Origin of the sequence: Lentzea cavernae (genome assembly GCF_014653695.1) — a bacterium.
GTDB classification, from domain to species: domain Bacteria; phylum Actinomycetota; class Actinomycetes; order Mycobacteriales; family Pseudonocardiaceae; genus Lentzea; species Lentzea cavernae.
The window spans coordinates 1-57,671 of the sequence record NZ_BNAR01000002.1 but is presented as its reverse complement, the minus strand read 5'-3'; the positions used below and the strand labels follow the sequence as shown (position 1 = coordinate 57,671).

43 protein-coding genes and 1 pseudogene (1 of these 44 running past the window's edge) are annotated in these 57,671 nt (G+C 69.1%); 21 read left to right on the top strand and 23 right to left on the bottom strand.

Going from position 1 to position 57,671, the window contains the following annotated elements; translation table 11 throughout:
* From IE307_RS06220 to IE307_RS06185, 8 genes are all read right to left on the bottom strand, one after another.
* Window positions 1-536 carry the 5' portion of a type II secretion system F family protein gene (locus IE307_RS06220; protein ID WP_191296577.1) on the bottom strand. The gene continues 343 nt to the left of window position 1, outside the view, so 536 of the gene's 879 nt are visible here — the first part of the coding sequence; its start codon is at window positions 534-536; its stop codon lies off the left edge, out of view.
* Complete coding sequence (locus IE307_RS06215; protein ID WP_229904460.1) at window positions 533-1,318, bottom strand: type II secretion system F family protein; 786 nt, start codon at window positions 1,316-1,318, stop codon at window positions 533-535. Before IE307_RS06215 ends, IE307_RS06220 begins: the two co-directional genes overlap by 4 nt.
* 44 nt (window positions 1,319-1,362) lie before the next feature.
* Window positions 1,363-2,721 carry a TadA family conjugal transfer-associated ATPase gene (locus IE307_RS06210; protein WP_308436337.1) on the bottom strand — a complete coding sequence of 453 codons (1,359 nt, stop codon included), beginning with the start codon at window positions 2,719-2,721 and terminating at the stop codon, window positions 1,363-1,365.
* Window positions 2,718-3,038: a P-loop NTPase family protein gene (locus tag IE307_RS06205; RefSeq protein WP_191296575.1), complete on the bottom strand. Its 321-nt coding sequence runs from the start codon at window positions 3,036-3,038 to the stop codon at window positions 2,718-2,720. Before IE307_RS06205 ends, IE307_RS06210 begins: the two co-directional genes overlap by 4 nt.
* Before the next feature lie 383 nt (window positions 3,039-3,421).
* Window positions 3,422-3,949 (bottom strand): flagellar biosynthesis protein FlgA, encoded by a 528-nt coding sequence (locus IE307_RS06200; protein ID WP_191296574.1) that lies wholly within the window; start codon window positions 3,947-3,949, stop codon window positions 3,422-3,424.
* Window positions 3,950-4,134: 185 nt separating this feature from the next.
* Window positions 4,135-4,974, bottom strand: coding sequence for a hypothetical protein (locus IE307_RS06195; protein ID WP_191296573.1), 840 nt, complete (start codon window positions 4,972-4,974; stop codon window positions 4,135-4,137).
* Window positions 4,968-5,516, bottom strand: a complete 549-nt coding sequence (locus IE307_RS06190; RefSeq protein WP_229904459.1) for a hypothetical protein — start codon at window positions 5,514-5,516, stop codon at window positions 4,968-4,970. The genes IE307_RS06195 and IE307_RS06190 overlap by 7 nt, the downstream gene beginning before the upstream one ends.
* 228 nt (window positions 5,517-5,744) lie before the next feature.
* Entirely contained in the window at window positions 5,745-6,350 is a 606-nt protein-coding gene (locus IE307_RS06185) for a prepilin peptidase (RefSeq protein WP_191296572.1), read from the bottom strand.
* A 230-nt stretch (window positions 6,351-6,580) separates the two neighbouring features.
* On the opposite strand from IE307_RS06185, the gene IE307_RS06180 reads away from it, so the two are divergent.
* Genes IE307_RS06180 through IE307_RS06170 form a run of 3 tightly spaced genes read left to right on the top strand, consistent with a single transcriptional unit; the run spans window position 6,581 to window position 10,546 of the window.
* Window positions 6,581-8,842: a helix-turn-helix domain-containing protein gene (locus tag IE307_RS06180; protein ID WP_191296571.1), complete on the top strand. Its 2,262-nt coding sequence runs from the start codon at window positions 6,581-6,583 to the stop codon at window positions 8,840-8,842.
* Window positions 8,842-10,059, top strand: a complete 1,218-nt coding sequence (locus IE307_RS06175) for an FAD-binding protein (RefSeq protein WP_191296570.1) — start codon at window positions 8,842-8,844, stop codon at window positions 10,057-10,059. Before IE307_RS06180 ends, IE307_RS06175 begins: the two co-directional genes overlap by 1 nt.
* A gap of 58 nt (window positions 10,060-10,117) precedes the next feature.
* Window positions 10,118-10,546 (top strand): DUF6355 family natural product biosynthesis protein, encoded by a 429-nt coding sequence (locus IE307_RS06170; RefSeq protein WP_229904458.1) that lies wholly within the window; start codon window positions 10,118-10,120, stop codon window positions 10,544-10,546.
* A 21-nt stretch (window positions 10,547-10,567) separates the two neighbouring features.
* On the opposite strand, the gene IE307_RS06165 is transcribed toward IE307_RS06170, so the two are convergent.
* Both IE307_RS06165 and IE307_RS06160 read right to left on the bottom strand, forming a co-directional pair.
* Window positions 10,568-11,272: a helix-turn-helix domain-containing protein gene (locus IE307_RS06165; RefSeq protein WP_191296568.1), complete on the bottom strand. Its 705-nt coding sequence runs from the start codon at window positions 11,270-11,272 to the stop codon at window positions 10,568-10,570.
* Entirely contained in the window at window positions 11,269-11,610 is a 342-nt protein-coding gene (locus IE307_RS06160) for an HC3 family zinc finger protein (protein WP_191296567.1), read from the bottom strand. The genes IE307_RS06165 and IE307_RS06160 overlap by 4 nt, the downstream gene beginning before the upstream one ends.
* 266 nt (window positions 11,611-11,876) lie before the next feature.
* Between IE307_RS06160 and IE307_RS06155 the strand changes: the two genes are divergently transcribed.
* The 8 genes from IE307_RS06155 (at window position 11,877) to IE307_RS06120 (ending at window position 19,716) form a co-directional block, all read left to right on the top strand.
* Window positions 11,877-13,052, top strand: a complete 1,176-nt coding sequence (locus tag IE307_RS06155; protein ID WP_191296566.1) for a helix-turn-helix domain-containing protein — start codon at window positions 11,877-11,879, stop codon at window positions 13,050-13,052.
* 6 nt (window positions 13,053-13,058) lie between these two features.
* Window positions 13,059-13,793 carry a 5-formyltetrahydrofolate cyclo-ligase gene (locus IE307_RS06150; RefSeq protein ID WP_373305955.1) on the top strand — a complete coding sequence of 245 codons (735 nt, stop codon included), beginning with the start codon at window positions 13,059-13,061 and terminating at the stop codon, window positions 13,791-13,793.
* Between the two features lie 90 nt (window positions 13,794-13,883).
* Complete coding sequence (locus IE307_RS06145) at window positions 13,884-14,789, top strand: radical SAM/SPASM domain-containing protein (RefSeq protein WP_308436336.1); 906 nt, start codon at window positions 13,884-13,886, stop codon at window positions 14,787-14,789.
* Between the two features lie 19 nt (window positions 14,790-14,808).
* Window positions 14,809-15,552 (top strand): AAA family ATPase, encoded by a 744-nt coding sequence (locus tag IE307_RS06140; RefSeq protein WP_191296564.1) that lies wholly within the window; start codon window positions 14,809-14,811, stop codon window positions 15,550-15,552.
* 2 nt (window positions 15,553-15,554) lie between these two features.
* Window positions 15,555-16,379 (top strand): aminoglycoside phosphotransferase, encoded by an 825-nt coding sequence (locus IE307_RS06135; protein WP_229904456.1) that lies wholly within the window; start codon window positions 15,555-15,557, stop codon window positions 16,377-16,379.
* Between the two features lie 236 nt (window positions 16,380-16,615).
* Complete coding sequence (locus tag IE307_RS06130; RefSeq protein ID WP_191296563.1) at window positions 16,616-17,482, top strand: helix-turn-helix domain-containing protein; 867 nt, start codon at window positions 16,616-16,618, stop codon at window positions 17,480-17,482.
* Window positions 17,483-18,782: 1,300 nt separating this feature from the next.
* Entirely contained in the window at window positions 18,783-19,100 is a 318-nt protein-coding gene (cmtR, locus tag IE307_RS06125) for a Cd(II)/Pb(II)-sensing metalloregulatory transcriptional regulator CmtR (protein ID WP_191296562.1), read from the top strand.
* On the top strand, window positions 19,093-19,716 hold the full coding sequence (locus IE307_RS06120; RefSeq protein ID WP_191296561.1) for a cation efflux transmembrane domain-containing protein: 624 nt from the start codon (window positions 19,093-19,095) through the stop codon (window positions 19,714-19,716). Before cmtR ends, IE307_RS06120 begins: the two co-directional genes overlap by 8 nt.
* Here the strand turns inward: IE307_RS06120 and IE307_RS06115 are convergent.
* Entirely contained in the window at window positions 19,673-20,326 is a 654-nt protein-coding gene (locus IE307_RS06115) for a class I SAM-dependent methyltransferase (RefSeq protein ID WP_191296560.1), read from the bottom strand. The genes IE307_RS06120 and IE307_RS06115 overlap by 44 nt on opposite strands.
* A gap of 47 nt (window positions 20,327-20,373) precedes the next feature.
* On the opposite strand from IE307_RS06115, the gene IE307_RS06110 reads away from it, so the two are divergent.
* Together IE307_RS06110 and IE307_RS06105 are read left to right on the top strand one after the other, a co-directional pair.
* Window positions 20,374-21,531 (top strand): glycosyltransferase, encoded by a 1,158-nt coding sequence (locus IE307_RS06110; protein WP_191296559.1) that lies wholly within the window; start codon window positions 20,374-20,376, stop codon window positions 21,529-21,531.
* Between the two features lie 24 nt (window positions 21,532-21,555).
* Entirely contained in the window at window positions 21,556-24,585 is a 3,030-nt protein-coding gene (locus IE307_RS06105) for an MGH1-like glycoside hydrolase domain-containing protein (protein WP_229904455.1), read from the top strand.
* On the opposite strand, the gene IE307_RS06100 is transcribed toward IE307_RS06105, so the two are convergent.
* Complete coding sequence (locus tag IE307_RS06100; protein WP_229904454.1) at window positions 24,582-25,190, bottom strand: TetR/AcrR family transcriptional regulator; 609 nt, start codon at window positions 25,188-25,190, stop codon at window positions 24,582-24,584. The two genes, IE307_RS06105 and IE307_RS06100, sit on opposite strands and share 4 nt — an antisense overlap.
* A gap of 76 nt (window positions 25,191-25,266) precedes the next feature.
* On the opposite strand from IE307_RS06100, the gene IE307_RS06095 reads away from it, so the two are divergent.
* Complete coding sequence (locus IE307_RS06095) at window positions 25,267-26,028, top strand: SDR family oxidoreductase (RefSeq protein WP_191296557.1); 762 nt, start codon at window positions 25,267-25,269, stop codon at window positions 26,026-26,028.
* Here the strand turns inward: IE307_RS06095 and IE307_RS06090 are convergent.
* A complete protein-coding gene (locus IE307_RS06090; protein ID WP_191296556.1) occupies window positions 26,012-27,550 on the bottom strand; it encodes an acyl-CoA synthetase in 1,539 nt (512 codons plus the stop codon). The genes IE307_RS06095 and IE307_RS06090 overlap by 17 nt on opposite strands.
* Window positions 27,550-28,677, bottom strand: a complete 1,128-nt coding sequence (locus IE307_RS06085; protein ID WP_191296555.1) for a DUF5938 domain-containing protein — start codon at window positions 28,675-28,677, stop codon at window positions 27,550-27,552. The genes IE307_RS06090 and IE307_RS06085 overlap by 1 nt, the downstream gene beginning before the upstream one ends.
* Before the next feature lie 168 nt (window positions 28,678-28,845).
* Between IE307_RS06085 and IE307_RS06080 the strand changes: the two genes are divergently transcribed.
* Entirely contained in the window at window positions 28,846-30,057 is a 1,212-nt protein-coding gene (locus IE307_RS06080; RefSeq protein WP_191296554.1) for an RNA-guided endonuclease InsQ/TnpB family protein, read from the top strand.
* A gap of 55 nt (window positions 30,058-30,112) precedes the next feature.
* On the opposite strand, the gene IE307_RS06075 is transcribed toward IE307_RS06080, so the two are convergent.
* A complete protein-coding gene (locus IE307_RS06075; RefSeq protein ID WP_191296553.1) occupies window positions 30,113-30,916 on the bottom strand; it encodes an SDR family NAD(P)-dependent oxidoreductase in 804 nt (267 codons plus the stop codon).
* Window positions 30,917-31,050: 134 nt separating this feature from the next.
* Here IE307_RS06075 and IE307_RS06070 point away from each other — a divergent pair, with 134 nt between their 5' ends.
* The 4 genes and pseudogenes from IE307_RS06070 (at window position 31,051) to vanX (ending at window position 34,313) form a co-directional block, all read left to right on the top strand.
* The gene (locus IE307_RS06070; protein WP_191296552.1) at window positions 31,051-31,689 is read left to right on the top strand and encodes a TetR/AcrR family transcriptional regulator; all 639 of its coding nucleotides are present in this window, start codon (window positions 31,051-31,053) and stop codon (window positions 31,687-31,689) included.
* Window positions 31,690-31,758: 69 nt separating this feature from the next.
* Entirely contained in the window at window positions 31,759-32,724 is a 966-nt protein-coding gene (locus tag IE307_RS06065) for a D-isomer specific 2-hydroxyacid dehydrogenase family protein (protein ID WP_191296551.1), read from the top strand.
* The gene (locus IE307_RS06060) at window positions 32,717-33,709 is read left to right on the top strand and encodes a D-alanine--D-alanine ligase family protein (protein ID WP_191296550.1); all 993 of its coding nucleotides are present in this window, start codon (window positions 32,717-32,719) and stop codon (window positions 33,707-33,709) included. The genes IE307_RS06065 and IE307_RS06060 overlap by 8 nt, the downstream gene beginning before the upstream one ends.
* Window positions 33,706-34,313, top strand: a pseudogene (gene vanX / locus IE307_RS06055) (D-Ala-D-Ala dipeptidase VanX). Before IE307_RS06060 ends, vanX begins: the two are co-directional and overlap by 4 nt.
* Here the strand turns inward: vanX and IE307_RS06050 are convergent.
* The 5 genes from IE307_RS06050 to IE307_RS06030 form a co-directional block, all read right to left on the bottom strand.
* Window positions 34,277-34,906 (bottom strand): hypothetical protein, encoded by a 630-nt coding sequence (locus IE307_RS06050; protein ID WP_191296549.1) that lies wholly within the window; start codon window positions 34,904-34,906, stop codon window positions 34,277-34,279. The pseudogene vanX and the gene IE307_RS06050 overlap by 37 nt on opposite strands.
* A gap of 78 nt (window positions 34,907-34,984) precedes the next feature.
* Entirely contained in the window at window positions 34,985-35,935 is a 951-nt protein-coding gene (ppk2, locus tag IE307_RS06045) for a polyphosphate kinase 2 (protein WP_229904453.1), read from the bottom strand.
* A 53-nt stretch (window positions 35,936-35,988) separates the two neighbouring features.
* Window positions 35,989-36,714 (bottom strand): polyprenol monophosphomannose synthase, encoded by a 726-nt coding sequence (locus IE307_RS06040; protein ID WP_191296547.1) that lies wholly within the window; start codon window positions 36,712-36,714, stop codon window positions 35,989-35,991.
* Window positions 36,715-36,772: 58 nt separating this feature from the next.
* Window positions 36,773-37,561 (bottom strand): lipoyl protein ligase domain-containing protein, encoded by a 789-nt coding sequence (locus IE307_RS06035; RefSeq protein ID WP_191296546.1) that lies wholly within the window; start codon window positions 37,559-37,561, stop codon window positions 36,773-36,775.
* 24 nt (window positions 37,562-37,585) lie between these two features.
* Window positions 37,586-39,418, bottom strand: coding sequence for a sigma-70 family RNA polymerase sigma factor (locus IE307_RS06030; RefSeq protein WP_191296545.1), 1,833 nt, complete (start codon window positions 39,416-39,418; stop codon window positions 37,586-37,588).
* A gap of 226 nt (window positions 39,419-39,644) precedes the next feature.
* Between IE307_RS06030 and IE307_RS06025 the strand changes: the two genes are divergently transcribed.
* The gene (locus IE307_RS06025) at window positions 39,645-42,428 is read left to right on the top strand and encodes an AfsR/SARP family transcriptional regulator (RefSeq protein WP_229904452.1); all 2,784 of its coding nucleotides are present in this window, start codon (window positions 39,645-39,647) and stop codon (window positions 42,426-42,428) included.
* On the opposite strand, the gene IE307_RS06020 is transcribed toward IE307_RS06025, so the two are convergent.
* From IE307_RS06020 to IE307_RS06010, 3 genes are all read right to left on the bottom strand, one after another.
* On the bottom strand, window positions 42,406-42,837 hold the full coding sequence (locus tag IE307_RS06020) for a Calx-beta domain-containing protein (RefSeq protein ID WP_191296544.1): 432 nt from the start codon (window positions 42,835-42,837) through the stop codon (window positions 42,406-42,408). The two genes, IE307_RS06025 and IE307_RS06020, sit on opposite strands and share 23 nt — an antisense overlap.
* Before the next feature lie 61 nt (window positions 42,838-42,898).
* The gene (locus IE307_RS06015; protein ID WP_191296543.1) at window positions 42,899-43,840 is read right to left on the bottom strand and encodes a hypothetical protein; all 942 of its coding nucleotides are present in this window, start codon (window positions 43,838-43,840) and stop codon (window positions 42,899-42,901) included.
* Between the two features lie 77 nt (window positions 43,841-43,917).
* Window positions 43,918-45,405: an ArnT family glycosyltransferase gene (locus IE307_RS06010; RefSeq protein WP_229904451.1), complete on the bottom strand. Its 1,488-nt coding sequence runs from the start codon at window positions 45,403-45,405 to the stop codon at window positions 43,918-43,920.
* Window positions 45,406-46,201: 796 nt separating this feature from the next.
* Between IE307_RS06010 and IE307_RS06005 the strand changes: the two genes are divergently transcribed.
* A partial coding sequence (locus tag IE307_RS06005; protein WP_191296541.1) for a non-ribosomal peptide synthetase occupies window positions 46,202-57,671 on the top strand: 11,470 nt, incomplete at its 3' end.

Here is a 57,671-nt window from a genome sequence, read left to right as displayed (position 1 = left end):
ACGTCCCCGGCGTCGGACAGCGCCGAGTCCACTCCGGCCCCGCCAGCGAGCAGGATGCGTACGAGGTTGAGGTAGGCGCCCAGCGCGTGCCTGAAGGCTGATCGTCGGCGTTGAGCTGCCTCACGCAGCTTGAGATCAGGCAGGAGAAACCCGAGCGCGGTGAGACCGGCGATCGCGACCGCTGAAGTCACCCACGGCGAGCCCATACCGCTGAAGGCCAGTGAGAGGCTGACACAGCAGGCCAACGCGGCGCCGGACAGACCGCCGACAGCCTTGGAGGCGAGGTGCTGCTCGACGTCGCTGCCGATGACGTTGAGGTCAGCTCGCACACGCGCGGTCGGACGCCGGAACGAACTGGCAACGCGGGCGATCGCGTGCTCGACCCTCCACACCGAACCTGTACTCGACGTGGGACTTGGCGGTGCGGAAAGTGTTGCGAGCACTTCGCGCAGCGAAGGCTTGGGAGGTACCAGCCACACCGCGAAAGCCCAGAGCCCTGTGCCGAGACATGTTCCCCAGAGCAGCGGTTCGATCATCGCGGCACCTCCGTGACGAGGAACCGATCGGGTTCGCGCAGACGCGCGATCCGGGCGAGCCATGCGAACGCGATGCCGAACAGCAAGCCCACGACGGAGAGAACGAGTTGTCCCTGGACGCTGTCGAACGGGTCGAGGTAGGCGCGGTTGAGCACGACCAAGCCAACGGCGAACGCGATGGTCGTGATCACGATGACTCGTACGCTCGTGCGGGTTTGTCGTCGGCTCGCCTCGATCCGCATCCGCATGGACGCCTGCTCGCGCGCTTCCGCCGCGAGCTCACCCAGTAGTTCGGCGAGATGGCGTGCCTGGTGCTCGCTGGAGAGGATGAGCGCGGCGATCACGAGGTCGGCGGTTTGATCATGCAGCTCGTCGCCGAACCGTCGGAGTGCGACCGCTAGGCGTTCGCCACCACGTAGTCGAGCAGCAAGCGACGTGACCGCGGGCCGGATGGCTCCGGGCGCGCGGGCCGCGGTGGCCAGCACGGCGTGTTCCAGCCCGGATGCCGCCACCAGGGTGTCCCGGAGCATTTCGGTCCAACTCGCGATCGCCTCGATGCGGTCGAGCCGGGCACGCTGCTCGGCGCCCGCCAGCAGGACACGCGGTAGCAGGGCTACGCCGATGCCAGCCAACACCGCCGCCGCGGCCCAGCCGGTGGCCAGGCCGACCAGCAGCGCTGTCACCACGCTGAGGCCCAGCCGCACGATGGTGAGGTGATCAGGAACAGCCCATCGCCGACGTGGTGCGGAGGTGCCACGAAGGCCCAACACGATCAGCAACACCCCAACAGCGCATCCGCCCGTGAGTAGACCGAGCCAGGCCGAAGTCATGATCCCCGCCGATCTGCGGCTTCCGGGTCGTAACCCGCCGCGACGAGTTCGTCGAGGGTGCGCGACCGGAGCGGCGCCGCAGGTACAGCTCGTAGGTCGGCGCCTGGCCGCCACACCTCGTTGCTGATGATCTGGCGCCCGTCGGCGTCCACCACCTCCCGCACCGAGGACACGACGCGATGGCGGCGGTCTGCGGAAAGGTCGAGATGCACGACGAAGTGCAGCGCTGAAGCGACCAGGAGGTTCGTGGCCTCCAGCGTCAGCCGCTCGGGGCCTTGAACGGCGTAGGCACCGAGCTTGGTGAACGCTCCCGCGCTCGAACTCGCGTGGAGAGTGCCCATCGAGCCATCGTTGCCCATCGACATGGCATTCGTCAGCGGAATGACCTCAGGACCACGCACCTCACCGACGATCACGCGGTCGGGCTGCATGCGCAGCGACTGCCACACGAGGTCGGACAGCGTGACGGCGCCAGCGCCCTCCAGGTTGGGCTCGCGCGCCTGGAGCGCGACCACGTCCGCGTGTGCCGGGTCCTGGTCGAGGCCGAGCTCGAACACGTCCTCGATGGTGATCAGGCGCTCGTGCGCCGGGATCGCGGACGCGAGTGCGCGGAGCAAGGTCGTCTTGCCGATCGTCGTGCCTCCGGTGACGAGCACGTTCTTCCTCGCCCTGACCAGGGCCGTGAGGAACGACTCCATGCCCGGATCGATCGTGCCGTTGGCCCGGAGTTCGCCCAGGCTCACTCGCTGGAGGCGGTGCCTGCGGATGGAGACGGAGGGCCGGGGCGTCACCGTCATCACGGCGGAAACGCGTTCGCCGGACGGCAGGGCGAAGTTCACGATGGGGGAGGCGTTGTCGAAGCGGCGTTCCTCGATGCCGCTGCGCGCGGCCAGCGTGCGGATCAGGTGTACGAGGTCCTCGTCGGAGTCGACGATCGGCGGCACCATCTCGCGCGTGCCGTCGGCGCGTTTGACGAAGACCCGCTCGGCGCCGTTCACGTTGATGTTCTCGATGCTCGTGTCGGCGAGCAGCGGGTCCAATCTGCCGGCGCCGAACAGCTCGGCCAGGACCTCGGCGACCGCGCGACGCTCGACCTCGGCGGCGAACAGCTCAAGCCCGCCCTGGAGCCGCCTCTGCGCGATGGACTCGATGGAGTCGCGCAGCACGGCCTCAGCAAGCTGGCGTCGCTGTTGTGGTCCGAGCGGCGGACGCTCCGCGTTCCCGTCCGCTCGGAGCCGGGCGCCGAGCTGTTCGGTGACGTCGCTCCGAAGTCGTTCGCGCAGACTCCGCACGTCGCTCATCGGCCGCGGGAACGGCAGATCTGCCGGCCCGCTCAGCGGGCTCATGGTGGTCATCGCGAACTCCCCTGGTGAGCCGCGTGCAGGAGTTGTCCAGCGAGCTGCGCCGCGTGGCGGCTCAACGGGGAGTCGGAACCGCGCTGATGCCAGAGCGCCTGCGCGCCCTTGACGTCGTCCGGGATACCGGCGAGCACCGGCAAGCCCAATGCTTCTGTGACCTGTGCCGACGGATAGCCCTTGCCCACGAGCACGAGGCCGAGCCGGTGTGACCAGCCCTGCATGTGAACTCGCCTCGCCGCCATGTGAGCCAACGAGTCGTCGTGAGGTCGCGCGACGACAACGAGCGCGTCGGCGGACCTCAGCAGCCCCAGCATCGTCGGGTCAGGATCAACGCGTCCGACGTCAACGATCAAAGGGGCGCCGATTGTCCGAAAGGGACTGAACTGCGACGCCGCCAAGGCACCGAGTGCTGCACGCGACTGTGCAGGATCTTGAGGTGCGGGCACGATCCGCAGACCGCTCGCCAGAGCGTGTGCGTGCTTGGACAGGAGCTCGGTGCCGGAGTTGCCGCGTGCGGCAGCGGCGAGGCTGACGAGACCAGGCGAACTCGGCAGACGAAACCGGGCCGAGAAGTCCCCGCCGGCTGAATCCGCCTCGACGACGATCGGGCGGACGGGTTCCGGCCAGCGAGCACCGAGCGCGACCGCGAGGGTGCTTGCGCCAGGCGAACCCTTGAGAGAGCAGGTGATGACCATCATCAACGACCTCCGACCATCAACACGGCGATCTTGTCCGCGGGCGTCGAGGAGAGTTCTCGCGCATCGACTTCGGTGAGCTCCACCGAGATCACTTGCGTCTGGTCGGTCCTGTCGACCGAGACGACGACCGCACGCCAGGAACTCACCGACCCACCTTCGTTCGACGCCGAAGCCAGCACGACAACGTTCGAACCGGCAGACACCTCTGGAGGGAACTGCCCCGGTTTGAGCCCGAGGGCAGTGATCGCTCGTCCTTCGCCGGGCACCTGGGGCGGTCCGAGGACGTCGTCGGTCAGGAGGACGCCGACCGGCAGCGAGTACGCGACCTGACGACCGACCACGCTCGAGGCGGCTGAAGCGGGAACGACCTTCACGGCATCGTCCACGGCGAGGCTCACCCCGACAAGGTCCTGCTGGAGGATCACGTGACCGACATCGACCGGCCGCGCCAGCGCCACGACCTCCCGACGTTCTCCGAGTTGTTGTGTCGCAACGATTCCGCCAGCCGCACACGCCACGACCAACACGGTGCCGAGAATCAGATGGGGAACACTTCGTCGCCTGCGGCTCGGCATCCGGGACCTCGCCTCTGTCCACTTGGTCGCCGACTTGGTGCCGAGAGCCTGCTGAGTTTTCATCTGGGCCTCCTGAAGGCATGGGGTATCGCGACGTGACGCTCGAATCGGCGGCACGCTTCGGTGTTGTTCGGGATTCAGCGGGAGTTGAGGGCCTGGCTCTCGGCGACGCTCAAGCTTGCGGAGGTACTCGTCGTCAGGCCGGGAAAGACACCGTTCTGTCCGGCACCGGACCACCGCACGTTCCAGCGGACCGTCACAGTGGCGGTGTAGGCCTCGCCCGGCAATCCCTTGGACGAACGTCGGTAGGTGTGGCCGCAGTTGGGCGAGGTGGCCTTCGGGTCGTGGCCTGCGGAGAACGGCGTGCCCGGCCCCGTGCACGTCACGGTGGTGCCGTCGCCGGTAGACCACGAGGCGGCGGTCGGCTCAGCGACAGCGGTGACGGTGATTCCCGGGACCGACGCACTTGCCGAGGTCGTCCGCCAGCCTTCGCGCAGCCACAACCACGTCGGCAGGTGCACCAGCTGCTCGCCTGCCGGGTTCACCTCGATCGAGGGCGCGGGCAGCCTCAGCCGGCTCTTGGCCATCAACGCCACCTGCTCCGGCGTCATTGACGGCTCAGCCTGCTGCCCGGCAGGAATCCAGACCGGCGGACGGTTGGCGGTGGCCTTGCCGTCGGCCGAGCACAGGAGGCGGAACCATCCACCTTGTCCTTCGGGCTGCGGGACACCGGGGGCGCCCTGATCGACCGGGACGTACCGGCACTCGAACGCGTCCGAGCTCTGCGCATGGGCGGTCGTGTCAGAGGCGCTGGAACGCTCCTGGACCTGGGCCATCTCGGCGATCAGCTCACAGCCTGGGCCTCGGTTGGACGAGCAGTCGACCGAACCCCACCCGGGATCACCTCGAGCAGACGAGGCAGCGGCCACGAACCCGGCCATCGTGATCGCAGCGGCGAGAGCGAACCGAGTCAGCATGATCCGACTCCCTGCACCGCGAAGCGCGTCACGCGCCACTGGCCGTCAGGCTGAGCCTTGACCTCGGCGAGGATGGAGCGCCGACCGCCACCTTGCCCGTCGGCGGGCTCGTTCGTTCCCTTGCGGTACTTCAGCCACGCGCTGTCGTCGCCGCAATCGCGGATCTTCACGACTGTCACCACGCCGCCGGATCGGTCCACATTGGTCACTTGGGGATCGCTCCTGGGGGATCCCTTGGTGACCAGGCCTTTCCGGTCGTCCTCGGCGAGGCTGTTCTTGATGACGATGAGCGCGTCGCCTGTGGCGTGCTGGGCCAACCTGGGAGCTTCCGCGTTCGACGTCTCGCCGGCCGCCGCCATCTCCCGCCACATCGCGAGGTAGGCGTCGACCGCCTTGCGTTCAGGTGGAACGGGCAGCGGAGCGAGGCTTGTGGCGGTTGAGGTGGAAGTGGTGCCGGGCGTGGGCGGTGCGTCGCTGGGAGCGCTGCACGACGTGAGGGCGACAAGGCCGATGATCGTGGCGACTCGTGCGGTAGTGGTCATCGCGGCCTCCAGGTTGATGGTGGGGTCGAGGTGGGCGCCGGGGGAGCGGCGACGCCCACCTCGATCGGAGCGCCCGGCTTCGCGGTGATGTCCGGGCGGAGCTGTTGGCCGAGCGACACGAGCACGATCAACATGAAGACCGCGGTGGCCCGACGTAGGGCGTGTGGGACCTCGCGGACGATTACCGGGTTCTCATCCCAGAACGGCAGGCACATCAGGCATCACCGTTCAGGTCAACAAGATCGCGCCCACGGCGCCAGCGATCAGAAACGGCCCGAGCGCCAACGCGTTGCTGCGGAGAACGCGCATGCTGACGGCCGCGATCACGAATGCACTCATGAGTCCCGCGAACAGCTGGTGCCAGCCGAACCAGCCCAGAACGAACGCGACCGGGGCAAGGAGAACGACGTCGCCGAAACCGAGCCCCTGGCGTGCGAAGGCGTAGACGGCGAGACCACCGGCGATCGCCGCAGCAGCCGCTTGAGCTGCACGAACCAGCGGATCGAAGTCGGACTGGATCAGTGCCAGGACCGACAGTTGGACGACGGTCCCCACGAGCAGCACTCCGTTGATCCGATGCGGTAACCGATGCACGGTTGAGTCGATCAGCGCAAGAAGAAGGCCGAAGATCACGAACCACGAGAGTGCGCTCGCTTCTTGCGGCGCCTCGGTGGCGACCCAGCTCAACGCCGTGCAGAGGAATCCACTCGCGGCCGCTGAGGGCATCGAGGCGCACTTCGCGGGCTGCTCCTGCTGCGTGGCGGCGCGCACGTAGGTCATGACGAACGGTCCGGCAGCGGCACCGATGAACCCGTAGGTGATCCAGTCCGGCATCGCGGCTCCCTCCGCTTGGAGGTCCTCCAAGTTGATTCGATCTGATCAACGAAAGTTGTCGTTCGACCGGGTGGTCTCCCACGCGTAGCTGCCCGGAAACCAAGGCGAAGAGCGGCTGGATCGGCATACCCTCACCTCCTGGACCTGGGGGTTGCACTGTTCGTAGTCGGGGGACTGCATTCAGTGTTGGCAGGATCGAAGGCGATTGGCCAGGGGAGGGGCGTCTCCAGATGAACAGCAGACGGCAGCAGACGGGGCTCGAAACGACCGAGATGACCTTCGGGCAGCTGCTTCACGTGCTCCGGGAGGACCGCAAGCTCTCCCTGAAGGACCTGGCGGCTGGAGCGAACGTCAGCAAGGGCTATCTCAGCAACCTCGAGCACGACATCCGCAGCCCTTCCACCGAGATCGCGGTAGCGATCGATCGTGCGCTGGAGGCCGGAGGCGAGCTGGCAGACCTCGCGGTGCCGAGGCCACGCGCGAGAGCGACTCGTGAGCGCATTCGCCCAGCTCAGCTGCCGGCAGGACTGCGCTCGTTCGTTCCACGGCAGGAGGCCCTGGCGCAGGCCGCGGCCGCATTCGCGGCACACGAAGGCTTGATCGCTTTCGACGGGCCGGCGGGCGTGGGCAAGACCGCCTTCACCGTCAGTTGGGCGCACACGATCGCGCCGCACTTCCCGGACGGGGTGCTGTTCACGGACCTCCGCGGCTTCGCCGCTGACTCGCCGGAAGAGCCAGCTGTCGTGCTCGGCCGGTTCCTGCGGGCGTTGGGCACCTCGCCCCAGGACATCCCCAGCGATCTGGACGGCCGCGTCGCGCTGTACCGGACGTTGCTGGAAGGAACCCGCACACTGGTCGTGCTGGACAACGCTGTCGACGCTGACCAGATTCGGCCGTTGCTGCCCAGCTCGCCGCAGTCGTTGGCGCTGGTCACCAGCCGCAACAGGCTCTCGGGCGCAGTGGTCCACGACGGCGCCGTCCGGATCACGCTGCACCCGATGAGCTCGGCCGAGGCGCTCGACCTGATGAGATCCGTGCTGGGCGCGCGGGTGGACGGCGACCTCGCCGCCGCACGGGTCATCTCGGACCGGGCCGGGCGGCTACCGCTCGCGCTGTGCATCGCCGGCGAACGGGCAAACCTGTTGCCGACCGTTCCCCTGCGCAAGCTGGCCGACGAGTTGACCCGGCGTCAGCCGCTCGACGTGCTGACCGCAGACGAGACGCTGGCCATGAGGACCGTGCTGTCGTGGTCGCACGACGCGTTGCCGGGTCCGATAGCGGCCACGTTCAGGCGACTCGGGCTGCATCCCGGCGGGCCGATCAGGATCGAGGCCGCAGCTGCGCTGATCGGGCTCTCGCCACAGCAGGCTCAGGGACACCTGTCCGCTCTCGCCACCGTGCACCTCGTGGAGCAGACCGCGCAGGACAAGTTCGTGATGCACGACCTCGTGCAGGCGTACGCCATGGAACAGGCCCAGGAACTCGATGGCGAGGAGGCCAACCGCGCGGCTCTGTCGCGGCTGGTCGACCTCTACCTGAACACCGGCGCCGCGGCGATCCGGATGCTGTGGCCGTCCCGGCCGCGGAGGCCTCTGGACGCCCCGCAGGCCGACTTGGCGACGCTGACGTTCCACGATCCCGCCGACGCGGTCCGGTGGTTCGAGAACGAGCTCCAACTCCTCGTGCGCCTGGTCCGGTGCGGCGCTCGCTGGAACATCACGACGGTTGCCTACCTGCCCGTGGTGGTGAACGAGATGCTGTTCCACCGTCGCGCCTGGTCCTGGTGGGTGCCTGCCTTGCACGACGCGTTGGAGATGGCCAGGCAGGGCGGCCACCGGGATGCCGAGGCCTGGGTGCTGGAGACGCTGGGCGACGCCGGGATCGACGAGCTGAAGGCAGCCTCGTCCGCGGGCCTCTACCGCCAGGCCATGCAGATCAGGACCGACATGGGCGACCTCAACGGCGTCGCCGTGTGCCACGTGGGCCTTGGACGAGCCTGCTACCAGCTGAACGACCTCGATGCGGCGATCAAGCACCTTGAGACCGCCCGCCGGCTGAGCACGCAAGCCCACGACCAGTGGGAGTTCGCGGTGGCTTCCGCCCACCTGGCTTCCGTGCGGTCCGCTTCGGGTGATGCCACTGGAGCGCGATCTCTGCTGATGGAGGTGCAGACGATCTTCGACGATGCCGAGGACCTGATGTCCTCGGGATGCACCTCGACATTGCTGGCAGGTCTGGCCGAGTCTGGTGGCGAGTATGAGGTCGCCCTGCACCACCTTGAGAACGCGTTGGCCATTTTCGCGAAGGTCGCTGACGTCTGGAGTCAGGCCCACATCCACAGGCACGTCGGAGACCTGCACGCCGACCGCGGGAACCTCCAAGCCGCCCACAGGTCTTGGTCCGCGGCCGCCGACCTGCTCAGCGGAAACGCCGAACCAACCGCAGCTGGTCTGCGGAGAGAGTTGATCGAGAGTCTCAAGGAGGACGTCTAGTGCATCAGGCGCTCAGCACCATGCCCGCGCTCACCGGAAGGCTGGACACCGATGAGAACGCGCTCGCATGGGCCGCGCACGACTACGGCGACATCGTTCACGACCTTCCTGCAGCCGTTCTGAGGCCCGGTGACGCGGCCGACATCAGCACGGTGATCAAACACGTCGGCTACCACGGCCTGGCCGTTGTTCCGCGCGGACAAGGTCACTCCACCAGCGGCCAAGCCCAAGCGCTCGGCGGAGTCGTCGTCGACATGGCCGCACTCGCCACGATCCACGAGGTCGGACCCGATCGGGTCGTGGTCGACGCGGGCGCCAAATGGAGCGACGTGCTGCGTGCGACTCTGCCGCACGGGCTCACGCCGCCGGTGCTCACCGACTACCTCGAACTGACCGTTGGCGGCACGTTGTCCGTCGGCGGCCTGGGCGGGGCCAGCCACCACCACGGCGCACAGACCGACAACGTGCTCTCGCTCGACGTCGTCACCCCTACCGGCGACGTCGTGACGTGCTCACCGAGCTCGAACCGCGCCGTGTTCGACGCCGTACGTGCAGGCCGAGGACGTAACGGCGTCATCACCCGCGCCACGCTGCGCCTCGTTCCAGCGCCGGAAACCGTTACCTGGCACAAACTCCACTACGACAGCATCAGGCAGCTCGTTTCCGATCAGCGCGAACTGGTGACCACGGGGGCGTTCGACTACGTGGAGGGGCAACTCAAGATCCGCGACGGTGACCACGTCGCTGAACTCGAGGCTGTCTCGTTCCTCGGTACGGGCCGCGGGCGCGGGGACCTGGGAGGTTTGTCCTTCGGCGAAGCCGACAGCCACACCGTGACCTACTGGGAGTTCGTCAATCGGCTCGCACCAGGAGAACCAGTCCTGCGCGACGCCGAGCTCTGGGAGTCGCCCCACCCGTGGTGCAACCTCCTCGTACCGAGCGATGCTGCGGAGGACCTGCTGAACCACTCCGACCGCGAACTCGGAGCTGAGCTCTACAGCGACTTCGGCCTTGTTCTCGCCTATCCGTTGCTCACCGACAGGATCAGCACACCCTTGTTACGCCTACCGGACGACGACCTGGTCTTCCTCGTCGCTGCTTTGAGGTACGCACCACCCGCATCCCCGGACATCGTCGGGATGATGCAGGAGGCGAACGCCCGCTTGGCCAGCAAGGCCCTCGCCGCCGGAGGCACCCTGTACCTCGACCCGTTGTGAGGCCAGCGTCTTCCGTCTGCTCCACACGGGCAGACGGAAGACGTCTTCCGAATCCGTTGTGGACACCCGAAAACTGAAGTGCATCAACCACTTCAGGGGAAGGGCAGAAGCAACGATGAACGGACGACTCGCCCGCGCCACCACCACGGTGGGCATGCTGCTCGCGACCACTGCGATGAGTTTGATCAACGCGCCCTCCGGCTCGGCAGCGCGGATCATGCCGCCACGGTGTGGCTTCTACGAGGTCTCGCCACCGGTGGGGGAGCTCACTGGTCGGTACGTGCACTGCGCGGACAGCTTCATCCTCATCAAGTTCCACTGGTCCACAGGCACCACCGGGACGGCGTGCGTGGCGCCGTGGTGGCAGATTCCGTTCTACCGGGATGGACAGCACAAGGTCGTCAACGCCTACTACGTCACCACGCCGCCAAACCTTTCCGGGCCGCCCCACGACCGCAGGTGTTCGACAGGGCAACCGCGCGCCTGATTTTGTTGGCTTGGAGGACTTCTAGCGCTGTGCCTTCTTTCGAGCGAGGTCCCGAACACGACGTGCCGCGAACTGGTGAGTGAGCACCGCGCGGAACGTCGGTTCGGCGACTCGCAGGGCCAACACCTGCTTGTCGGGCTTCGAACGACACGCAGCACCGACGATCAGCTCGGTCGCGTCGACCCCGTAGATGTGAGCCAGCTCGGCGAGTGTGATCAAGGTTGGTAGTGCGTGGCCGTTCTCGAACGTCGAGAGCGCGGCACTCGACAGGGTGGACGCCATCCTGGCGACCTCGGCCTGACTTGTGCCACGGGCGATGCGCGCGTCCCGCAGTGCTTTCCCCAGCGCTACCGGATACGGCTGCTGCGTGGAGAAGCCGCCCAACGCGCGGTCGATGTCGAGCCCTCGCTCTGCGACCAACTCTCGCAGGTCGGCGTCATCGGCTTGTTGAAGACGCGCGCGTGCACGGTCGACGCGTTCGATGGGCAGCCAGAAGTGATCCGCTGCGGGAACGACGTCTAGATCAGTGCGCCGATCGATCACGCGTGCCTCGGTGAACCGGCGCAACTGCTTGATCAGATCGATGTTGGTGAGGCGGGCCAGTTCGACGAGCCGAGCAACGCTGTGCTCGACACCCACCCGTTCGAGGAAAGCCACCAGAACGATGCCGCCGTTGCGGTTCCAGGAGAGACGCTCGTCCGTGGCGACCTGCTTGGTCACCTTCATCGGCGCGGCGGCTCAAGGTCTGCGCCCTGGGCGATCAATGTGTCGACCACGAGCGCAAGCACGTCGGTTGGGCTGCCGCTGTCGGACGCTGCGGGGCGTCGGGAAGCGGTCACGGCGTCTTGGCCCTTGCGTGGCCACGGAAGGATGCCTTCAGATTTCCGCCACGCCAGGTCGCACTCCTCACACGTCGGCCAGTAGCGGGCGTCGTTGGGCCAGGTGTCCGGGCCGGCCGTCACCTCGATGCCGCAGAGGGTGAGGCCGGCGTCGTTGACGGCCAGCTCTTGGGGTATCGCGTGACGGCCCTCGTCGTGCGGCTGCCACTTGTAGCTTCGAACCATGCCCGATCACTTCCCAAGAACGTGCGCGCGACCTGCGCGCCTGATGTCGGCAGTGATCCACGGAAATCCACATAACTGTGGAGAACCAGGGCAGCCGGCCATCAGCGACCCAGCAGGAATCAATCACCTGAAGCTTCTACCTGCGCAAACGTCACGATGACCCGACCGGGTGAAAATGAAGTTCTCTTGGAGGAACAGTTGTTCGGCAGATGTTCCGAGCTAGCCTGTGCAGGCACAATGCGCCGAATTCGTGTCAGGGGAGACCGATGGCGAAGCCGAGGAAAGGGCTAGCCGCCCGCCGCATGGCCATGGGGTATTCGCAGGAGAGCTTCGCTGAGCTCCTTGGTGTCACCCCTGGAACCGTTGGTCGATGGGAGCAGGGCAGGTCCAAGCCGGAGGTCTGGCTCCAACCGCGCCTCAGGAAGGCGCTGACGCTGTCGGTCCAGGAGTTGGTCGACCTCTTGAATCCACAAGCCGAATCGACTGCGGCAGACACGGCGGATACGGATCGCCTGGAACGTGCGCTGGCGAACCCATCAAGAGTCGACCTGGTCACCGTGGCCGAGCTTCGTCAGCGCATCGCCCTGCTGGGCCTTCGCTACGACGGTGAGCGCTCGGCCGGACTGCTCGCCGAAGCCGGACAGGCACTCGGGCAGACCCGATTGCTGCGCGAGCACGCTAGCGAATACCGGGTGAAGCGCGACCTGCTCGCGGCCGAGGCAGAAGCCTCCACCCTGATGGGGCAGTTCGTCTGGGACGCTTCCCAGCGCCGTGACCACGGCACCGCGAAGAAGCACTTCACGACAGCGGCAGATGCAGCTCGCAAGATCAGTGATCCTGTTCTGGAGGCAGTCGCGCTTCTACGAACGTCCTACGTCGAGCTGTACGGCACCGAGAACGCGGCTGAGGGGCTGGTTCTCACCGAACGCGCGGCCGACGTGGCTCGCGGGCACAGCGATGTGTTGACCGGACTGGCAGAACTGCATGCCGCTGAAGCACGTGCGATGGCCGGAGAGCGGGCCGCGTGTGAACGTTCGCTGGAACGAGCCCAAGACCACTTTGGACGGATTTCGGCGGACGAGCCTGTCGCGGAGATGTTCTCCGAGACGCAGCACGACCGCTTGGCGGGGTCCTGCTACCTGCGCCTGAACGATGCTCCGAGGGCACAGTCGACGCTGGAACGAGTTGCTTATCAGGCACCGTCACGTTCGAAGTCGCGCAGCATCGTGCTGGCGAACCTGAGCTTGGCGCACATCCAGCAGCGCGAACTCGACCTAGCCGCGGCGGCCCTGCACAGTGCGATCGACTGCGTCGAGACGACGTGGGGTGGCGGTGGGCTCAAGGTGATCTTCGGCGCTGCGGGAGAACTGCGTCCCTGGCGGAAGGAACCTGTGGTAGATCAGGTGTATGACCGCCTCTTCACAATGATGGCGGCGTCGTAGAAGGGGTTGTCTGTGGCAGATCCGGACGAGGCCAAGAACGAGGTTCGCCACCGCGTCTGGGACTTGCTCACCGAACACCGCGCCGCTCAAATGGGCGTGCACGGCTCGATCCCGGACTTCGTGGGTGCTGAGCTGGCCGCCCAGAGGCTCTCGGAGTTGCCGGCCTGGAAGCGGGCGCGGGTGGTCAAGGCGGTGCCGGACAAGCCCCAGACTCCGGTCAGAGTTCTAGGTTTGCAGCAGGGCAAACTGCTCTACGTGGCGGTCCCGAAGATCGCTGCCGAGAAGCCGTTCTACGAACTCGACCCGGCCAAGCTTCCTGTTCTGCCTGAGGAAGCGGCGGTGCCGAAGAAGGCCGCGCTGTTCGCGAGGACCGTCGACACGGACGAGATGCCCGCGATTGATCTGCTCGTGTGCGGGACCGTCGCGGTGAACCGCCGAGGTGTCAGGTTGGGCAAGGGTGCCGGGTACGCCGACATTGAGGTCGCGCTGTTGCAAGAGGCGGGGCTGATCAGTGAGGCGACGACCATCGTCACGACGGTTCACGACCTGCAGGTGGTTGATGGCGATCTACCGGAGACCAGCCACGACTTCTCGGTCGATCTGATCGTCACCCCGACTCAGGTCATCGAGTGCGGACCTCCGCGGCGGCCGGTCGGGATCCTGTGGTCGGAGCTGGATCCGGCGAAGATCGCGGCGATTCCGGCGCTCGCCTCACGGCAAGCTCGGCGCGACGTCAGCTGATCGAGCGGTCCGCACTGGTGGCCTCTGGCTTGGACGCCCTCCAAGAACTACGCAGGTAGTACGGCGGAGTTCGAGACGTGAGGGGACAAAGTGGGGGCTCGACTGGACCTGCGGACGCGGGTGACGTTCGCGTGGCTTGAAGTGACCGGGAAGTGCCAGCTTCAGTGCGACCACTGCTATGCCGACTCTGGCCCGGCCGGTTCGCACGGAGCGATGACCACCGACGATTGGCGCGACTCGATTGACCAGCTCCCCGCCCTCGGCACGAAGATGGTCCAGTTCATCGGCGGCGAGCCGACGTTGCATCGAGGGCTACCGGAGCTCGTTCACCATGCCCTCGACCGCGGGTTGGCGGTGGAGGTGTTCACCAACCTGGTGCACGTCGGCTCGGAGCTGTGGGAGGTCTTCTCACGGCCTGGTGTTCAGCTGGCCACCAGCTACTACTCCGATGGCAAGGAGCAGCACGAACGGATCACACGGCGCCGGCACAGTTACGAGCGGACGAGGTCGAACTTGGTCGAGGCCGTCCGCCGCTCGATTCCGGTGCGCGTGGGTGTCATCGACGTCGCCGACGGACAGCGCGTGCGGGAGGCGGTCGACCAGTTGAGGGGCCTTGGCGTCGAGGGCGAAGTGCGTGTCGATCGCTTGCGTCAGGTTGGGCGGGGTGTCTGGGATCGTGGTCCTGATCTGGGTGAACTGTGTGGTCAGTGTGGTGACGGTAGGGTCGCGATCGCACCGGACGGTTCGGTGTGGCCGTGCGTGTTTTCCCGGTGGTTGCCGGTGGGCAACGTGCGGGAGGAGTCGCTCGCCGACATTCTGACGGGATCGAGGATGACGCAGACCGCAGCTGCGCTTGCGACGGAGTTCGCCAGTCGGCCGCTGAACCCGTGCGTGCCGAACATGTGTGATCCGCAGTGCGGGCCGAGCTGCAGCCCGGCGTGTCGACCGGCCGGCAACTGCACACCTACGGGAGCCTGCGCTCCCGACTACAGCTGAACCGAAGGAAGATCCGCTCATGCTCGCCCGCCGCGCGTACATCCCCGACGAGTCGCTGCCTCGTGGCTCACGTCGGACATGGCCGCTCGACGTGCCGTGCGTCGCCCAACTGGCCGACGAAGGCATGACCTTCGAGCGCCCGGTCACCTTCCTGGTCGGCGAGAACGGCTCCGGGAAGTCCACCCTTGTCGAGGCCTTCGCCGAGGCGTGGGGCCTGGACGCACAGGGCGGGCGGGCTGGGCGGAAGTACGTCAACGACAGGCCGAAGTCCGAGCTCGGCGAGATGATCCAGTACGAGACCACCGCCCTCGGCTCGCGCCATCGGATCGGTCCGCGGACGAAGCGCAAGGGCTACTTCCTGCGCGCGGAGACCGCGTTCGGGTTCATGAACGCGGTGAGCGGCATGAACGGGTACTGGGACGAGGACACCAGCGAGATGAGCCACGGCGAGGGCTTCCTCACCGTGTTCGCCGCGATGTTCCGCGAGCCCGGCTTCTACCTGATGGACGAGCCCGAAGCGGCGCTGTCGTTCCAGTCCTGCCTGCGGTTGATGCACCTGATGTACGAGCTGGGCAAGTCGGGGGCGCAGATCATCTGCGCGACGCACTCGCCGATCCTGGCGTCCACACCGGACGCCGACATCATCGAGGTGGGGGAGCACGGCTTCCAGCGGTCGAAGTGGGAGGACCTGGCGCTGGTCGACCACTGGCGCCGGTACATGACCACGCCCGAGGCCTACCTGCGTCACGTCACCGAGGACTAGCGGTGCCCACCGACCGCAGTGACGCCGACGCCCAGTTCCGCCAGTGGATGCTCGAGAACCTTCACCGAGCTGCTGCGCACTTCAGCCTGGTCCTGGTTGGTGAGCCTCGGCTCGGTTGGATGGACCGCTCGATCGGCGCGATCGCTGGTCGCGGTGAGGAAGCGGTCTGGCTGCGCGTGGTGTCGGAGAACAAGCAGTGGATCGGCGGCGACTTCTGGACCGGCAATTCCGACGCCAACGTCTTGAGTGGGTTGGCCAAACCGCGCGTGCTCGATGTCTACGAGTGGGAGGAGCATCGGCAGCAGCGCGCCGAGGTGCTCACCCTGTTGCCTGGCTCGCCGTGCTCGCGGGATGACGTGCTTCGCGAGCCCATCGATCTGCCCGATGAGTGGTGGACGGAACTTCGCCGCACGCTCGACGAGATCGCGTCTACCCCGACGGAGCGCGTCAACGCGGATCCGGAGATGGTCAGCGGCAGAATCCGGCAGCGGTTCGGAGAATCGACCGATGTTGGTGTCGGTGAGTGGGAGACCGTGCATGGTGACTTGCACTGGGCCAATCTCATGCGGCCGGACTTCGGCCTTCTCGACTGGGAATGGTGGGGTCGTGGCCCAGCGGGTACGGATGCCGCGACCTTGCTCAGCTACAGCCTCCTCGTGCCCGAGATGGTCGCGCGAGTCCGTTCGGTTTTCAGCGATGTGCTGGACTCCGAGGCAGGCCGGTTCGCCCAGCTCTACGTCGCGGCGAGGCTGTTCCGCCGTATGGAAAAGGGCGATCATCCAGACCTCGCCCTCGCACTTGAAGCCCACACTGAGACGCTCCTCTGAGCTTGGGGTCATGTAACCACCCAATCGGGCGCCCCTTGACGGCTATAACGTTTCTGCAGGTGTGACGTGGTGGTTGCGGGATTCGTGCTGGGTTGCTGCGCGATTGATGAGCTGGTTTGGGCTGCGTTGGCGCAGTTGACTGGTTGTGCGTGGCGCTCCAGATCCCAGCTACAGCAAGGAATTCCCCCATGCCGCAGAGAAGTTCCACGGCTCGTGGCCGCGAGTTCGGTGAAGGTGTGCGGGCGGCGATCAAGGTCTCCGGAATGCCCGCACGGCGGGTTGCGGAACTGGTCGGCTGGCAGGAGGCGAAGCTGTCGGACTTCCTGAACGGCAAGATCGGCTGCACCGAGACCGAGTTGGCTCTTCTGCTAGGTGTGTGCCGCACACCGGTGGAGGAACGTGACCACCTGCTGAGCCTGCGCCCGGCCATGCACGTGAAGGGCTGGTGGCAGAAGCACGGCTCACATCCGCCGGTCCGGCTCCGCACGCTCGTCGAGAACGTCGAGGCGGCGAAGACCCTGACTACATGGCACCCTCACGGGCTTCCGGTCTACCTGCAGTCGGCTGACTACACGCGTGCGGCCATCGCCGCTTGTCCGAACATGCCCGACGAGGAGACGGATCTAAGTCTCAATGCGGGGCGGGAATTGCAGGAGTTGCTCTCCTGTATGGGCTTGCAGTGCACGTTCTACATCCACGAACAGGCGCTGCACCTCCCGGTCGGTGGCCAGGAAGCCCATGTCGGCCAGGTGCATCACCTGTTGCTGACGACGGTCCGTACGAACGTCACGATCAGGATCCTGCCGACGGCGGTCGGTGCCCATGCTGGATTGAGCGGTCCGTTCACGCGGCTGACTTTCCCCGCGCACGAGCCGCTCGTCTTCGTCGAACTCGAGAACTCCACGCTCGTCGAGGAGGACAAGGACTCGGTCGAGGGCTACCTCCAGGTTGTTCGCGCACTCGATCGATTCAGCCTGAACGCGGAACAATCGAAGGTGATGCTGCTCCAACTCGCCGAGCGGTTGTCCAAGGCCGACTCCTCAGGTCACGACCGTTCGTTACCGAGGGCTCTGGCAGTTGGTCTGAGCGATTGCGGGAGGTGAGTGGGGCCGCCCACCGTCGTTCAGGAGCAGTCACCTCTCCGACGTGCCAGGACAAGGTGTGCGGCTGGCGGGTCACTCGCCCCGCAGGTCCACCCAGCCGACATGGAATGGTGCTCGCCACCTCACCGAACGCGAAGGAATCGCCGTCCGCAAGGCCTCCACGAGTGCCATAACCGGGACGCAGCGGCGCCGTGCTCGGGCCGGCGCAACCTACTGGACGACGGTTGAACACCTGACACACGATGGAGTCGCTGAGCCACGCCAATGAAGTGGAGGTCTCGATGATCGTGGTGGCTGGTCCGTCCGGCAACGCGGGGTGCCTAGCTCGTTGAGTTGCTGTGTTCGGGGCCAGCCGCGCAATGGCGGGTGCGCTGCCAATATTGGATGAAGTCCCGCCTCGCCGTCACCGCGCTCACCAACGCTGTCGCCCGCCGCGGGTGTGGACCGGCGCGGTCGATGAAGCTCGGCCGGTCACCCGCGCTGTTCAGCTCCGGACGGGCGTAGGTCTTGCTTCGACAGGACCAGCAAGTTGAGTCCTGCTGCTTCTGTCCGTTGCCGGCACGACCGGTTCGGTTGTGTCGCTCGGACGTCTCACGATCGGGAACTTCGGAACGGGCAAGTCGAAGTTCGGTTTCACCATCGTGGAGCCGCTGAAGAGACGGTGACCAAGAGGTAGATGCTGAAAGGCATGCGAGGCGAGGGGACGTTCCCGTGGCATAGGGAACGTCCCCTCGCCTCGGGCAGGTCCACAGCCGGGACATGAGGCGGCGACGCGACGGCCGTTAGCAAGGACCAGAAGTGGGGGCCACCACGGCAAGCGGGGCAAGCACAACAACGGCTCGAATGAGGCGACTGCAGCAACGGCGAGGGCGGCAGCGCCCGAGTTCAAACAACGCCGCGATCGGCAACCGTGGCCGCGCGCTAGCTCGACCTCCGGTGGTGCCGGACTGGGAGCACGCGCGGGGAGCAAACGGGGAGAAGAACCGTGCGTTGAACGTTCCGGTACGGTCTTCAACGAACTTGAACGGACCTGCACTGACTGGCGCTGACCTGCGGAAATCGCAGTTCCGCAGGTCAGGCCAATTTTAAGAAACCATCAAGCCTTCCCCAAATGAGATGCGGTCTTCGTCGTACGGTCCCTAATCTCAATCCATGAGGCTTGTGCTCTGGATCACACTCGCTTGCGCTTGCGCGCTGAGCGGTGACCACGCGCTCGCAGCCGTCATGGCGATGCTCATCGTCGGCTGCGCGACCGACCGCGTGCGCTGAACTGTTCAGCTGAGGCTGTACAGTTTCGTTCGTGCTGACCTGTGAGACGCGCGAAGCGGCCCTGGCCCGCCTGGGCCGCGCCCTGGCGGACCCGACGCGGTGCCGCATCCTGATCGCCCTGCTCGACGGGCCCGGTTATCCCGCGCGGCTCGCCGAGCAACTGGGGCTGACCAGGTCGAACGTCTCCAACCACCTGTCGTGCCTGCGCGGCTGCGGTCTGGTCGTCGCGGCCTACCAGGGGCGGCAGGTGCGGTACGAGATCGCGGACCCGCACCTGAAGCGGGCGATCAGCGAGCTCGTCGACGTCGTGCTGGCCGTCGAGCCCGGACCGGACTGCGTCGATGAGTGACGCGTGCTGCGCCCCCGTCGTGGACGAGCGCAAGCTCGTGCTGCGGCGGCGGGTGCGGATGTTCGTCGCGGCCACGATCACCTACAACGTCGTGGAGGCGGTCGTCGCGCTCGCGGCCGGCACGGTTGCGGGGTCGACGGCGTTGATCGGGTTCGGGCTGGACTCGGTGATCGAGGTGGCGTCGGCGGCGGCCGTGGCGTGGCAGTTCGCCGGGCGTGACCCCGAGAAGCGGGAACGCACGGCGCTCAAGGTGATCGCCGTGTCGTTCTTCGCGTTGGCGGCGTACGTGTCGGTCGAGTCCGTGTCGTCGTTGGTGCAGGGGGAACGGGTCGGGCACTCGACGGTCGGCATCGTGCTCGCCGCGGTGTCGCTGCTCGTCATGCCGTGGCTGTCCCACGCCCAGCGCCGGGCCGGTCGTGAGCTCGGGTCGGCGAGCGCGGTGGCGGACTCGAAGCAGACGTTGTTGTGCACCTACCTGTCCGCGGTGCTGCTGGTCGGGCTCGTGGTGAACAGCCTGTTCGGCTGGTGGTGGGCGGACCCGCTGGCGGCCCTGGTCATCGCCGTGGTGGCGGTCAAGGAAGGTCGTGAGGCGTGGCGGGGGCACCACTGCTGCTGACCGGCTTGCGGGCCACGAGCCGTTCGACGACGCCGAGCTTGAAGCGCTCGCGCTGCTCCACGGTCAGGCCGTGGGCTTCGACCAGGGGCAGCGGGCGGCGCAGGAAGTGCTCGCCCGCCATGGGGACCGTGATCCGTTCCAGCAGCCACTGAACGCCCCGCGTGAGACGGGACGAGCCGGCCACGTGGTCGAGCAGGACCAGCCGTCCGCCCGGCCGCAGCACTCTGACCATCTCGGCGATCGCGGTCTCGTGGTCGGGGATCGCGCAGAGTCCCAGCGTGCACACGACGGTGTCGAACGAGGCGTCGGCGAACGGCAGGGCGTGTGCGGTGCCCTGCCGCAAGGTCACCTCGCGGCCCAGGTCCGCGGCGCGGGAGCGGGCCAGGGCGAGCATCTGCTCGCTCAGGTCGAGGCCTGTGAGCACGGCGGTGGCGGGGTAGTGCGGCAGGTTGAGGCCGGTGCCGACGGCGACTTCGAGCACCTCGCCGGTGGCCCGGGAGCAGGCCCAGTGCCGGGAGTCGCCGAAGACGCGCCGGTCCAGGGCGCCGATCTCCCGGTCGTAGGTCGCCGACTTGCGGTCCCAGTACCTCTGCCACCGCGCCTGGTCCATGGCGTACAGCGAAGCACCCGCGCCCGGCGTGCGCGAGGATCTGGTCCGTGCGAGTCGTCGTTGTCTCCGGGGGAGATCCCGGTCATGTGGTCCCGGCCATCGCGTTGTGCCTGAGGTTCGCCGAGGCCGGTGACACGCCGGTCCTGCTCACGGGCGATCGCTGGGTCGCCGCGGCCAGGTCCGAGGGGATCACGGCCTCGCGGGTCGCGGGATTGTCGCTGGCGGACCTGAAGGACGCGCCGGACCTGGGACTGGCGCTGCACGACCAGGCCGCGGACCTGGCGCTGGCGCTCGTCCCGCAGTTGACCGCGCTGAAACCGGACCTCGTGGTGTGCGACGTCCTCGCGCTGGGCGCGAGCATGGCCGCCGAACTGGTGGACGTGCCGTGGGTTCAGCTGTCGCCGCACCCGCTGTACGAACCGTCGAAGTGGTTGCCGCCGATGGGCAGCGGTCTCGAACCCGGAACCGGTGTGCGCGGCAGGCTGCGCGATGCGGTCTTACGGGCGTTGACGGCCCGGTCGCTGCGGCAAGGGGCACGACAGCGAGCCGTTGTGCGGCAACGGATCGGGCTCACCGGCGCTGAACCAGGACCGGCGGCGCGCCTGATCGCCACGCTGCCCGCGCTGGAGGTGCCCCGGCCGGACTGGCCGCGCGACGCGCACGTCGTCGGGCCGCTGCTGTGGGAGGCGAGCCGGGAGACGCTGAGCCCGCCGCCCGGTGACGCCCCGCTCGTCATGATCGCCCCGTCGACGGCGTGGACCGGCGCGGAGGGCATGGCCGAGATGACGCTGGAGGCGTTGCGCGACAAAGACGTTCGAGCAGTGGTGTCGACGTTCGCGCCCGCGCCCGAAGGCCTGCCGGAGTGGGCGCGGTCGGGGCCGGGCAAGCAGGACGAACTGTTGCGCCAGGCCGGGGTCCTCGTCTGCGGTGGCGGGCACGGGATGCTCGTCAAGGCGTTGCGCGCTGCCGTTCCCGTGGTGGTCGTACCCGGTGGGGGAGACCAGTGGGAGATGGCCAGCCGGGTGGCGCGGCAGGGGAGCGGGCTCGTCGTCCGGCCGTCCACTGTGGAGGGTCTGCGGGACGCCGTGACGCGCGTGCTGGACGACCCGGGATTCGCCGAGGCGGCGGCCCGTGCGGCGGCGACGATCGCCGATGTTCGATGTCCTGTGGAGGTGTGTCGGACTATGTTGGGTCTTGCGCGTTGAGAGCGCTCCCACTTCAATGAGCCCATGCGCGTGTCAATGACGATGCTCGTGGTGGCGGCGTTAGCGATCTCGACGACCTGGCCGGCGGTGGCACAAGACCAGCGCGCGGCGACCCTGGACCCGGTGACGGAGCGGGAGGCGCTCGCCGCGCCGGACCTGTACCCGGCCGTGGGCGCGGGGACGAACTTCCTCAACCACTCCGAGCTGCTGGGCGCCGTCCCGGAGCTGGCCTGGTACGAGGCCAACATCCCGTTCGTGGACCTCCCCGACCGGGAGATCCGCGACACCTACTACTACCGCTGGCGGACCTACCGCGAGGCGCTCAAGTACTCCGGCCCGAAGGACGGCTGGATCGTCTCCGAGTTCCTCGGCCCGGTCGGCTACTCGGCGCCGAACGGCGGCATCGTCGCGGCGGCGGGCCACCACGTCTACGAGGGCCGCTGGCTGCGCGACCACCGCTACCTGGACGACTACGTCGACTACTGGCTGCGCGGCGCGGGCGCCGGTCCGAAACCCGCGACCGACTTCCTCAACGAGAACACCACCGACTGGGCCCACCAGTACTCGTTCTGGGCCGCCGACGCCGTGGCCGCGCGCGCCGCGGTCGACGGGCGCGCGGGGTTCGCGACCGACCGGCTGCCCGAGCTGGTCCGGCAGTGGCAGCGCTGGTCGCCGCAGTTCAACCAGGACATGGGGCTCTACTGGCAGACACCGGTCTGGGACGCGATGGAGTACACCGCCAGCTCCTACCAGAGCCCCGATCCGTACCACGGCGGCGACGGCTTCCGCCCGACCCTCAACGCCTACCAGTACGGCGACGCCCAGGCGATCGCGGAGCTGTACCGGGCAAGAGGTGACGCCACCGCGGCGCGTCCGTTCGAGCAGGCCGCCGAAGCGCTCAAGGCCAACCAGGAGAAGTGGCTCTGGGACGACGCGGGCAAGTTCTACAAGCACGTGATGCGCGACGACAACCCCGGCCGCACGAAGCTCGCCGACCGCGAGAGCATCGGCTTCGTGCCGTGGTACTTCCACATGCCACCGGCCGCGAACAGCGCGGCGTGGGCGCAGCTGACCGACCCGCAGGGCTTCTCGGCGCCGTACGGTCCGACCACCGCCGAGCGCCGCAGCCCGTGGTTCATGAAGGACGCGCTCAACGGGTGCTGCCGCTGGAACGGCCCCAGCTGGCCGTACGCCACCAGCCAGACCCTGACCGCTCTGGCGAACCTGCTGATCGACTACCCGAGCCAGTCCTACGTCGACCGCGACGACTACCTCTCGGTGCTGCGCGGATATGCGTTGACGCAACGCAAGAACGGCCAGCCGTACGTCGCGGAGGCGCACCACCCCGACGAGAACCGCTGGATCTACGACGGCAAGGGCCACAGCGAGGACTACAACCACTCGACGTTCAACGACAACGTGCTGTCCGGCCTGCTCGGCATCCGGCCGCGGCTCGGCAACGAGGTGTCGATCTCGCCGCTGGTCCCCAGTTCCTGGAACCACTTCGCGGCCGAGAACGTGCCGTACCACGGCCACAACCTCACCGTCCTGTGGGACAGGGACGGCAGCCGGTACGGCAAGGGCGCCGGTCTGCGCGTCTGGCTCGACGGCAGGCTCACCCACACCCAGCCCGGTCTCACGGCCGTGAGCCTGACGATCCCCGCCCGTGCCGGCACGGACCTGGCGGAGCAGGTCGACGACTTCGCGAACGTCAGCCGCACCGGGTTCCCCACGGCCCGCGCGTCCCACAGCTACAGCGCCGACCCGCCCACCAAGGCGATCGACGGCCAGGACTTCCACCTCGACGTGCCCGGCACGCGCTGGACGTCGTACGGCAGCCCGAACTCCGCCGACTGGCTGGAGGTCGACCTCGGCGCACCGACGGCGATCTCCGACCTGCGCGTCACGTTCTACGACGACGGCGGAGGAGTGCGCGTGCCGACGACGTTCGACCTGCAGTTCTGGGACGGCCAGTGGCGTGACCTGCCTGGCCAGCAACGAAGTCCCGCGCAACCGGTGGCCCGTCAGGTGAACCGGGTCCTGGTGCAACCGGCTGTGACGACGTCCCGCGTGCGCATCCTGCCGCGCCGTGCCGACGGTGGAGCTGTTGGTATCACGGCCTTCTCGTCGTGGCGGTCGCCGGTGCGGGGACTGCGCGCTGTGCTGCCGGACGAGCTCGCGGTCCGGGGCGGTGGGGTCGAGACGACCACGACTTTGTCGGCACAGCAACGGTTGCGCGGTGTCCGGGCCGCACTCGCCGTTCCGCCGGGGTGGAGCGCGGTGCCGCTCACGTCGGCCTACGCCGCACAGCTCGAACCAGGAACCAGTCTGGTCACCCGCTGGCGCGTCACGGCACCGGGTCTCGCATTGGGCGACCGGACGCCGATCCGTTTGCTGGCAACGGTTTCCGGTGACAGCGGCGCGACCACCGCGCTGAGTTCGGCGCAGACCGTGTTCGACCCCGCCGACTACGGCAGGGTCGTGTGGGACGACACGTTCGACAGCGACCGCGGCTACCGGGTGGACGGTCCGTTCGGCGAACCGTCGCCCGCGGTGAAGGTGGCGAACGGCGTGCTGACCGCGAGTGCCGGGGCCCGTGCGGGTGCGGTGCTGGCCGCGCCCGTGGCCGGTGACGCGCGCGGGACCGCGGTGGTCGTCGAACCCCGGTCGTTCGCGGGGTCGGCGCCGGAGGACAGCCTGTTCCTGGGCCAGTCCGCGGGCAACCGCGACTTCGCGCTGGCGTGGTTCAACAACGCGGGCAAGGCGTCGGGTGTCGACGTGACGGTGGGCGGCGTCCGGCGCGGCGACGAGGCCACCGGCGGCTGCTGCGCGACCCTGGCCTGGGCGCCGGGAGACCGGCTCGCCGTCGTGGTCGAGAACGGCCGGCTGACCAGCTGGCAGGAGCACGAGGGGCGGTGGGCGCTGCTGCGGTCCGCGCCGATCGGGTCCGTCGTGGACCCGGCGGCGGTCGCGGGGTGGGCACCGGCGCTCGGGCTGAGGCTGGACGCGGGCGCGCTGACGATCGACCGCTTCACCGTTCGCGCCAGGACTTAACGGCAGACGCGCCCGACCACCACGGTCCAGCTGGTGATCAGATCGGTCACCACGGCCTGCCGGTCGGGCGCGTGGTCGTCCTGCGTCCGCAGGTAGAGCAGGACCGGCCCCTCCAGCGCCGCCACGAGCTGCAACGCGAGCGCGCCACTCGCTGCGTCGCCGGGGCAGGCCTCGGTCAGCAGCATCTGCACGTGGAAGAGCGAGGGGCTGTCGCCGGCGGGAACCGGCTGGCCGGGGTCGAGCGCCGCCCGCGCCAGGACGGTGTGCCGCACCAGGAACTCGAGCCGCGCCCGTCCGAACGCGATCAGGCGCTCCGCCGCCGGAGCCCCCGGCCCCAACGGGGGCGGGCCGCTCATCAGCTGCTCCTGGAACCGGGTCTCCTCCTCGTCGAGCAACGCGAGGAAGATGCCCGCACGGGTGCGGAAGCGCCGGAACACCGTGCCCTTGCCGAGGCCCGCGCGTTCGGCGAGACCGTCCATCGTGACCTTGTCCGCGCCCAGTTCCGCGACCATCTCGCGCGCGACCTCGATCAGGTGAGCGCGGTTGCGCGCGGCGTCGGCCCGCTCTTCACGGGGACGTCCCCACTGCAGGGCGACAGGTTCCACGGACCGCACGCTACCTGTCACAGATCGCTGCGCCATTTCGTCTACCTGATGACGACGTCAGAAGAGGAGAGCGGCAATGCGCGTGGCAGTGGCTGGGGGAACGGGTGCCGTCGGCAGGCATGTGGTGCGTGAGCTGGAACGGACGGGACAGGACGCGGTGGTCTTGTCGCGATCGTCCGGTGTGGACCTGACCACCGGTGAGGGTCTCGTGGAGCGGCTGAAGGGCTGCGACGCGATCATCGACGTCAGCAACAAGATGGTCCTGGGAGAGAAGGCGGCCGTCGAGTTCTTCGGCACGGTGACGCGGAACCTGCTGGACGCGGGTGTGCGGGCCGGGGCCGGTCACCTCGTCGCGCTGTCCATCGTGGGCGTCGACCTGGTCGACACGGGCTACTACAAGGGCAAGCGCAGGCAGGAAGAGCTGGTCAGCGGTGGTCCGCTGCCGTGGACGGTGTTGCGCGCCACCCAGTTCCACGAGTTCCCCGAACCGCTGATCGACCAGGCGCGCGGACCGTTCGTGGTGGTGCCGAAGATGCTGAGCCGCCCGGTGGCCACCGCCGACGTGGCGGCGAGGCTCGTGGAACTGGTGAGCGGGCCCGCCGGGGGGTTCGTGCTGCCGATCGCCGGGCCGGCGCAGTGGCGCATGGAGGAGATGGCGAAGCGGATCGCGAAAGCCCGCGGGGACCGCAAGCTCCTCATCCCCGTGAAGCTGCCCGGGAAGGTCGGCAAGGCGATGACCGGCGGGGCCCTGGTCCCCCAGGGCCCGTTCACGGAGGCTCCGCGCACGTTCGAGGAGCACCTCGCCGACCTGGAGGCCCGCGTCAGCTCCCGGCGGTGAGCTGTTGCCTGATCTCGGCCTTGAGGACCTTGCCCACCTTGGAGCGCGGCAGGTCCGGCCAGATCTCCACCTGCTTGGGCGCCTTCACACCACCCAGCCTCTCCTTGACGAACGCGATCAGCGAGGCCGGGTCGGTGTGCCCGGCGGCGCGCAGCTGCACCACGGCGGTCACCCGCTCGCCCCACTTCGGGTCGGGCAGCCCGACGACGGCGCTGTCCTGGACCGCCGGGTGCGCCTGCAACGCCTGTTCGACCTCGGCCGAGTACACGTTGAACCCGCCCGTGATGATCATGTCCTTGGCGCGGTCGACGATGAACAGGTAGTTGTCGGCGTCGAGGTACCCGATGTCACCGGTGTGGTGCCAGCCGTGCGCGCTGACCTCGGCCGTCGCCGCCGGGTTCTCGTGGTACCCGGCCATCACCAACGGCCCGCGCACGACGATCTCGCCGCGTTCGCCCGCGGGCAGCAGAGCGCCGTCCTCGGCCATGATCGCGACCTGGGTCAGCGGCGTCGGCCTGCCCGCCGAGGAGAGCCGGCCGACCGCGATCGAGCCGTCGGGCAGGAAGTGGTCGGCGGGGGAGAGCGTGGCGATCATGTTCGGTGCCTCGGTCTGCCCGAACAGCTGGCCCATCACCGGCCCGATCCGCTGCAACGCCTCGGTCAGCCGCACCGGGGACATCGGCGCGGCGCCGTAGAACAGGCACTGCAGCGAGCTCAGGTCCGTCGAGTCGAGGGCGGGGTGGTCGAGCAGGCCGTAGATCACGGTCGGCGGCAGGAAGGCGTGCGTGATCCCGTGGTGCTCGACCAGCCGCAGGAACTCGCCGAGGTCCGGCGCCGGCATGATCACCGTCTCGCCTCCCAGCGACATGATCGGGAACGTGAGCACGCCCGCCGTGTGCGTGAGCGGGGCGAGCGCCAGGTACCGGGGCCGGGGCCGGAACGGGTAGCCCATCAGGGTCAGCGCGGTCGCGGTCTCCAGGTTGTGCCCGGTGAGCCGCACGCCCTTGGGCCGCCCGGTCGTGCCGCCGGTGCCCGCCAGCACGCAGAGGTCCTCGTCGGACACGTTCACCGGTTCCGGCTCGCGCTCGTGCCGCGAGAGCCAGTCGGTGAACGTGACGGCGCCCTCCACCTCGCCGTCCAGGCACACCAGCGTGGTCAGGGCGGGCAGGTCGCCGCAGATGCGTTCGACGAGCGGCGCGAACTTCGCCTGGAAGAACAGGCCACGGCACCCGAACAGGTCGAGCAGCTCGCGGTTCTCCGCCGCCTCGTTGCGGGGGTTGACCGGGCACCACACCGCTCCGGCGCGCGAGATGCCGAACACGCAGGTGAGCGCGAGCGGATCGTTGCCGGACAGCACCGCGACCCGGTCTCCCGGCCCGATCCCGCTGCCCTGCAACGCCCCCGCGATCTCGCGGGAGCGCCGCTGGACCTCGGCGTAGCTCTGGGAGACGCCACCGATGGTCAGACAGGGCGCGTCGCCGCCGAGCGACGCGCCCTTGTCGAGGTAGTCGCTGAGACGCATCAGCGGTGCACTTCGACGATCGGGTCGAGCACCAGGCCGAACGACCGCAGCGCGCCCAGCAGTTCCCGGTGCCCGAACGCCTGGCAGCCGGAGGCGAACCCGACCCGGCGAGGGGCGTCCTGCAACAGGTGCACGGCGGCGTGCACGTTCAGCAGCGCCGTCTGCTTGTAATTGCAGTTGCCGTGGATCACGCAGCTCGCGCGGCCCAGCGGACCCGACGCGTGCACGGAGTCGAGCGAGATGTTGATCCGCGGGTTCTCGCGCGGCGGCATCTCGCTGCGCACCTGGGCCGAGAACGCGTCGACGATCTGGTACTTCTCCTCGTCCGACTTGCTCTCCATCTCCTGCAGCGCCGCCGCGACGATCTGCGGTACACCGAGCATCAACGGCCGGTTGAACACGCCGCCGAGCGCCCGCACCGACGCGACGCGCGGGTCCTTCTTGAACCACACCGGATGCGCGGTCCCGCCCCACGGCAGCGCGAGGCCGAGCTCGTGCTGGCCGGGCACGACGAGTTCGTAGAGACCCGCGTCGGCGGGCCACTCCACGTACTCGTTCTGCTCCAGGTAGTACGCCTTCGAGAACGCGGCGTTCGTCAGGATGGTGTTGGTGGAGGCGACTGTGGGATAACCCTTCCAGAACACCCCGATGTCCAGTGTGTCCAGTCCGGGCTGCTCCAGGCAGATCTGCGCGGCGATCTCGCCGACGGTGTACATCTGCGCGATGCCGGGGGAGATCAGCAGGCCCTGCTTCGCGAACTCGGCGCCGTACTGCGCTTCGGCGTCGATCATCCAGTCCTGCTCGCCGTTGGTGTCGGTGTAGTGCGCGCCGACGTTCAGGCTCGCCCGCGCGGCCTCGTGGCCGTAGCGCGAGAACGGGCCGACGGTGTTGAGCACGACCTTGGCGCCGGTGAACGCCTCGGTCAGCGCCTCCTCCGTGTGCTCGACCTCGGCGACGTCGTAGGACACCGTGTCGATGCCGGGCACCGCGTCGACGGCTTCCTTGACCCTCTTGCCGTCGCGGCCGACGGCGAGGAACGGGATTCCGTACTCGCGGAGGTACTCGCAGATCAGGCGTCCGGTGTAGCCGGAGGCCCCGTAGACGACTACGGGCTTGTCAGTAGGCACGTCGATCACCTCGTCCTTCGGTGGAAGCCTCGGCCTTCAGGCCGGTGAAATGTCCGGGCTCCTGCAGGAGTGTTCTGGTGAAGCCGGACATCCTTGGCGCGGAGCGTGGCAGCAGACGATGACCAGGGGGTGCACTCATGACAGAACCCTTTCGGTAGGCTTGATGTCGTGCGGACGGCGTACCGGTGCCGGGCTTACCCGGACCCCGGCCAGATCGCGGTCCTGAACCGCACGTTCGGGTGTGTGCGCCTGGTGTGGAACAAGACTCTGGCTGAGCGGCAGCACCGCTACCACGCCGAGGGGAAGTCCACTTCGTACCGAGAAACCGATGCGGCGCTCACCAGCTGGAAACACACTGACGAACTGGGTTTTCTGGCCCTGGTGTCGAGCGTGCCGATGCAGCAGGTGTTGCGTCACCAGCACGCGGCGTACCAGGGCTTCTTCGCCGGACGTGCGAAGTGTCCCCGCTTCAAGTCCCGCTCTGGCCGGCAGACCGCGCACTACACCCGGTCGGCATTCCGGATGCGTGGCGGCTCGCTCCACCTGGCCAAGACTTGCGGCCAATTGCACTTCATGTGGTCGTTCCGCGAGGTAGAACTGTCCACTGTGGATCCCACCATGGTGATCGTGGCCAGGGAGCCGGACGGCCGCTGGTATGTGACTTTCGCCGTGGACACCGCCGCTCCTGCGACGCTGCCCGCAACTGGCCGTGCGGTAGGTGTGGATCTCGGGTTGAAGGACTTCGCGGTGACCTCGGACGGTGAGCGGATCCGCAATCCCCGACACCTGGACCGCAAGGCCCGCAACCTGGCCCGGTACCAAAGGCGCATGGCGCGCACCGAGCGCGGCTCGCGCAATCGTCTGAAGGCCAAGAGCAAGGTCGCCGCTGCGCATCGCAAGATTCGGCACACCCGCCAGGACTTCCTGCACCGCACCAGCACCCGCCTCGTTCGGGCCGCGGACGTCATCGTGATCGAGGACCTGGCGGTGGCGAACATGGTTCGCAACCGCCGTCTGGCCCGCGCGATCAGTGATGCCGGGTGGGGTGAGTTCCGCGCGATGCTGGAGTACAAGGCGCAGCGCGCCGGGCGCGTGCTGGTGGTCGTAGATCGCTGGTACCCCAGCAGCAAAACCTGTTCTGCCTGCGGCCATCTGCTGGCGGAACTGGCGTTGTCCACCAGGTGCTGGACGTGCCCGGTATGCCGCTCCCGACATGATCGGGACATCAACGCGGCGAAGAACATCCTTGCGGCTGGTCGAGCCGTAGCCCTGGCCGACAGCCAGGGCGATGCCTGCGGAGTTGATGTGAGACGGCAAGGGACCTCCCTTACGCGGTCGGCTGTGAAACAGGAAACCCATGCCGTGAGGCACACCGCGTGATCGGTGTTCGGCGCAAGCCGAACGGGACTCTCCGTTCTTCAGAACGGAGAGAAAGTCAAATCCCCATTCCGCCGTCGACGGGAAGACCCGCACCGGTGATGAACTTCGAGGCGTCGGACGCGAGGAACACGACCGCGTCGGCCATGTCGTCGACCTGCCCGAGCCGGCCGAGCGGCGTGAGCTCCACGACCGCGCCGACGGCGGCCTCGACCGAGGGGAAGAGGCCGAGCTGGGCGCAGTCGACGGCCAGCTGGTTGCCCATCGCGGTGGGCGTGAGGCCGGGGTAGATGCAGTTCACGCGCACGCCGTAGCCGAGCTTGCCCGACTCCGCGGCCGCGACCCTGGTCAGCCGGTCGATGGCGGACTTGGTCGCCGAGTAGACGCTGATGCCGGGGAAGGCGATGGTCGCCGCGACGGACGCGATGCTGATGATCGAGCCGCCGTTGCCCGCCGCGCCGCCGGGACGCATCGCGCGCAGGCCGTGCTTCAGGCCGAGCGCGGTGCCCAGCACGTTCACGTCGAGCATCTTGCGAACGTCGGCGGGGTCGAGCTCGGTGATCAGGCTGGTGATCTCGATGCCCGCGTTGTTCACGAGGATGTCGAGGCCGCCGAGCGCGTCGGTGGCCGTGCTCACCGCGGAGGCCCAGCTCGCGTCGTCGGTGACGTCCAACGGCACGAACTCCGCCGTGGCGCCTGAGTCGCGCAACGCCTGAGCGGTCTGCTTGCCCTCGTCCTCCAGGACGTCTCCGATCAGAACCGACGCCCCGGCCTGCGCCAGAGCCGCCGCCATGCCGGCGCCCAGCCCTCGTGCACCGCCGGTGACCAGCGCTTTTCGTCCGCTCAGCTGATAACTCGTCATTGAGTCGCCTCCTCGGTGAGTTGGCTCACACACTAGTTATTCCTTGACAGTCGTCAAGTTTTTCTTTGACAACTGTCCAAGATTTTTTGGACGAATGGTCAAGGTTTGTCGCAGTGAGCGGTAGGCTCCGGGGCGTGACAGAAGTCGCTCAGCGCAAGCAGACCCGGATCTCGCGCCGGCAGGTCGACAAGTTCGACGCCCGGCGGACCGAACTCGCCGTGGCGACGCTGCACACCCTGGCCGAACTGGGGTACGCCCGGACGAGCCTGCGGGAGATCGCGCAGAACTCCGAGTTCTCCCACGGCGTGCTGCACTACTACTTCGCGGACAAGCGCGACCTGATCACCGAGGCGGTCCGCCAGTACGAGGTGGTCTGCGTGACGCGCTACGACGAGGTCGTGGCGCGTGCGAAGTCCGCGGGCCAGCTGCGCGACGAGTTCGTGGCGATGTTCTTCGACACCCTCGAGAAGGACGCGATCCTGCACCGCCTCTGGTACGACCTGCGCAACCAGAGCCTGTTCGACGAGTCGTTCCGCGCCGCCGTGCTGGAGATCGACAGCCACCGCGAGGCCATGGTGTGGCGGGTGGTCAGCCGCTACGCCGAACTGGTCGGCGGCACCCCCGCCGCCTCGGCGTCCATGATCTACCTGACGCTCGACGGCATCTTCCAGAGGGCTTTGCTGCACCACCTCTCGGGCAATGCCGACACCGTCGCGCAATTGCGCGTGGAACTGCCCGCCGCCGTCGGTCTCTTGGTGACCGTCGCCGAATAACGGCCATATCGTTCGCGTATCGGCAATCGGATACGGAACGGCAACACCGTGTTCCCTTGACTCGGGGGCATGGCAACAGGCATCACGATCTACGGGTGCGAACAGGACGAAGCCGTCCTGTTCCGGATGATGGCACCCCTCTGCGGAGTGACGCCGACCATCACCGAGGCGCCGGTGTCCGAGGCCAACGCCGATCTGGCGTCCGGAAACCAGTGCGTCAGCGTCGGTCACAAAACCCCCGTCACGAATTCCGCGCTGCTGGCGCTGCGTCGCGCCGGCGTGCGGTACGTCTCCACCCGGAGCGTCGGCTTCGACCACATCGACGCCCAGCACGCCGAGGGCCTGGGCATCACGGTCGGGAACGTCGCCTACTCGCCGGACGCCGTCGCCGACTACACCGTCATGTTGACGCTGATGGTCCTGCGCGACGCGAAGTCCGTCCTCCGGCGCGCTGACCTGCACGACTACCGGCTCGGTGACGTACGCGGCCGGGAGTTGCGGGACCTGACGATCGGCGTGATCGGGACCGGGCGCATCGGTGTGGCGGTGATGGACCGGCTGCGCGGCTTCGGTTGCGGGGTGCTGGCTTTCGACAGCCGTCCGCGCAACTCCGCCGACCACGTGCCGCTGGACGACCTGCTGCGGGTGAGCGACGTCGTCACGCTGCACACGCCGTTGAACGCGGGAACGCACCACCTCCTCGACCGCGACCGCATCGGGCTGATGAAAGACGGCGCGATCGTCGTCAACACCGGACGCGGTCCGCTCATCGACACCAAAGCGCTCGTCGAGGCGCTGGAAAGCGGAAAGCTTGGCGGCGCCGCACTGGACGTGCTCGAAGGCGAAGAAGGAATCTTCTACGCCGACTGCCGAGCGAGGAATCTCGATGGCGAACCGGTGCCCCGGCTGCAGAAGATGCCGAACGTGATCGTCAGCCCGCACACCGCCTATTACACCGACCACGCCCTGAGCGACGTCGTGGAAAACACTCTGATCAACTGCCTGAGCTTCGAAAACGGGGGAACGCATGATTAGCATCGGGATTCTTTTCGGCGGGTCGTTCGAGGAGCACCCCGTCTCGGTGAAGTCCGCGCGGGAGGTCGCGCGGAGCCTTGACACCACGAGGTACGACCCGCACTGGATCAAGATCACGCGCGGCGGCGACTGGAGGCTGTGCGCGGGTCCGGACGCGGAGGACGGCCGCCCGGTCGTGCTCTCGCCGGACGGACTGCTCGTCCTGGGCGACGGGCGGTTCGAGACGATCGAACTGGACGTCGCGTTCCCCGTGCTGCACGGCAGGCTCGGCGAGGACGGCGCGGTGCAGGGGCTGCTGGAGCTGTCCGGCATCCCGTACGTCGGTTGTGACGTCCAGAGTTCCGCGCTGTGCATGGACAAGGCGCTCACGTACCTCGTCGCGCGCGGCGCCGGGGTGGCGACGCCGAACTTCTGGACCGGCAGCCCCGTCTCGCCGACGTACCCGGTCTTCGTGAAGCCGGCCAGGTCGGGTTCGTCGTTCGGCGTGACCAAGGTGTCCGCGGAACACGAGCTGCCCGACGCCGTCGAGGTCGCGCGGCACTACGACTCGAAGGTGCTGGTAGAGGAGGCGGTGATCGGCAGCGAGATCGGCTGCGCGGTCCTCGGCGACGGCGAGGACCTGGTCGTCGGTGAACTGGACAGGGTCGCCCTGACCCACGGGTTCTTCCGGATCCACCAGGAGGCCGCGCCGGAGACCGGTTCGGAGAACTCGGCCTTCGTCGTGCCCGCCGACATCCCGGAGGAGTCGCGAGCACGCGTCCGCGAGACGGCCGAGATCGTCTACCGCGCGCTGGGCTGCTCTGGACTCGCGCGGGTGGACATGTTCCTGACGCCGGACGGGACGGTCGTCCTCAACGAGGTCAACACCATGCCCGGCCTGACCTCGTACAGCCGCTACCCGAGGATGATGGCCGCCGCCGGACTGCCGCTCGGCGACGTGATCGACCGTCTGGTCTCCCTGGCGCTGAAGGGAAAACGCCGGTGAACGCCGACTTCGTCTTCGTGGACGAACACGCCCCGGGCATCCGCTGGGACGCCAAGTACGCCACGTGGGACAACTTCACCGGCAAACCCGTCGACGGTTACCTGGTCAACCGCGTCGCCGGCACCACGGCCCTGTGTTCTGCCTTGGTGATGGCGCACGAGAAGGCGGAATCACTCGGCTTCGGCCTGCTGCTGTGGGACGGCTACCGCCCGCAACGCGCCGTCGACTGCTTCGTGCGCTGGGCGGAGCAACCGGAGGACGGCCGGTCGAAGGCGCGCCACCACCCGAACATCACCAGGGCCGAGATGTTCGAACTCGGTTACGTGGCCGCGAGATCAGGCCACAGCCGGGGCAGCACCGTCGATCTCACGCTCCACCACCTGGACACCGGTGAACTCGTGCCGATGGCGGTGGCCACGACCTGATGGACCCGATCTCGCACCACGGTGCCGTCGGCGTCGGCGAGGCCGAGGCGGCGAATCGCCGGCACCTGTGTTCGATCATGGAGGCGTGCGGGTTCCGGCGCTACGACAACGAGTGGTGGCACTACACATTGGCCGACGAGCCCTACCCGGACACGTACTTCGACTTCCCGCTCGGCTGAGCGAGGTCGGAGATCACGGCGCCCTGCTCGTCGAGCACGCGAATGCTCGGAACGTCCTGCGCGTCCACGGAGATCACGATCCGCGGCCTGCCCTTCGAGTCGTTGAGCGCGAGCACCGCGCCGTCCGCCGTCGACCAGACCAGCTCGACCCTGGTCGGGGTCGGCGGTGTCTGCTCGACGGGCAGGCCGGGATCCGGCATCTGCTTGAAGAACAACGCCGTCGCACCCTGCCGGCCCTGCCACCGGGTGGCCAGCGTGAGCGCCTGCGCGTTGACGTAGTCGAGCGAGAAGCTGGCCTCCGACGCACCCGCGACGACACCTCCGCGTTCGGAGCCGTTCTCGTCGTTGAAGATCAGGTAGGTGCCGTGCTCCGGTCCCTGCCGCTGCTCTGCGGGGATCACCCCGCCGCCGATGAGGATCGGCGGGCGGCGGGTGTCCGCGAGCAGCCGTTGCCTGCCCCTGTTGTCGCGCACCGTGAAGGAGTGCGTCCCCCGTGGCTCGGCTTCGGCAGCGGCGGGGGTGGCGACGACGGTCGCGGTGGCGGCGAGGGCGGCACCGCGCAGGGCGGTGCGCCTCGACAGCGGGGAAGTCATGCGGACCAGTCAACCGGTGATCCTCGTGATGATCACGGGGGTGGGCCGGAGTCGTCGTGGTGGGGCTGTCCCCACGGTTCAGGGGTGCAGGCCCGGTCCGAGTTCCGTGCTGGGCGCGATGGGCGTGGGGCTGAGCGCGGTGTCGTCCTCGCCGTCCTCCAGCAGCGTGGCCGCGGGGCCGACGACCCGCACGTCCGGGATGCCGACCACGTCAGGATCCTTGTCGTCGTAGTCGAAGCGGGCTAAGACGCTGCGCATGGCCTCGATCCGGGCGCGCTTCTTGTCGTTGCTCTTGACCACGGTCCACGGCGCGATCTCGGTGTCCGTGGAGCGCAGCATCGCGACCTTGGCCTCGGTGTAGTCGTCCCAGCGGTCGAGCGACTTGATGTCGTTGGGACTGAGCTTCCACTGGCGCACCGGGTCGATCTGCCGGATGACGAACCGGGTGCGCTGTTCGTTGCGCGACACGGAGAACCACAGCTTCACCAGCAGGACGCCGTCCTCGACGAGCATCCGCTCGAACTCCGGCGCCTGCTTCATGAACAGGTCGTACTCGTCCTGGGTGCAGTACCCCATGACGTGCTCGACGACGGCGCGGTTGTACCAGGACCGGTCGAACAGCACGATCTCGCCCGCGGTCGGGAGCTCGCGGACGTAGCGCTGGAAGTACCACTCGCCCCGTTCGCGCTCGGTCGGCTTGTCGAGCGCGACCGTGCGCGCGCCGCGGGGGTCGAGGTTCTCGGTGAACCGCTTGATGGTGCCGCCCTTGCCCGCGGCGTCGCGGCCCTCGAAGAGGATCACGACGCGCTGCCCGGTGTCCGCGACCCAGTGCTGCAGCTTCAGCAGCTCGATCTGCATCAACCGCTTGAGCCGTTCGTACTCGGGCCGCGGCATCCGTTCGGTGAAGGGGTAGTTCTCCTGCCAGGTCAGCACTTCGTTGCCGTCGGCGTCGCGGAGAACGGGTTCGTCGGCGTCCGGGAACTCGGCGGTGTAGCCCTCGACGAGCAGGTCCGCGGGGAGGGGAGTCACGTCGGTCACGGAATCGTACATACCCGACGTAAAGGCACGGAAAACCGAACTGGTCAGCTCCTCTTGAACAGGAGTTTCCACGGCATGATCGCGGACTCCAGCTGCACCGCGAAACTCATCTTCGACGCGCCCTCGGCACGTTCGTCGAACCGGATCGGGACCTCGGCGATCCGCATCCCGCGCCGCACCACGCGGTGGTTCATCTCGACCTGGAACGCGTACCCGTTGCTGCGCACCGAGGCGACGTCGATCCGCCGGAGGGTGGCGGCGCGCCAGGCCTTGAAACCCGCGGTCGCGTCCTTGACGCGCAGCCGCAGGATCGCGTTGACGTAGAAGTTCGCCCACGCGGAGAGCGCCTTGCGGTGCCACTTCCACTCGTCGGCCACCGAACCGCCCGGCACGTAACGGGAACCGAGGACGACCGCCGCGTCGGTGGTGCGCAGCACCTCGACCATGGCGGGGATGGTGCCGGCCGGGTGGGAGAGGTCGGCGTCCATCTGGACGACCACGTCGGCGCCCTCGTCGAGGGCGCGCAGGATTCCGGCCACGTAGGCGCGGCCGAGGCCGTTCTTCTCCCTGCGGTGCAGGACGGAGAGCGGCAACGGGCCGTTGGCCGCGAGGTCGTCCGCCACCGCGCCCGTGCCGTCGGGTGAGTCGTCGTCGACCACGAGGACGTGCAGGCCCGGCAGGTCGAGGCCCGCGAGCAGGCCGACGAGCACGGGCAGGTTCTCCCGCTCGTCGTAGGTCGGCACGACCACGGTCACTTTGAGCTGTTCCACCGTCACCTCCGGGAGTACACCGGCAAACGGGCGGCGATGTGATCATTTGCCGGAACTTTCACAACTTCTCCACGACGGGGTGCGCACGCGTCCAGTCGTCGACGTGGAACGGCGAACCGCCCGTCGCGGTCGACGCGTGCGCGACCGCCCAGGCCGGCAACGACCCGTCGGTCAGGTCCAGCCGCCGGCGGTAGTCCGCGACGAACGCCGCGGCGACATCGGCGGCGGTCAGCGCGGGGGAGTAGTCGGCCAGACCGGCGATGGAGCTCTCTCTCAGGTCGTAGCCGAGTGCCTTCGACACGTCAATGATCACCGCGCGCACCCGGTCCGGGACGACGACCTGGACGACCGTGCTGAACAGGGAACCGGTGGAGGTGACGCGCTGGGCCGAGCCCACGACCTTCGTGTCCCCGCCGACGTTGATGCTGTACTCGCCGGGGCAGTACTCGCCCTCCACCTCGCCGATGCGGGCGTCGACGCCACCGAGTTCGCGCAGCACCCGCACGTGGCTCTCGGCGTTCGCGGCGAAGGTCGCGCTGCCCGCGTGGCGGATGTCCGTGGTGCTGTCGAGGTGGTCGATCACGACGGCGCCGCCGTCGTAGGCGACCATCCGCCCGCCCGGCGACCTGACCACCGGCTCGAACCCCGCAGCGCGAGCCAGCGAGGTGGCCTCGGTGATGCCGGGCGAGCGGAGGTCGCGGCCGCTGAACGCGACGGTGGGGCCCTGGGGCACGTAGATGTGGACGAGCTGGGACCACGGTGCGTTGGGTGTGCGCAGCAGCAGCGCCGGGACCACGAGTTCGGTGATCGCGTTCCCGGCGCTGCCGGACACCAGCAGTTTCTCCACGCCGTGATTCTCGGTCACGCCGTGTCAGCCCGCGTCGCGGTATGCCGCTCCCGCCTGGTTCGGGGTGCCGCCGGGCGCGTAGAGACCGGTGCCGGGCTTGTCGGCGGGCAGGGCGAACCACGCGTAGCGCTCGACGTACGGGAGGCCCTGCATCATGGCGCTGGAGCCGCGGGCGAACGCCGCGAGCTGGTCCTGCGTCGGGAAGCGGGCCGTGCCGCCGGAGAAGTCGATCAGCGCGTACTCGGTGAGCCAGATCGGTTTGCCGTACTTGGCGTGCACCGCGGAGAGGTAGTTCTTCAGGTGGCCGACGGCCGCCTCGCTGAAGTCCGAGCCGTACCAGTGCACCGCGATGAAGTCGACGCGCAGACCGCGTTGCGCCGCACCGGTCATGAACCTGTCGAGCCAGCCGCCCGCCTTGTCGCCGCTGTGCGCGACGGCGGGGCTGCCGAGCCGCAGCCCGGTCGCCTGCAGCTTCGGCCACAGGTCGAGCGCCTGCTCGGGCGTCATGTTCGCCTGGTCGGGGAAGTCCGGCTCGTTGAACCCGAGCAGCACCTTGCCGTTCGCCTTCGCACGGGCGAGCGTCGCGTCGTCGGTGAACTTCGTGCCCCAGATCATCGGCACGAACTCGACGTTCGGCGGCGTCGCGATGCCGTCCGTCTGCGCCGCCCAGTTGTAGTACCAGCCCGCGCGGACGTCGGTGAGCGCCTTGCCCACGCCGTCGAAGTTCCAGGTGCTGACGCCCTTCTTCACCGACGCCGTGACGGGGACGGCGGGCGGCACCGGCTTGGCGACCGTGGTGGTCGTGGGAGGCGCGGACGAGGGAGCGGACGACGACGAGGTGGTGGTGGGAGGCGGGGTGGTCGTCGTCGTGCTCTCCGAGGAGGTGACCGCGATCGGGCCGGCGGACGGCTCCCCGCCCGACGGCAGGACGGCGACCACGACGCCGGTGACCAGCACCGTCGCCGCGGCGGCCGACACGACCTTCGCCATCGTCCCCTTGAACAGCAGACCGAGCTTGCCGCTCGTCACGGGGTCAGCGCCGACCGGCGACACGGACACCTGGGACCCGGCCAGCGTGGACGGCTCGAACGTGAACGCGGCGGGCAGCGGCACCAGTGGCAGCCGCGCGAGCAGCCCCTCGACGGACGCCAGGTCGCGCCCGCAGCGCTCGCACCGGACGCAGTCGCGGCTGTGCCGGGCGATGCGCTTGCGCCACAACGGGCTGGGCACGCCGTCCCACTCCGCCACGATGTACGCCAGTTCAGGACAGCGCGGCGTCCGCTCCAGCGTCCGCACGACGATCCGTGCGGCGTCGAGCTGGGCCTTGACCCGCTGCACGCGCACGGCGGTGTGCTGAGTGGTCAGCTCCAGCGCGTTCGCGACCTCCGCGCGGGTCAGCCGTCCGGCCGCCTCGAGCCACCACAGGGACAGCAGCTCGCGCTCGTCCTCGCTCAGCCAGCGGGTGGCCGTGACGACCTCGCGGCGCTGCCCGGACAGCTGCAGGCGCATGATCGTGAGGTCGACGAAGTCCGCACCGGGATCGGCGACGTCCTCCGGCACCGGACCGGTGATCGGCACGCGCAGGTGCTCGCGGTGCCGCAGGCGGATCTGGTTCATCGCGATCACGACGAGCCACGACCGGAACCCGGCGGGATCGCGCAGGCCGGGCAGCCCGTGCACCGCCCTGAGCATGGTCTCCTGGACCACGTCGTCGGTGTCCGGGTGCCCGCCCAGCGCGTGCCCGACGATGTTGTAGACCAGTGGCAGGTATCCGCTCACCAGGTCGTCCAACGCGCGCTGGTCGCCGTCGCGCGCGGCCACCACCGTCGCGACGCCGGGTTCCTCCGGTGCTGCCATGCCCACCTCACCTGCCGGTCCGCTGTGTTCTCCTGACCAGGAGATGTGCGGGGCGACCGGCGATAACAGAAAATTTCGGGGCGGATGAACCGCGTCCGCCCCGGCAGGGGCTTTCTAGCCGACGCGGGCAGGTCTGACCAGTGCGGGGGGCCGTCCGGCGAATTGCCGGTTCTGTCCCACGAACAGCGCTGCCACCAGCGAAATCCGGCCGTTAACGTAACGCCACGTGCGTGTAACAGCTGGTGAGGTGCGGATTCTCGGTCCGGTCGAGGTGTGCGGCCCGCACGGCCGCGCGGTGCTGACCGGGGCGAGGCAGCGCAGCATCGTCGCGGTGCTGGCCCTGCGCGCGGGCACACCGGTCCCCGTCGACCGCCTCGTCGACGTCCTGTGGGGCGAGGATCCGCCGCGCACGGCCGTGCGGTCGTTGCACAGCCATGTCGCACGCGTGCGGCAGGCGCTCGCCGACTGCGGGCTGCCCGGCGCCCTGCTCACCAAGCCCGGCGGCTACCAGCTGGACGCGTCCGTCGACGCGGAGGCGTTCGCGCGGACCAGGGATCTCGGGCTGTGGCGGGGCGAGCCGCTGGCGGGCACCGAGCTGTTCGGGTGGGGCCGGGCGGAGATCGACCGGTTGCGGGAGCAGCGGCTCGCGGCGCTGGAGGCGCACTGGGGCGAGCGGCTCGACCGGCCCGACGCCGTCGAGGAGCTGGAACGGCTCGTGGTCGGCCACCCGACCAGGGAACGGCTCGTGGGCCTGCTGATGCGGGCGTTGCACCGCGACGGCAGGCACGCGGACGCGCTGGAGGTGTTCCGAAGACTCAGGCGCAGGCTCGCCGACGAGCTCGGCGTGGACCCCGGCCCCGACCTCACCTCACTGCACACCGCCATCCTGCGCCGCGACCCCGCCCTGCACAGCGCGAGACCGGCCCAGCTGCCGGCCCGCGCCGGGCACTTCACCGGCCGTGCCGCCGAGTTCGCCGCCCTCGCGGACCTGCCGCCGATCGTCGTGGTCTCCGGTGTCGCGGGCGTCGGCAAGACCACCTTCGCCGTCGAGTGGGCGCGCCGCGTCGCCGGCCGCTTCCCGGACGGGCAGGTGTTCCTGGACCTGCAACGCCTCACGCCCGCCCAGGCGCTCACCGAGATGCTGCACGGGCTCGGTGTTCCCGCGGACCGCGTGCCCGCCGATCCGGCCCCGCTGTACCGGACGTTGTTGCACGGCAAGCGGGTGCTCATCCTGCTGGACGACGTGCGCCGTGCGCGGGACGTGCTGCCGCTCGTGCCGGGCGACCAGGGCAACCTGCTGCTGATCACGAGCCGTGACGCGCTGTCGGCGCTCGGCACCCGCCACGCCGTGCACACCGTCAGCCTCGACCTGCTCACCGACCCCGAGGCGCACGACCTGCTGACCGGCATCCTCGGTGAGGAGCGCGTGAGCGCCGAACCCGGTGCCACGGCGGAGCTGGTGGTCCACTGTGGACGGCTACCGTTGGCGTTGCGCATCGCGGCAGCGCGTCTCGCGATCAGGCCCGGCCGTCGGATCGCCGACCTGGTGCGGGAGCTGAGCCGCAACGACCCGCTGGACGTGCTGACGGTCGACGGCGACGATCGCACGGTCCGGACCGTGTTCGCCAGCGCGCACCGCACGCTGAGCCCGCAGGCGGCGCGGCTGTTCCGCGTGCTCGGCGAGCACCCCGGCGCGAGCTTCCCCGCCGACCTCGCCGACGCGATGGGGCCGGGCCTCGACGAGCTCGTCGCGTCGCACCTCGTCAGCGAGATGGGCAACGGCCGGTACGCCCTGCACGACCTGATCCGGCTGTTCGCCCGGCAGAGCGGCGACATCGGCGACGGCGTGGCGCGCCTGCTCGACCGCTACCTGACGATCGCGCACGCGGCGGGGGAGGTGCTCAACCCACGCCACGACCTCGTGTCGCGGACGCGCTCGGACGACCTCCCGTTCACCGCCGACCGCGTCGAGGTGCTCGCCTACCTCGACGCCGAACGCGACAACGTGCTGCACGTGATCCGGCTGGCCGCCCGCGAGAACCTGCACCGCGAGACGTGGCAGCTGGCGTACCTGCTGACGAGCTACTTCGAGGCGCGCGGCAACTGGGCTGCCCGCGTCGAGCAGTGCGAGCACGCCGTCCGCGCCGCCCGCGCGCTCGGTGACCAGCGCGCCGAGGCGGAAATGCTGCGGGGACAGGGGATCGCGCTGCAGATGACCTCGCGCATCGCCGAAGCCATGGTGGTGCAACGGGAAGCGCTCGGCCTGGTGCGCGAGGCGGGCGACCTGCGCGGGGAAGCGCGGCTGCACAACAACATCGCCAACGCGCACTCCGAGCTGAGGGAGTTCGACCGGGCCCTGGAGTCCTACCGCGCGGCGATGGACGTGCACGGCGCGGCGGGTGACGAGGTGGGTGTTGCGCTGGCCCGGCGCAACCTCGGGTACACCTACGTCCGGATGGGCCGCCCGGAGCTGGCCGCCGAGCCGTTGTTCGCGGCGCTGGAGACCTTCCGCGCCCGGGAGAACCGGCGGCTGGAGGCGGCGACGCTGATGACGCTGGGCAACGCCTTCCACCACCTCGCCGACCTCGAACCGGCGTTGCGCTACTTCGGCGACGCCCTGCGGATCAGCAGGGAGATCACCGACCACCGCTTCGAGGCCGACGCGCTGAGCGGTCTCGGCGTCACCCAGCTCGCGCTCGGAGATCCCGCTGTGGCAAGGGAATGCCTCACCGGTGCGCTCGCGGTGTGCCGCATGCTCGGCGACGGGCACCGCGAGGCGTCGACGTTGCGCCAGCTGGGCGAGGCCGAGCTGGCGCTGGGCGACCTCACCGCGGCCCGCGAGCACCTCACCGCCGCCCTGGAGGCCAGGACCCAGGCGCCGGACGGGTTCGAGCTGGCCCAGGTCCACCGCACGTTCGCCGGCCTGGAGGGCCGGTCCGGGCGGTGGACCGGGGCATCCCGGCACCTGGCTCAGGCCGTCACGCTGTTCACCTCTTGCCGCCGATCGTGAACACCGCCACCCGCTTGCCGATCTGACCGTTCTTCACCGACGTGATCTCGAGGGTGAACTGCTTGCTCTGATCCGTCACGCGCAGCACCCGGTACGGCACACCGGCCCTGGTTTGACCGGCCTTGATCGTGACCGTTCCGCGAGGCGCGGCCTTGTAGTCCTCGCCCTGCTTCGCGGTCCCGTCGACGAACCTGTACGCCACCTCGACGTCCTGCTGCGCCACCTCGACGCCCTGCTGCGCCGCGCCGCCCCGCAGGGCCAGCACCGCTGTGTACGAATCCGCCTTCTCGTGCACCGGACCGTCGATCGCGTCCACGACGACCGGGCAGTCCGGCGGGTCGCAGGACGCTGCTCCGTGCGCGGGCACGATCCCGAGCAGAAGCAGCAACAACACCATGATGGTCTTCATTGACAACCCTTTCGGTGGGTCCGTCTCCGAGTAACGGAGACGGACCCACCGGGGTTGATACTCAGTCCTTCTCGTTGATCAGGTACTGGGCTCCGCCGAGGTCCGCGCCCTGGGCGTCGGTCTGGCGCACGTGCAGCTCCGCCGGGCCGGCCTCCCGGTCGGTCGCGAAGGTCAGCGCCGTCTCGACGCGTTCGTCGCCCTTGAGCGTCAGACCGTCGAAACGGGCCTTCGCGTCGACGACCTGGAACTGCGTCTCACCGACCTGCTTCACGCCGGTCGCCCTGCCTCCCGCGGCCTTCCAGCGCGCCGTGAGCTCCTGGCCGAGGTCGAACGTCACCGTGCCGGCGAACGGACGGGGCTGCTCGAAGATCAGGTTCTGCCGGGCGTCGCCGCGCTCGGGGTTGCCGATCGTGTACGGCACGCGGACCGGCTCGTTCGGCCGGACCCGCACGGAGTCGACGTTGCGCCACGCGATGTTGTTGTTGCGCTGGGCGTTCTGCTGGGTGTTGCTGGTCTCGGCGAACGTCATCGGGTCGGCGTTCGACACCCAGCGGGCCAGCAGGCAGAAGTGCGCGGGGCCCGGCACGTTCCAGCCCGGCCAGGTGATCATGACCATCGTGCCGCTCACCGGCACGGTCGCGCCGGCGGTGCCGATGTAGGTCCAGCCGCCCGGCCACGCGGTGCCACCACCGAGGTTGCTGCGGTAGAGCAGGAGGCTGCCGTCGACGTTGCCGATGCCGCCCGGCTTCCGTCTCAGGTTGATGAAGACGTAGTTGTTGACGCCCACCACGGGGTTCTGCGACACGGCGCACGGCACCGGCGTCGTGCACACCTTGATGTCGGGGCTGTAGTAGATGCTGCCGGAGCTGGGCTCGTTGCCGACGTCGCTCACGTTGTCGCGGACGAAGACGTCGCGCTGGTACGCCGTGGCGCTGACGGCCGGCGCGATCAGCGTCGCGACCGCCAGCATCCCGGCCAGCACCGTCGCCAGTTTGGCTTTCACCATGGTCTCCCTCGGTTGTGGTCCTGCTGACCGAAGGAGTACCGGCGTGCTGTTGTGGCGAGGTTGTCGTGCTGTTGTCAGTACGCCCCGACGAGCCGGTAGCCGGGCCACAGCTCGGCCCACGACGCCCGCGGGCCGCGGCACACCGAGATGGGCCTGCCCTGTTCCGTGGTCTCGAGCCCGTACCCGTTGTCGATGCGCGCCACCACCGAGCACTCGCGGAAGTCCTGCGCCAGCCGGTCCTCCGCCACACCGACCGCGACCACGACGTCGGCTGTGTCCGGCGGTGGTCCCTGGAAGTAGAGCTCGTTGTGCCCGCTGTAGACGCGGGGGAGCGGGTGGTCGTCACGCATCCAGTGCAACGCGCCCGCCTCGCCGAAGTTCCGCGTCAGCACCACGGCACGCGAGCGTTCCCCGGCGGGCAACGTGGAGTAGGCGTCGGCCACCTGCCTGGCGATCCGCTCCCAGCCGATGGTCTCGGTCGTCAGGCTGGAGGCGGGGTACCGCACGAAGACCCGTGCCGGCAGCACCGGCAGGGAGACGACCACCTGCAGCACGGCGAAGACCGCGAACAGGGAGATCACCGCGGGCAACCGCTTCCGGCCCCGCGCGAGCCACTCGTCCACGAGCACGCACCCCGCGGCGATCAACGGCACCAGGTAGCCCTCGGTGTAGTCGATGCCGCTGGGCGCGATGGCGAGCACCAGCGCCGTGCCGAGGAGGTAGGCCGCGCCCAGCGCCCGGACCGGTCGCCACCGCGGGCGGCGCAGCACGCCCACCAGGCCCACGACCATCACCACGGCCACCACCGGCCCGGCCAGGATCGCGACGTCGAGCGGGAACATCAGCCCGTCGGTCCAGACACCCTCCGACAGCGCCCGCGCCATGACGAGCTGGGGCCAGCCGTTGACCGCCTGGTAGACGAAGTTCGGTGCGCTGATCACCAGCGTCAGTCCGGCGCCCGCCCACAGCCACGGGCTGCGCAGCTCCCGGCGCGGCCCCACGACCAGCAGCGCCAGCAGGAGCGTCACCGGCAGCAGGAGCACGACGTACTTGGCGTAGGTGGCCACACCGCACGTGATTCCGGCCGCCAGCCACCACCGGCCGTCCCCGCGCAGCAACGCCCGCAGCACGAACAGGGCCACCGCGCACCACGCGACGAGGTCCGGGCTGTTGGTCAGCAGGAAGTGGCTCATCACGAGCACCACGCCCGACGTGCCCGCGGCGGCCGCCGAGAAGACCTGCGCCCGCGGCCCGCCGCCGAGTTCCGCGGTGATCAGCGCGGCGAGCACGACGATCGCCAGACCGCACAGCAGGGCGGGCGCCCGGATGCCCCAGACCGTGTCGCCGAACAGCACCGAGCCCGCCTTGGCGAGCAGGGGCGCGAGCGGGGGCTGGTCGAAGTACCCCCAGCGCGGGCTGTCGCCCAGCATCCGGAAGTACAGCTCGTCGGCCGTGAGCCCGTAGTTCCCGGCGACCGGGAACACCAGGACCGCGAAGAGCCCTGCGACCACCGCCACCGGGCGTCGCGCCAGTGGGACGGCCGTGCCGTTCCGCGCTGCCACGCCCTGCACCGTCAACACCGGAATCGCTCCCCTCTTTGGTGACTCCGGAGCCACCGCCTCGGCGAGCGTACGCGAATAGAAACCTCCCACGATTAGACGCAGAGCGTCCGTAGCAGGTTCCCGAACACTTCGCGGCAGATTGACTTCGATTGTGGAGGATCGGTCCGGGAATGGTGTCTGAGCACGTGTTCGGCCATCTCAATTGGTAGGCGAAAACTTCTCGCAATTACCAAACTCCGGACGAATGCGGACGAATTCGGTGCATGTGTGATACGGGGCACAGAGTTTCGTCACACCGCGTGTTTGACCGCGTGCTGCACGTGACACCGGTTGTGATCACCCAATTGGCCTATAAGCGGATTGATGAAATTTATATGAGCGCAATTGGGCTGTTCGGCGGATTCGTGCTGGTCTGAGCCCTGGTTAATCTGCGGTTGTCGCTTCGGCGGCTCTGGGGGCTTCTTTGGGGTGGGGTGCTTTCGTCGGCCCGCTGATTCGCGTGCGCGTCTCGTGAATTCGTGGTATCGGCGGATGACGCAAGGGGGTTTTCATGGCCGTTGTCCGAGAATTCACGTACAAGTCGCGCGCGGGATCGCACCCGCACAGGTGCGGCGTCGGCGATCCGTTGATCTCCGAACGCCCCTGAGCGGACGATCTGATCCCGCCGGCACCTCCGTGCCCGGCCGCAGTCCACGAGCACGGACTTCAAAAGGTGCTCCTTCACCCGCTGTATCTGTGACTTCAGCGGTCTCTCTGTCCCGTTGTGTCGGGGCCATCAGCAATGAGGAGCGTTTCAGTGGTTGAGCGGCGCGTGCCCGGCGTCCGGTACTCGCTGACGGCGGCGCAGGTGGACATGTGGCTGTCCGCCGAGTTGCTCGGGGACACCCCCGAGTTCAACCCGGCCCAGTACGTGGTCCTGCGCGGAGCCGTCGACGAGGAACTCCTGCGGACGAGCGCTCGTGTCGCGGCCGGGGAGACCGATGCCTACCGGCTGTTCTTCGGCGAGCACGCGGACGGCTCGCCCTGGCAGGCGTTGACCGGCGAGCTTCCCGCCGACGTCCTGCCCCTGGTGGACCTGCGCGGCGAGACCGATCCCGCCGGTGCGGCACGGGCGTGGATGCACGCCGACGGCGCCCGCCCGATCGACCACCGCACGGCACCGCTCTGGCGCTGGGCGCTGCTGCGCGTCGCCGACGCCGAGCACTGGTGGTACCACCGGGCGCACCACCTGATCTCCGACATCTTCACGTTCAGCCTGCTCACCCAGCGCGTCGCGGAGGTGTACTCCGGCGAGCACAGGCCCCGCTACTTCGGTTCGTGGGCCGACGTCGTGACCGAGGACGAGGCCTACCGGCGCTCCGCCGACCGCGAGGCCGACGAGCGGTACTGGCTCGACTCCGTCGCGGAGGTGCTGCGGGGCCGGCAGGACGAACGCCGTCCCGAACGGCAGCGGCCGTCACGGCGGCGCACGATCGCGGTCGGCGCGGCGCTGCGCGAGGCCGTCCTGGAACGCTCGGCCGAGCTGGGCCTGCGCGTCCCGCACTTCCTCGTCTCCGCCTTCGCCGCCTACCAGCGGCAGCTGACCGACCGCGACGACGTGGTGTTCAGCCTGCCCACGGCCTCCCGCCGCAGTCCGCTGTCCCGCTCCACCCCCGGCCTGCTCGCAGGCGTCGCACCCGTGGTCCTGCACCTGCCGGACGACGTGACGGTCCGCGAGCTGACCGGCGCGACCACCGCGCGGCTGGCCGAGATCACCGCCAGGTCGCGGTACCGCGGCGAGGACCTGGCCCGGCTGCTCGGGGTCACCGGCAACGGCGCCTGGTTCGGGCCGACGCTCAACGTGGTCGACTTCAACCGGTCGCGGAGCTTCGGTCCCGGCGTGCACGCCGACGTGCCCCGCAACCTCGCGGTCGGCCCGATCCGCGACCTCACCGTCACCACCTACGGCTGGTCGCACGGCGATCAGGCGTGGATGGACGTCGACGTCGAGGACGGCGTGGCCGCCGGCGCCGAGCTGGCGTTGCACGAGGAACGGTTCCTGGAGGTGCTCGACCGGCTCGCGCGCGGTCCGGTCGACGGCGCGCCCGCTCCGTCCACTGTGGACCTGGGGCTGACCCGCCGCTGGGGAGCGGGGGCGGCGCAGGGCCTGACCTCGACCGTTCCCGACCTGATCGCCGGTGGCGGTGCCGACCGGCTCGCGGTCGTGTGCGGTGAGGACCGGCTCACGTTCGGCGAGCTGGGTTCCCGTGCCGACGCGCTCGCAGGCCGGCTCCAGCACGCCGGGGTGGCGGTGGAGTCCGCGGTGGCGGTGCTGGTGCCGCGCGGGCTCGACCTGGCCGTCGCGTTCCAGGGCGTGCTGCGGTCCGGTGGTGTGTACGTGCCGGTCAACCCGGGTCTGCCCGCTGACCGGCTGGCGTTCCTGCTGGCCGACGCCGGCGCGACGGTCGCGGTCACGACCCCGGCTCTGGCCGGTGAGCTGGCCGGGTTCGCCGGGGAGGTGCTGCTGCTGGACGACACGTCCGCGGTCGTCGAACCGGTGCCGGTGCGCATCGACCCGAACGCGCTGGCGTACGTGGCTTACACGTCGGGTTCGACGGGACGGCCCAAGGGCGTGGCGGTGACGCACGCCGCGTTGTCGTCGTACGTGGCGGGCTGGAGCCAGGCGCTCGAACCGCTGGGCGGGCCCGGCACCGTGCTGTCGATGTCGGGCCCCGGGTTCGACGTCTCCATCGGGGACATGACGCGGGCGCTGGCGTTCGGGCAGACCGTGGTGTTCCTGCCGCACGACGAGGTCGTGTCGGTCGAGTCCCTGCACCGGACGCTGGCCGACCACGCGGTCGAGGTCGCCGAGATCGTGCCCGGCATGCTGCTGCGCGACCTCGCCGCCCACTGCCGCGAGGCCGGTCCGGTCGAGTCGTTGCGCCTGGTCATCTCCGGCACCGACATGTGGACCTACGACGCACTGGTGTCGGCTGTCGAGGCCGTGGCACCGAATGCCTTGCCGGGCAACGTCTTCGGCGTGACCGAGGCCGCGATCGACTCGATCTTCCACCCCGTCGTGGCGCGGCCGGAGCACGAGGGCGAGGTGGTGCCGATCGGCGGTCCGCTCGCCGGTGTCAGCACGTTCGTCGTGGACGGGTCGTTGCGGCCGGTGCCGGTGGGCGTCGAGGGTGAGCTGCTGGTCGGTGGCGCCGGTCTGGCACGGGGGTATGCCGGCCGCCCGGACCTGACGGCGGAACGGTTCCTGCCCGACGTGTTCGGCGGGTCGGGCGGCCGGTTGTACCGCACGGGTGACCGGGCGCGGTGGCGCGCGGACGGGGAGCTGGAGTTCCTCGGCCGGGTCGACGAGCAGGTGAAGATCCGCGGCTACCGGGTGGAGCCCGGTGAGGTCGAGGTCGTCATCGGTGACCACCCGAACGTTCGTGACGTCGTCGTGGTGGCCCGGGACGGCGGCCCTCACGGCGGTAAGCGCCTGGTGGCCTACGTGGTGGCCGAGGACTCCGAGGTCACCGGTTCGGTGCTGCGCTCTTGGCTGCGCGAGCGGGTGCCGGACTACCTGGTGCCGTCGGTGTTCGTCGCGCTGGAACGGTTGCCGCTGACGCCGAATGGCAAGGTCGACCGTCGTGGTCTGCCCGACCCGGAGCCCGAGACCGCGGAGGTCTACGAAGCGCCTCGAACGTCCACTGAGGACGCTCTGGCCTCGGTGTGGGCGCAGGTGCTGGGCTTCCGGCGTGTCGGCGTGCACGACAACTTCTTCGAGCTCGGCGGCGACTCGATCCTGAGCCTGCAGATCGTGGCGCGTGCTCGTGCTGCGGGGCTCGGTGTCGACGTGGCCGACGTGCTGTCGCACCAGACCGTCGCCGAACTGGCGGCCGTCGTGCGCGACACCCCCGCGGTGACGCTGGCGGAGCAGGGCGTGGTCACCGGGCCGGTGCCGTTGACGCCGATCCAGCACTGGTTCGTGGCGCAGGACGTCGAGGACCGGGACCACTGGAACTGGTCGGGCGTGTTCGAGCTGGCACCGGGCACAGACCCGGTTCGGTTGGGTCAGGCGCTCGACGTACTTGTGGCGCACCATGACGCGTTGCGGATCCGGTTCTCGGCTGATGGTCAGCACAACGCCGGGATCGAGGCCGCTGACCTGTTGCGGGTCGTCGAGGGTTCCGTGGACGTGGCCGCCGAGATGACGGCGGCGCAGAAGTCGTTGCGCTTGGCGGATGGTCCATTGCTCGCGGCTGTGTACTTCGATCGCGGTGACGAGCCCGCGTGGCTTGGCTTGACCGTGCATCACCTCGTGATGGACGGGGTGTCGTGGAACGTCTTGTTGGAAGACCTCGACACCGCGTACCGCTCGGAGGAGCTGGGTCCGAAGACCACCTCGTTCCAGCAGTGGGCCGAGCAGCTCCAGTCGTTCGACGCGAGTGCTGAACGGGAGCACTGGACGGCGGCGACCTCCGGTGTGGTCGCGCTGCCGGTCGACGGCGACGGGCCCAACGACGAACGTTCCGCGCGGATCCACACGACGCTGCTGGACGCCGCGACGACCGCCGCGTTGCTCGGTGACGCGCACAAGGCTTACCGCACGCAGGGCAACGACCTGCTGCTGTCGGCGTTGGTGCGCACGCTCGGCCCGTGGGCCGGTACCGACGAGCTGACCATCGACCTGGAGAGCCACGGTCGTGAGGCGATCGCGGACGGGGTCGACCTGTCGCGCACGGTCGGGTGGTTCACGTCGATCTTCCCGGTGCGGCTGAGCCGGCACGAGGAGCTCGGCGCGACCGTGAAGGCGGTCAAGGAGCAGCTGCGGGCGGTGCCGCGTCGTGGCGTGGGCTACGGCTCCCTGCGCTGGTTGCACGGAGAACTGGCCGACGCGCCAGAGCGTCCGGTGCTGTTCAACTACCTCGGATCCGGTGCAGGAACCGGGGATCTGCTGCGGCGCGAACTGCCCGTGGCGTTGCGAGGCGCCGCGACGGCCGGTCGTGGCACGCGGTCCCACGTGCTGAACCTCGAGGTGACCCGCACCGCCGACGGGCAGCTGCAGGTCGAGTGGCACTACAGCGCGGACCTGCACGAGGACGCGACCGTCGAGCGGCTGGCCGCGACCTACCGGCGCGAGCTGGAGGCGCTGGTCGCGCACTGCCGGTCCGGGGTTTCGGGCCTCACGCCGTCGGACTTCCCGTTGGCGTCGCTGGCGCAGGGCGAGGTCGATCGACTGGCGGCGCGGTTCCCGGCTCTGGCGGACGTGTACCGGTTGGCGCCGGTGCAGTCGGGCATGTTGTTCGGTGTCGTCGGTGCTCCCGCCGAGGACGGCCTCTACTGGGGCCAGGGGATCTACGAGCTCACCGGGACCGTGAACGCCGACCGGCTCGCCGGTGCCTGGCGGACGGTGATCGCGCGCCAGGCGGCGTTGCGCAGCGGGTTCGTGTGGGAGGGTGTCAGCGAGCCGGTGCAGGTCGTGCTGGCCGACGTCGACGTGCCGCTGCAGGTGCACGACTGGTCCGACCTCGACGCGGAGACCCAGCACGCCCGGTTGCGGGAGTTGCTGGCGCAGGACCGGGCGCTGGGCTTCGACCTCGCCGCGCCGCCGTTGACGCGCCTGTACCTCGTCGACCGGGGTCTCGGGCAGCACTGGCTGGTCTGGGGGCTGTACCAGGGTCTGTGCGACGGGTGGAGTCTGCCCGTTGTCCTGGATGAGGTTCTGACCGCCTACGACGGTGCGTCGCTGGCTCCCGCACGGTCCTACCGCGAGTTCATCGCGTGGCTGGACGGACGCGACCCCGGCGAGTCGGAGTCGTTCTGGCGGTCCTATTTGGACGGATTCGAGGCGCCCACCCCGTTGCCGGTGGACCGGTTGGCCGCCAACCACTACGCGCAGGACCGGCGGCGCACGCACCTCGACGCGGACGTGACCGCGGGGCTGGTCGAGCTGGCCCGGCGTGAGCGCGTGACGTTGTCGGCGGTGGTGCAGGCCGCGTGGGCCAAGGTGCTGTCGGCGTCCTCGGGCGAGGACGAGGTGGTCTTCGGCCTGACCGTGTCGGGCAGGCCGCCCGAGCTGGCCGGGGTCGAGTCGACCGTCGGCCTGTTCATCAACACGCTGCCGGTGCGGACCGCCGTGCCCGCGGACGTGCCGTTCACGTCGTGGCTGCGCGAGCTGCGGGACAACCAGGCGGCCGTGCAGCGGTTCGAGTACACGCCGCTGGTGGACGCGCAACGCTGGTCCTCGGTGCCCGGTGGGCGTGCGCTGTTCGACAGCATCGTCGTGCTGCGCAACTACCCCGGTGGCCAGAGCCGCGTCGCCGACTTCGAGCTGTCGCCGTTGCTCGACTCGGTGGAGCAGGGCAACTACCCGCTCACGTTCGCCGTCGACGTCGAGGCCGAGCTCAAGATCGAGGCCGAGTTCTCGACGGCCGCGTTCGACGCCGTGACGGTGGAGCGCGTCCTCGACCAGCTCGTGGTCGTGCTGACCGCCGTCGTGCGGCAGCCGGAGCTGGTCGTGCGGGACGTGCCGTTGCAGCGCCCGGAACAGGCCGCGGCGCTGGTGGCGTGGGGCGAGAGCCGCGAGCCCGCCACCGAACGGCCGGTGCCCGACCTGATCGACGACTGGGCGCGGATCTCGCCCGAGGTCGCGGTCGTCTGCGGCGCGGAGAGCCTGACGTTCGCCGAGCTCGGTTTCCGGGCGGAGGCGCTGGCCGGCCGGCTGCAGCAGGCAGGCGTGGTGGTCGGGTCTCGGGTCGCGGTGCTGGTGCCGCGCGGGGTCGAACTCGCTGTCGCGTTCCAGGGCGTGCTGCGCTCCGGTGGCGTGTACGTGCCGGTCAACCCCGGGCTTCCCGCTGACCGGCTGGCGTTCCTGCTGGCCGACGCCGGCGCGACGGTCGCGGTCACGACCGCGGCTCTGGCCGGGGAGCTGGCCGGGTTCGCCGAGGTGCTGGTGCTGGACGACTCGCCGGGCTTCGGCGCGCTGCCGGTGCACATCGATCCCGAGGCGTTGGCGTACGTGGCCTACACGTCGGGTTCGACGGGGCGGCCCAAGGGTGTCGCGGTGACGCACGCGGCGCTGTCGTCGTACGTCGCGGGCTGGCGGGAAGGGCTCGCCGACCTGGGCGGTCCGGGCACGGTGCTCTCGATGTCGGGTCCCGGGTTCGACGTGTCGATCGGGGACATGACGCGGGCGCTGGCGTTCGGCCGGACCGTGGTGTTCCTGCCGCACGACGAGCACGTGACGGTGGAGTCGCTGCACGAGACCTTGGTGGACCACGAGGTCGAGGTCGCGGAGATCGTGCCGGGCATGCTGTTGCGCGACCTGGCCGCGTACTGCCGTGAGGCCGGGCCGGTGAAGTCGCTGCGCCTGGTGATCTCCGGTACGGACATGTGGACCCACGACGCGCTCACCACGGCGGTGGCCGAGGTGGCGCCGAACGCCGTGCCGGGCAACGTGTTCGGTGTGACCGAGGCGGCGATCGACTCGATCTTCCACCCCGTGGGTGAGGACCACCCCGCCGCCGTGGTGCCGATCGGCACGCCGATGGCCGGGGCTCGGGCCGTGGTGGTCGACTCGGCGATGCGGCCGGTGCCGGTGGGTGTTCCCGGTGAGCTGCTGGTCGGTGGTTCGGGTGTGGCGCAGGGGTACGTGGGCCGGCCGGACCTGACGGCGGAACGGTTCGTGCCCGACGTGTTCGGTGGCCCGGGCGGCCGGTTGTACCGCACGGGTGACCGGGCGCGGTGGCGTGCGGACGGCACGATCGAGTTCCTGGGTCGTGTGGACGAGCAGGTGAAGATCCGCGGTTACCGGGTGGAGCCCGGTGAGGTCGAGGTCGTCATCGGTGATCACCCCGGTGTGCGTGATGTCGTTGTGGTGGCACGGGATGGTGGCCCTCACGGTGGCAAGCGCTTGGTGGCTTACGTGGTGGCCGAGGACTTCGAGGTCACCGGTTCGGTGCTGCGTGCGTGGTTGCGCGAACGCGTGCCGGACTACCTCGTGCCGTCGGTATTCGTTGCGCTGGAACGGTTGCCGCTCACGCCGAACGGCAAGGTCGACCGCCGCGGGCTTCCCGAGCCGGAGCCGGAGACCGTCGCCGAGACGTATGTGGCTCCCCGGACCGCTGTCGAGGAGACGCTCGCGGCGGTGTGGAGCGGGGTTCTGGGTGTTGAACGCGTTGGTGTGCACGACAACTTCTTCGAGCTCGGTGGCGACTCGATCCTGAGCCTGCAGATCGTCGCCCGTGTCCGCGCGGCGGACCTGGGTGTCGACGTGGCGGACGTGTTCGCCCACCAGACGGTCGCGGAACTCGCGCTCGCCGTGCGGGAGACGCCCGTGGTCTCGCTGGCGGAGCAGGGCCTGGTCACCGGACCGGTGCCGTTGACGCCGATCCAGCACTGGTTCGTGGCGCAGGACGTCCCGGACCGCGACCACTGGAACTGGTCGGGCATGTTCGAACTGGCACCCGGCACCGATCCTGAACGACTGGGTCAGGCGCTTGATGTGCTCGTGGCGCACCACGACGCGTTGCGGATCCGGTTCTCGGCCGATGGTCAGCACAACGCCGGGATCGAGGCCGCTGACCTGTTGCGGGTCGTCGAGGGTTCCGGGGACGTGGCCGCCGAGATGACGGTGGCGCAGAAGTCGTTGCGGCTGAACGACGGTCCGCTGCTCGCCGCTGTCTACTTCGATCGCGGTGACGAGCCCGCGTGGCTCGGTCTGACCGTCCACCACCTCGTGATGGACGGGGTGTCGTGGAACGTCTTGTTGGAAGACCTCGACACCGCGTACCGCTCGGAGGCGCTGGGGCCGAAGACGGCGTCGTTCCAGCAGTGGGCCGAGCACCTGCTGGAACTCGATGCCGGCGGCGAACGCGACCACTGGGCCGCGGCGACCTCGGACGTGGTCGCGCTGCCGGTCGACGGCGACGGCCCGAACACCGAGGCCTCCGGCGCCGTGGTGACCACGTGGCTCGACGCCGACACCACCGCCGCGCTGTTCGGCGAGGCGCACAAGGCTTATCGCACGCAGGCCAACGACCTGTTGCTCGCCGCTCTCGCGACCGTGCTGGGGGAGTGGGCGGGCACCGGCCACGTCACCGTCGACCTGGAGAGCCACGGCCGCGAGGACCTGGACCTGTCGCGCACGGTCGGGTGGTTCACGTCGATCTTCCCGGTGCGGCTGGACCGGCACGAGGACATCGGCGCGACGGTGAAGTCCGTCAAGGAACAGCTGCGCTCGGCGCCCCGACGTGGTGTCGGCTACGGCGCCTTGCGGTGGCTGCACGGCGAGTTGGCCGGTGCTCCTGAGCGTCCGGTGCTGTTCAACTACCTCGGCGCTTTCGACGCCGTCGACTCGCACGGCCTGATCCGCCGCGAACTTCCCGCCGATTTGGCGGGCCCGATGCAGGGTTCTGGTGGGACGCGGGCCTACCCGTTGCAGCTCGAGGTGGTGCGCGCGGCCGACGGCCGGCTGCGCATCGACTGGCTGCACAGCACGAACCTGCACCTCACCGGCACCGTAGAGCGGGTTGCGGCCCGGTACGTCGAGGCGTTGCGCGCGCTGGTGGCGCATTGTCAGTCCGGTGCGTCGGGCTTCACCCCGTCGGACTTCCCGTTGGCGTCGCTGGAGCAAGGCGACGTGGACGGGCTCGCCTCCCGCTATGCGTTGGCGGACGTGTACCGGTTGGCTCCGGTGCAGTCGGGCATGTTGTTCGGTGTCGTGGGTTCGCCGGTCGACGGCCTTTACTGGGGCCAAAGCGTGTACGACTTGGCCGGTCCTCTTGACGCCGACCTCTTGGCCGACGCCTGGCGGACGGTGATCTCACGGCACGCCGCGTTGCGCAGCGGGTTCGTGTGGGAGGGCGTCAGCGAACCGGTGCAGGTCGTGCTGGCCGATGTCGACGTGCCGCTGCAGGTGCACGACTGGTCCGAGGTCGATTCGGAAGCCCAGCACGCGCGGCTTCGTGAGCTGCTGGCGCAGGACCGGGCGCTGGGCTTCGACCTCGCCGCGCCGCCGTTGATGCGGTTGTACCTGGTGGATCGCGGCGAGGGCCGGTTGTGGCTGGTGTGGGGGCTGTACCAGGGCCTGTGCGACGGGTGGAGTCTGCCCGTCGTGATGGACGAGGTCCTGGCCGCTTACGACGGTTCGTCGCTGGCTCCGGTGCGGTCGTACCGCGAGTTCATCGCGTGGCTGGACGGGCGCGACCCCGACGAGTCGGAGTCGTTCTGGCGGTCCGCTCTGGACGGTTTCGAGGCGCCGACCCCGTTGCCCGTGGACCGGTTGGCCACCAACCACTACGCGCAGGACCGCCTGAAGACGAGGCTGTCCGAGGGCGTCACCGCCAAGCTGGTCGAGTTGGCTCGCCGCGAGCGCGTCACCTTGTCGACGGTCGTGCAGGCGGCGTGGGCCAAGGTCCTGTCCGCGTCCTCCGGCGAGGACGACGTGCTGTTCGGGCTCACCGTGTCCGGCCGACCCGGCGACCTGACCGGCGTGGAGTCGATCGTCGGTCTCTTCATCAACACCCTGCCGGTGCGGACCGCCGTGCCCGCGGACGTGCCGTTCACGTCGTGGCTGCGCGAGCTGCGGGACAACCAGGTCGCGCTGCAGCGGTTCGAGTACACGCCGCTGGTGGACGTCCAGCGCTGGTCGTCGGTACCGGGCGGCCGTGCGCTGTTCGACTCGATCGTCGTGTTCGGCAACTACCCCCACCGCGAACTGCCGGACGACCTGGCCGAGGTTCCCGACGGCTACGCCTCCGTCGACTCGGTGGAACAGGGCAACTACCCGCTCACGTTCGCCGTCGACCTCGAACGCACGCTGCGCATCGAGGCGGAGTTCTCGACGGCCGCGTTCGACTCGGCCACCGTGGCGCGGATCCTCGACCAGTTGGTGGTCGTGCTGACCGCCGTCGCGGAACGGCCCGGGCTGGCCGTCGCCGACGTGCCGTTGCAGCGTCCGGAGCAGGCGGCGGAGCTGGTGGCGTGGGGTGAGACCCCCGTTCCGGCTGCCGAGGCGTCTGTGCCGGAGCTGATCCGTGGCTGGGCGGGCGACGGCGTTGCCGTGGTGTGCGGTGACGAGCGGCTGACGTTCGCCGAGCTGGACGCCCGTGCGGACGCGTTGGCAGGACGGCTCCGGCAGGCCGGGGTGACCGTCGAGTCGCCGGTCGCCGTACTGGTGCCGCGCGGGATCGAACTGGCGGTCGCTTTCCAGGGTGTGCTGCGCTCTGGCGGCGTGTACGTGCCGGTCAACCCTGGGCTTCCGGCTGAGCGGCTGGAGTTCCTGCTGGCGGATGCCGGTGTGGTCGCGGTCGTGACGACCACGGATCTGTCCGGGTTCTCCGGTGAGGTGTTGCTGGTCGATGACGTGGCTGAGGCTTCTGGGGAGGTTCTTCCGCCGGTCGACCCCGATGCGTTGGCGTACATCGCTTACACCTCGGGTTCCACGGGGCGTCCCAAGGGCGTGGCCGTCACGCACAGCGCTCTTTCGTCCTATGTGGCCGGTTGGCGTGACGGTTTGGCCGCACTGGGCGGGCCTGGGCCGGTGTTGTCGATGTCGGGTCCTGGGTTCGACGTGTCGATCGGTGACATGACGCGGGCGTTGGCGTTCGGGCAGACGGTCGTGTTCTTGCCGCACGACGAGCACGTGTCCGTCGAGTCGTTGCACGCCACGTTGGTAGAGCATCGGATCGAGGTCGCGGAGATCGTCCCGGGCATGTTGCTGCGTGACCTGGCCGCGCATTGCCGGATCGCAGGCCCGGTCGAGTCGCTGCGGTTGGTGATCTCGGGTACGGACATGTGGACGCACGACGCGCTTGTCACCGCTGTTGCGGAGGTGGCGCCGAATGCGGTGCCGGGCAACGTGTTCGGTGTGACCGAGGCGGCGATCGACTCGATCTTCCACGCGGTCACGGAGGACCACCCTGCCGCTGTGGTGCCGATCGGCACACCGCTGGCCGGTGCGCGCGCTGTCGTCGTCGACTCGGCGATGCGGCCTGTTCCCGTCGGCGTTCCCGGTGAGCTGCTGGTCGGTGGCGCCGGTGTGGCGCGCGGCTACCTGGGGCGGCCCGACCTCACCTCCCTCCGGTTCGTTCCGGACGTGTTCGCCGGTTCTGGTGGGCGTTTGTACCGGACGGGTGACCGGGCGCGGTGGCGTGCGGACGGGACGATCGAGTTCTTGGGTCGTGTCGATGAGCAGGTGAAGATCCGCGGTTACCGGGTGGAGCCCGGTGAGGTCGAGGTCGTCATCGGTGATCACCCCGATGTTCGTGATGTTGTTGTGGTGGCTCGTG

Bases quoted from the DNA above. Each gene is read 5' to 3' on its own strand.
- IE307_RS06210 (WP_308436337.1), bottom strand. From the start codon at position 2,721: ATGACCACCATGAGCCCGCTGAGCGGGCCGGCAGATCTGCCGTTCCCG.
- IE307_RS06205 (WP_191296575.1), bottom strand. From the start codon at position 3,038: ATGCTGGGGCTGCTGAGGTCCGCCGACGCGCTCGTTGTCGTCGCGCGA.
- IE307_RS06195 (WP_191296573.1), bottom strand. From the start codon at position 4,974: ATGCTGACTCGGTTCGCTCTCGCCGCTGCGATCACGATGGCCGGGTTC.
- IE307_RS06190 (WP_229904459.1), bottom strand. From the start codon at position 5,516: ATGACCACTACCGCACGAGTCGCCACGATCATCGGCCTTGTCGCCCTC.
- IE307_RS06185 (WP_191296572.1), bottom strand. From the start codon at position 6,350: ATGCCGGACTGGATCACCTACGGGTTCATCGGTGCCGCTGCCGGACCG.
- IE307_RS06180 (WP_191296571.1), top strand. From the start codon at position 6,581: ATGAACAGCAGACGGCAGCAGACGGGGCTCGAAACGACCGAGATGACC.
- IE307_RS06165 (WP_191296568.1), bottom strand. From the start codon at position 11,272: ATGAAGGTGACCAAGCAGGTCGCCACGGACGAGCGTCTCTCCTGGAAC.
- IE307_RS06160 (WP_191296567.1), bottom strand. From the start codon at position 11,610: ATGGTTCGAAGCTACAAGTGGCAGCCGCACGACGAGGGCCGTCACGCG.
- IE307_RS06155 (WP_191296566.1), top strand. From the start codon at position 11,877: ATGGCGAAGCCGAGGAAAGGGCTAGCCGCCCGCCGCATGGCCATGGGG.
- IE307_RS06140 (WP_191296564.1), top strand. From the start codon at position 14,809: ATGCTCGCCCGCCGCGCGTACATCCCCGACGAGTCGCTGCCTCGTGGC.
- IE307_RS06120 (WP_191296561.1), top strand. From the start codon at position 19,093: ATGAGTGACGCGTGCTGCGCCCCCGTCGTGGACGAGCGCAAGCTCGTG.
- IE307_RS06115 (WP_191296560.1), bottom strand. From the start codon at position 20,326: ATGGACCAGGCGCGGTGGCAGAGGTACTGGGACCGCAAGTCGGCGACC.
- IE307_RS06105 (WP_229904455.1), top strand. From the start codon at position 21,556: ATGCGCGTGTCAATGACGATGCTCGTGGTGGCGGCGTTAGCGATCTCG.
- IE307_RS06095 (WP_191296557.1), top strand. From the start codon at position 25,267: ATGCGCGTGGCAGTGGCTGGGGGAACGGGTGCCGTCGGCAGGCATGTG.
- IE307_RS06090 (WP_191296556.1), bottom strand. From the start codon at position 27,550: ATGCGTCTCAGCGACTACCTCGACAAGGGCGCGTCGCTCGGCGGCGAC.
- IE307_RS06075 (WP_191296553.1), bottom strand. From the start codon at position 30,916: ATGACGAGTTATCAGCTGAGCGGACGAAAAGCGCTGGTCACCGGCGGT.
- IE307_RS06065 (WP_191296551.1), top strand. From the start codon at position 31,759: ATGGCAACAGGCATCACGATCTACGGGTGCGAACAGGACGAAGCCGTC.
- IE307_RS06060 (WP_191296550.1), top strand. From the start codon at position 32,717: ATGATTAGCATCGGGATTCTTTTCGGCGGGTCGTTCGAGGAGCACCCC.
- IE307_RS06050 (WP_191296549.1), bottom strand. From the start codon at position 34,906: ATGACTTCCCCGCTGTCGAGGCGCACCGCCCTGCGCGGTGCCGCCCTC.
- IE307_RS06030 (WP_191296545.1), bottom strand. From the start codon at position 39,418: ATGGCAGCACCGGAGGAACCCGGCGTCGCGACGGTGGTGGCCGCGCGC.
- IE307_RS06020 (WP_191296544.1), bottom strand. From the start codon at position 42,837: ATGAAGACCATCATGGTGTTGTTGCTGCTTCTGCTCGGGATCGTGCCC.